The 57,005-nt window shown below is 68.6% G+C and carries 52 protein-coding genes and 2 riboswitches (2 of these 54 only partly in view); of the genes, 30 read left to right on the top strand and 22 right to left on the bottom strand.

Translation table 11 applies throughout. The annotated features are described in order from the left end of the window. The 4 genes from glnA (LEL84_RS06165) to LEL84_RS06150 form a co-directional block, all read left to right on the top strand. A protein-coding gene (gene glnA, locus LEL84_RS06165) for a type I glutamate--ammonia ligase (protein WP_226513571.1) crosses the window boundary here: on the top strand, positions 1-1,245 show its 3' portion. Its footprint begins 96 nt before the window's first position; only the last 1,245 of its 1,341 coding nucleotides appear in the window; the start codon falls outside the window, past its left edge; it ends in the stop codon at positions 1,243-1,245. Between the two features lie 66 nt (positions 1,246-1,311). Beyond that, complete coding sequence (locus LEL84_RS06160) at positions 1,312-4,341, top strand: bifunctional [glutamine synthetase] adenylyltransferase/[glutamine synthetase]-adenylyl-L-tyrosine phosphorylase (RefSeq protein WP_226513570.1); 3,030 nt, start codon at positions 1,312-1,314, stop codon at positions 4,339-4,341. Between the two features lie 76 nt (positions 4,342-4,417). Further along, on the top strand, positions 4,418-5,368 hold the full coding sequence (locus tag LEL84_RS06155) for an endonuclease/exonuclease/phosphatase family protein (protein ID WP_226513569.1): 951 nt from the start codon (positions 4,418-4,420) through the stop codon (positions 5,366-5,368). Further along, positions 5,365-6,033 carry a heme oxygenase (biliverdin-producing) gene (locus LEL84_RS06150; RefSeq protein WP_226513568.1) on the top strand — a complete coding sequence of 223 codons (669 nt, stop codon included), beginning with the start codon at positions 5,365-5,367 and terminating at the stop codon, positions 6,031-6,033. Before LEL84_RS06155 ends, LEL84_RS06150 begins: the two co-directional genes overlap by 4 nt. Before the next feature lie 42 nt (positions 6,034-6,075). On the opposite strand, the gene LEL84_RS06145 is transcribed toward LEL84_RS06150, so the two are convergent. Further along, entirely contained in the window at positions 6,076-6,261 is a 186-nt protein-coding gene (locus LEL84_RS06145; RefSeq protein ID WP_065630063.1) for a hypothetical protein, read from the bottom strand. A 173-nt stretch (positions 6,262-6,434) separates the two neighbouring features. On the opposite strand from LEL84_RS06145, the gene LEL84_RS06140 reads away from it, so the two are divergent. Together LEL84_RS06140 and LEL84_RS06135 are read left to right on the top strand one after the other, a co-directional pair. Further along, positions 6,435-7,394 carry a cyclase family protein gene (locus tag LEL84_RS06140; RefSeq protein WP_068971684.1) on the top strand — a complete coding sequence of 320 codons (960 nt, stop codon included), beginning with the start codon at positions 6,435-6,437 and terminating at the stop codon, positions 7,392-7,394. A 100-nt stretch (positions 7,395-7,494) separates the two neighbouring features. Further along, complete coding sequence (locus LEL84_RS06135) at positions 7,495-8,553, top strand: zinc-binding dehydrogenase (RefSeq protein WP_226513567.1); 1,059 nt, start codon at positions 7,495-7,497, stop codon at positions 8,551-8,553. A 36-nt stretch (positions 8,554-8,589) separates the two neighbouring features. Here LEL84_RS06135 and LEL84_RS06130 read toward each other — a convergent pair whose 3' ends face one another. Continuing rightward, on the bottom strand, positions 8,590-8,844 hold the full coding sequence (locus LEL84_RS06130) for a hypothetical protein (RefSeq protein WP_068971686.1): 255 nt from the start codon (positions 8,842-8,844) through the stop codon (positions 8,590-8,592). Positions 8,845-8,985: 141 nt separating this feature from the next. Beyond that, a complete protein-coding gene (gene glnA / locus LEL84_RS06125) occupies positions 8,986-10,419 on the bottom strand; it encodes a type I glutamate--ammonia ligase (RefSeq protein ID WP_010841141.1) in 1,434 nt (477 codons plus the stop codon). 322 nt (positions 10,420-10,741) lie between these two features. Here glnA (LEL84_RS06125) and LEL84_RS06120 point away from each other — a divergent pair, with 322 nt between their 5' ends. From LEL84_RS06120 to LEL84_RS06110, 3 genes are all read left to right on the top strand, one after another. Beyond that, entirely contained in the window at positions 10,742-11,248 is a 507-nt protein-coding gene (locus LEL84_RS06120) for an RDD family protein (protein WP_058253112.1), read from the top strand. Between the two features lie 90 nt (positions 11,249-11,338). Next, positions 11,339-12,778, top strand: coding sequence for a hypothetical protein (locus LEL84_RS06115; RefSeq protein WP_226513566.1), 1,440 nt, complete (start codon positions 11,339-11,341; stop codon positions 12,776-12,778). A 35-nt stretch (positions 12,779-12,813) separates the two neighbouring features. After that, positions 12,814-14,286 carry a PQQ-binding-like beta-propeller repeat protein gene (locus LEL84_RS06110; protein ID WP_226513565.1) on the top strand — a complete coding sequence of 491 codons (1,473 nt, stop codon included), beginning with the start codon at positions 12,814-12,816 and terminating at the stop codon, positions 14,284-14,286. A 19-nt stretch (positions 14,287-14,305) separates the two neighbouring features. Here LEL84_RS06110 and LEL84_RS06105 read toward each other — a convergent pair whose 3' ends face one another. The 6 genes from LEL84_RS06105 to LEL84_RS06080 all read right to left on the bottom strand — a co-directional run bounded on the left by LEL84_RS06105 (position 14,306) and on the right by LEL84_RS06080 (position 21,468). Beyond that, positions 14,306-15,046 (bottom strand): DUF4191 domain-containing protein, encoded by a 741-nt coding sequence (locus LEL84_RS06105; protein WP_226513564.1) that lies wholly within the window; start codon positions 15,044-15,046, stop codon positions 14,306-14,308. A 77-nt stretch (positions 15,047-15,123) separates the two neighbouring features. Next, positions 15,124-16,212, bottom strand: coding sequence for a lipoyl synthase (gene lipA, locus LEL84_RS06100; protein ID WP_068971687.1), 1,089 nt, complete (start codon positions 16,210-16,212; stop codon positions 15,124-15,126). Then, positions 16,209-16,928 carry a lipoyl(octanoyl) transferase LipB gene (gene lipB, locus LEL84_RS06095; RefSeq protein WP_065630058.1) on the bottom strand — a complete coding sequence of 240 codons (720 nt, stop codon included), beginning with the start codon at positions 16,926-16,928 and terminating at the stop codon, positions 16,209-16,211. The genes lipA and lipB overlap by 4 nt, the downstream gene beginning before the upstream one ends. Beyond that, positions 16,921-17,820, bottom strand: coding sequence for a TIGR01777 family oxidoreductase (locus LEL84_RS06090; RefSeq protein ID WP_226513563.1), 900 nt, complete (start codon positions 17,818-17,820; stop codon positions 16,921-16,923). Before LEL84_RS06090 ends, lipB begins: the two co-directional genes overlap by 8 nt. Positions 17,821-17,857: 37 nt before the next feature. Beyond that, positions 17,858-19,678 carry a 2-oxoglutarate dehydrogenase, E2 component, dihydrolipoamide succinyltransferase gene (sucB, locus tag LEL84_RS06085; protein ID WP_226513562.1) on the bottom strand — a complete coding sequence of 607 codons (1,821 nt, stop codon included), beginning with the start codon at positions 19,676-19,678 and terminating at the stop codon, positions 17,858-17,860. A gap of 242 nt (positions 19,679-19,920) precedes the next feature. Next, positions 19,921-21,468, bottom strand: coding sequence for a leucyl aminopeptidase (locus LEL84_RS06080; RefSeq protein WP_226513561.1), 1,548 nt, complete (start codon positions 21,466-21,468; stop codon positions 19,921-19,923). Between the two features lie 109 nt (positions 21,469-21,577). Between LEL84_RS06080 and gcvT the strand changes: the two genes are divergently transcribed. Next, positions 21,578-22,687 carry a glycine cleavage system aminomethyltransferase GcvT gene (gene gcvT, locus LEL84_RS06075; protein ID WP_165629884.1) on the top strand — a complete coding sequence of 370 codons (1,110 nt, stop codon included), beginning with the start codon at positions 21,578-21,580 and terminating at the stop codon, positions 22,685-22,687. 91 nt (positions 22,688-22,778) lie between these two features. Continuing rightward, positions 22,779-23,885, top strand: a complete 1,107-nt coding sequence (locus LEL84_RS06070; protein ID WP_058253105.1) for a branched-chain amino acid aminotransferase — start codon at positions 22,779-22,781, stop codon at positions 23,883-23,885. Between the two features lie 16 nt (positions 23,886-23,901). On the opposite strand, the gene LEL84_RS06065 is transcribed toward LEL84_RS06070, so the two are convergent. The 3 genes from LEL84_RS06065 to LEL84_RS06055 are packed head-to-tail and all read right to left on the bottom strand — an operon-like array spanning position 23,902 to position 27,272. Further along, positions 23,902-24,699: an adenosylcobinamide-GDP ribazoletransferase gene (locus LEL84_RS06065; RefSeq protein WP_226513560.1), complete on the bottom strand. Its 798-nt coding sequence runs from the start codon at positions 24,697-24,699 to the stop codon at positions 23,902-23,904. A 17-nt stretch (positions 24,700-24,716) separates the two neighbouring features. Beyond that, positions 24,717-26,579 carry a nicotinate-nucleotide--dimethylbenzimidazole phosphoribosyltransferase gene (gene cobT / locus LEL84_RS06060; protein WP_226513559.1) on the bottom strand — a complete coding sequence of 621 codons (1,863 nt, stop codon included), beginning with the start codon at positions 26,577-26,579 and terminating at the stop codon, positions 24,717-24,719. A 3-nt stretch (positions 26,580-26,582) separates the two neighbouring features. After that, positions 26,583-27,272: a DUF3043 domain-containing protein gene (locus tag LEL84_RS06055; protein WP_058253102.1), complete on the bottom strand. Its 690-nt coding sequence runs from the start codon at positions 27,270-27,272 to the stop codon at positions 26,583-26,585. Positions 27,273-27,497: 225 nt separating this feature from the next. Between LEL84_RS06055 and LEL84_RS06050 the strand changes: the two genes are divergently transcribed. From LEL84_RS06050 to LEL84_RS06035, 4 genes are all read left to right on the top strand, one after another. Beyond that, on the top strand, positions 27,498-28,580 hold the full coding sequence (locus LEL84_RS06050; RefSeq protein WP_226514259.1) for a glycerate kinase: 1,083 nt from the start codon (positions 27,498-27,500) through the stop codon (positions 28,578-28,580). A 216-nt stretch (positions 28,581-28,796) separates the two neighbouring features. Continuing rightward, positions 28,797-29,156 (top strand): HesB/IscA family protein, encoded by a 360-nt coding sequence (locus tag LEL84_RS06045; RefSeq protein WP_058253100.1) that lies wholly within the window; start codon positions 28,797-28,799, stop codon positions 29,154-29,156. Positions 29,157-29,332: 176 nt separating this feature from the next. Continuing rightward, positions 29,333-30,310 carry a carbohydrate kinase family protein gene (locus LEL84_RS06040; protein WP_189340143.1) on the top strand — a complete coding sequence of 326 codons (978 nt, stop codon included), beginning with the start codon at positions 29,333-29,335 and terminating at the stop codon, positions 30,308-30,310. A gap of 65 nt (positions 30,311-30,375) precedes the next feature. After that, positions 30,376-30,442, top strand: a riboswitch (guanidine-III (ykkC-III) riboswitch). 9 nt (positions 30,443-30,451) lie between these two features. After that, positions 30,452-30,766 carry a DMT family transporter gene (locus LEL84_RS06035; RefSeq protein WP_068972093.1) on the top strand — a complete coding sequence of 105 codons (315 nt, stop codon included), beginning with the start codon at positions 30,452-30,454 and terminating at the stop codon, positions 30,764-30,766. A gap of 55 nt (positions 30,767-30,821) precedes the next feature. On the opposite strand, the gene asnB is transcribed toward LEL84_RS06035, so the two are convergent. Beyond that, positions 30,822-32,747, bottom strand: coding sequence for an asparagine synthase (glutamine-hydrolyzing) (gene asnB / locus LEL84_RS06030; RefSeq protein ID WP_226513558.1), 1,926 nt, complete (start codon positions 32,745-32,747; stop codon positions 30,822-30,824). A gap of 403 nt (positions 32,748-33,150) precedes the next feature. On the opposite strand from asnB, the gene LEL84_RS06025 reads away from it, so the two are divergent. Together LEL84_RS06025 and LEL84_RS06020 are read left to right on the top strand one after the other, a co-directional pair. Further along, on the top strand, positions 33,151-34,248 hold the full coding sequence (locus LEL84_RS06025; RefSeq protein ID WP_078112804.1) for a cytochrome c oxidase subunit II: 1,098 nt from the start codon (positions 33,151-33,153) through the stop codon (positions 34,246-34,248). Positions 34,249-34,250: 2 nt separating this feature from the next. Further along, the gene (locus tag LEL84_RS06020; protein WP_058253080.1) at positions 34,251-34,667 is read left to right on the top strand and encodes a cytochrome c oxidase subunit 4; all 417 of its coding nucleotides are present in this window, start codon (positions 34,251-34,253) and stop codon (positions 34,665-34,667) included. A 114-nt stretch (positions 34,668-34,781) separates the two neighbouring features. Here the strand turns inward: LEL84_RS06020 and LEL84_RS06015 are convergent, their stop codons facing one another. The 5 genes from LEL84_RS06015 to LEL84_RS05995 all read right to left on the bottom strand — a co-directional run bounded on the left by LEL84_RS06015 (position 34,782) and on the right by LEL84_RS05995 (position 40,795). Then, on the bottom strand, positions 34,782-36,230 hold the full coding sequence (locus tag LEL84_RS06015; protein ID WP_137808472.1) for a bifunctional phosphatase PAP2/diacylglycerol kinase family protein: 1,449 nt from the start codon (positions 36,228-36,230) through the stop codon (positions 34,782-34,784). A 209-nt stretch (positions 36,231-36,439) separates the two neighbouring features. Beyond that, positions 36,440-38,062 (bottom strand): cytochrome b, encoded by a 1,623-nt coding sequence (locus tag LEL84_RS06010; RefSeq protein ID WP_226513557.1) that lies wholly within the window; start codon positions 38,060-38,062, stop codon positions 36,440-36,442. Then, positions 38,059-39,216 carry a ubiquinol-cytochrome c reductase iron-sulfur subunit gene (locus tag LEL84_RS06005; protein WP_226513556.1) on the bottom strand — a complete coding sequence of 386 codons (1,158 nt, stop codon included), beginning with the start codon at positions 39,214-39,216 and terminating at the stop codon, positions 38,059-38,061. Before LEL84_RS06005 ends, LEL84_RS06010 begins: the two co-directional genes overlap by 4 nt. Further along, complete coding sequence (locus tag LEL84_RS06000) at positions 39,213-40,109, bottom strand: c-type cytochrome (RefSeq protein WP_058253076.1); 897 nt, start codon at positions 40,107-40,109, stop codon at positions 39,213-39,215. Before LEL84_RS06000 ends, LEL84_RS06005 begins: the two co-directional genes overlap by 4 nt. 74 nt (positions 40,110-40,183) lie before the next feature. Next, the gene (locus tag LEL84_RS05995) at positions 40,184-40,795 is read right to left on the bottom strand and encodes a heme-copper oxidase subunit III (RefSeq protein ID WP_065630046.1); all 612 of its coding nucleotides are present in this window, start codon (positions 40,793-40,795) and stop codon (positions 40,184-40,186) included. A 153-nt stretch (positions 40,796-40,948) separates the two neighbouring features. On the opposite strand from LEL84_RS05995, the gene LEL84_RS05990 reads away from it, so the two are divergent. Both LEL84_RS05990 and trpD read left to right on the top strand, forming a co-directional pair. Continuing rightward, a complete protein-coding gene (locus tag LEL84_RS05990) occupies positions 40,949-41,434 on the top strand; it encodes a hypothetical protein (RefSeq protein ID WP_226513555.1) in 486 nt (161 codons plus the stop codon). Between the two features lie 21 nt (positions 41,435-41,455). Beyond that, positions 41,456-42,526: an anthranilate phosphoribosyltransferase gene (trpD, locus tag LEL84_RS05985; RefSeq protein WP_226513554.1), complete on the top strand. Its 1,071-nt coding sequence runs from the start codon at positions 41,456-41,458 to the stop codon at positions 42,524-42,526. Between the two features lie 46 nt (positions 42,527-42,572). On the opposite strand, the gene LEL84_RS05980 is transcribed toward trpD, so the two are convergent. Both LEL84_RS05980 and LEL84_RS05975 read right to left on the bottom strand, forming a co-directional pair. After that, the gene (locus LEL84_RS05980; protein ID WP_058253073.1) at positions 42,573-42,851 is read right to left on the bottom strand and encodes an Lrp/AsnC family transcriptional regulator; all 279 of its coding nucleotides are present in this window, start codon (positions 42,849-42,851) and stop codon (positions 42,573-42,575) included. 26 nt (positions 42,852-42,877) lie between these two features. Then, positions 42,878-44,710 (bottom strand): DEDD exonuclease domain-containing protein, encoded by a 1,833-nt coding sequence (locus LEL84_RS05975; protein ID WP_388028113.1) that lies wholly within the window; start codon positions 44,708-44,710, stop codon positions 42,878-42,880. A gap of 245 nt (positions 44,711-44,955) precedes the next feature. On the opposite strand from LEL84_RS05975, the gene LEL84_RS05970 reads away from it, so the two are divergent. The 5 genes from LEL84_RS05970 (at position 44,956) to LEL84_RS05950 (ending at position 50,027) form a co-directional block, all read left to right on the top strand. Then, positions 44,956-45,186, top strand: coding sequence for a hypothetical protein (locus LEL84_RS05970; protein ID WP_223259021.1), 231 nt, complete (start codon positions 44,956-44,958; stop codon positions 45,184-45,186). A gap of 107 nt (positions 45,187-45,293) precedes the next feature. Then, positions 45,294-45,526: riboswitch (cyclic di-AMP (ydaO/yuaA leader) on the top strand. Between the two features lie 16 nt (positions 45,527-45,542). After that, entirely contained in the window at positions 45,543-46,229 is a 687-nt protein-coding gene (locus LEL84_RS05965) for a C40 family peptidase (RefSeq protein WP_068972088.1), read from the top strand. 230 nt (positions 46,230-46,459) lie between these two features. Next, positions 46,460-47,497 (top strand): NlpC/P60 family protein, encoded by a 1,038-nt coding sequence (locus LEL84_RS05960; protein ID WP_068972099.1) that lies wholly within the window; start codon positions 46,460-46,462, stop codon positions 47,495-47,497. A gap of 8 nt (positions 47,498-47,505) precedes the next feature. Continuing rightward, complete coding sequence (locus LEL84_RS05955) at positions 47,506-48,903, top strand: hypothetical protein (protein ID WP_226513552.1); 1,398 nt, start codon at positions 47,506-47,508, stop codon at positions 48,901-48,903. After that, the gene (locus tag LEL84_RS05950; RefSeq protein WP_165629895.1) at positions 48,903-50,027 is read left to right on the top strand and encodes a glycosyltransferase family 4 protein; all 1,125 of its coding nucleotides are present in this window, start codon (positions 48,903-48,905) and stop codon (positions 50,025-50,027) included. The genes LEL84_RS05955 and LEL84_RS05950 overlap by 1 nt, the downstream gene beginning before the upstream one ends. Positions 50,028-50,052: 25 nt before the next feature. On the opposite strand, the gene LEL84_RS05945 is transcribed toward LEL84_RS05950, so the two are convergent. Further along, a complete protein-coding gene (locus LEL84_RS05945; protein ID WP_226513551.1) occupies positions 50,053-51,861 on the bottom strand; it encodes an AMP-dependent synthetase/ligase in 1,809 nt (602 codons plus the stop codon). Positions 51,862-51,969: 108 nt separating this feature from the next. Here LEL84_RS05945 and LEL84_RS05940 point away from each other — a divergent pair, with 108 nt between their 5' ends. The 6 genes from LEL84_RS05940 (at position 51,970) to LEL84_RS05915 (ending at position 56,667) form a co-directional block, all read left to right on the top strand. Beyond that, positions 51,970-52,401, top strand: a complete 432-nt coding sequence (locus LEL84_RS05940) for a hypothetical protein (protein ID WP_065630040.1) — start codon at positions 51,970-51,972, stop codon at positions 52,399-52,401. After that, positions 52,401-52,838: an SRPBCC family protein gene (locus tag LEL84_RS05935; RefSeq protein ID WP_165629898.1), complete on the top strand. Its 438-nt coding sequence runs from the start codon at positions 52,401-52,403 to the stop codon at positions 52,836-52,838. The genes LEL84_RS05940 and LEL84_RS05935 overlap by 1 nt, the downstream gene beginning before the upstream one ends. A 20-nt stretch (positions 52,839-52,858) precedes the next feature. Next, a complete protein-coding gene (locus tag LEL84_RS05930; RefSeq protein ID WP_226514258.1) occupies positions 52,859-54,088 on the top strand; it encodes an ArsA-related P-loop ATPase in 1,230 nt (409 codons plus the stop codon). Between the two features lie 200 nt (positions 54,089-54,288). Next, positions 54,289-54,795, top strand: coding sequence for a hypothetical protein (locus tag LEL84_RS05925; protein WP_159371059.1), 507 nt, complete (start codon positions 54,289-54,291; stop codon positions 54,793-54,795). Then, positions 54,795-55,802, top strand: a complete 1,008-nt coding sequence (locus LEL84_RS05920) for an ROK family protein (protein ID WP_058253064.1) — start codon at positions 54,795-54,797, stop codon at positions 55,800-55,802. The genes LEL84_RS05925 and LEL84_RS05920 overlap by 1 nt, the downstream gene beginning before the upstream one ends. A gap of 154 nt (positions 55,803-55,956) precedes the next feature. Further along, positions 55,957-56,667, top strand: a complete 711-nt coding sequence (locus LEL84_RS05915) for a lysophospholipid acyltransferase family protein (protein WP_068972097.1) — start codon at positions 55,957-55,959, stop codon at positions 56,665-56,667. 326 nt (positions 56,668-56,993) lie between these two features. On the opposite strand, the gene LEL84_RS05910 is transcribed toward LEL84_RS05915, so the two are convergent. Further along, positions 56,994-57,005: the end of a glycosyltransferase 87 family protein gene (locus LEL84_RS05910; protein WP_319005273.1), read on the bottom strand. The gene runs 1,560 nt beyond the window's last position; only the last 12 of its 1,572 coding nucleotides appear in the window; its start codon lies off the right edge, out of view — the gene reads right to left on this strand; the stop codon is at positions 56,994-56,996.

The raw sequence follows: 57,005 nt of genomic DNA, 5'->3' as shown, positions 1-57,005 counted from the left end.
TCCGTGGCGATCGCCCCGGCCGAACTCGAGGGCGCGTTCGCCGAGGGTATCGGCTTCGACGGCTCGTCCATCGAGGGATTCTCCCGGGTCTCGGAAGCCGACACCGTGGCCAAGCCCGATCCGTCGACCTTCCAGGTGCTGCCGTGGACCACCTCGGCCGGTCGGCACCATTCCGCGCGGATGTTCTGCGACATCGCGATGCCCGACGGCACTCCCAGTTGGGCCGACTCACGGCATGTGCTGCGCCGGCAGCTCAACAAGGCCGCCGACCTCGGCTTCAGCTGCTACGTCCACCCCGAGATCGAGTTCTTCCTGCTCAAAGAGGCGCCCCTGGACGGGTCGGTGCCGACTCCCGCGGACTCCGGGGGGTACTTCGACCAGGCCGTCCACGACGCCGCGCCCAACTTCCGGCGGCATGCCATCGAGGCCCTGGAGTCGATGGGCATCTCGGTCGAGTTCTCCCACCACGAGGGCGCGCCCGGTCAGCAGGAGATCGACCTGCGCTACGCCGACGCGCTGTCGATGGCCGACAACGTCATGACGTTCCGCTACCTCATCAAGGAGGTCGCGATCAACGAGGGCGTCTGGGCGACGTTCATGCCCAAGCCGTTCAGTGAGCATCCCGGGTCGGCGATGCACACCCACCTCAGCCTGTTCGAGGGCGACCTCAACGCCTTCCACAACCCCGACGACCCGATGCAGCTCTCGGTCACCGGAAAGAAGTTCATCGCCGGCATCCTGCATCACGCCTCGGAGATCAGTGCGGTCACCAACCAGTGGGTGAACAGCTACAAGCGGCTCATCCACGGTGGTGAGGCGCCGACCGCGGCCACCTGGGGCGGCGCCAACCGCTCGGCGCTGATCCGACTCCCGCTCTACACGCCGAACAAGGCGTCCTCGCGCCGCATCGAGGTCCGCAGCCCCGACTCCGCCTGCAATCCGTACCTGACCTTCGCGGTGCTGCTGGCCGCCGGGCTCAAGGGCATCAACGAGGACTACGAGCTGCCCGACGAGGCCGAGGACGACGTCTGGGCGCTCACCTCGGCCGAGCGTCGCGCGATGGGCTACAAGGAACTCCCCGGCAGCCTCGCCGACGCGCTGAAGGAGATGGAGAACTCGGAGCTGGTCGCCGAGGCCCTCGGCGAGCACGTGTTCGACTACTTCCTGCGCAACAAGTGGACGGAATGGACCAATTACCGCAGCCTCGTGACCCCGTTCGAGCTGCAGAACTACCTGCCGCTGTAAGGGCTGCCTTGCCCGGTCGGGGACCGCGATGTCGTGCCGATCGGATCCGGTCGCTACTTTTGTGATGTGACAACACGATCGGGACCCCCGGGGCGAGCCGGACGCAGCACCGTCCCCAGCGCGGGCCGGCTGGGTCTGCTCGACGACTCCGCACCCCGGAACCTCGCCGATCTCGGGTGGAACACGCCAGAATCGGTCGACGTGTTGTGGGCCCTGTCGCGGTCTCCCGACGCCGACCTGGCCCTCCGTACGCTCGTGCGGTTGCGCAGCGCCGTCGGCGACGAGTGGTCCGAGATCGACGGCCTGGTGCGCGCGGAGCGCGCATTCCGTGGGCGCCTGTTCGCGGTCATCGGTTCGTCGGACGCGCTCGCCGATCACCTGGTCGCCGAACCGTCGAGCTGGCGGCTCCTGCTCGCCGACGAGTTGCCCGACCGTGCCGAGGTCGACCGTCTGATGCTCGCCTCCGTCGGTGCCGAGCCCGTTCCGGGCGAGGTCGAGAAGGGCAACCGCGTGTACCGGTCGGCGCTCACCGGCCCGAAGGCCGTCATCGCACTCCGCCTGGCCTACCGCAACCTGATCCTGCAACTCGCGGCCCACGACGTCGCCTCGACCGTCGAGGACGAACCGGTGATGTGGTTGCCCGAGGTGGGTGCCTACCTGTCCGACTGCGCCGACGCCGCCCTGACCGCCGCCCTCGCCGTCGCCTTCGCCGAGGTCTGCGGGGACGATCCCATCCCGGTCCGGCTCGCCGTGGTCGCGATGGGCAAATGCGGTGCGCGCGAACTGAACTACGTCAGCGACGTCGACGTCATCTTCGTCAGTGACCCGGCCGACGGTACCGCGGCGCGGATCGCGGGCGAGATGATGCGCATCGGTTCGCTCGCGTTCTTCGAGGTCGATGCCGCGCTACGGCCCGAGGGGAAGTCCGGAGCGCTGACCCGAACCCTGGAATCGCATGTGGCCTACTACGAACGGTGGGCCAAGACCTGGGAGTTCCAAGCGCTGCTCAAGGCCCGGGCGATGACCGGTGACATGCAGCTCGCCGACGATTACATCGCCGCGGTCAAACCGATGGTGTGGAAGGCGGCCGAGCGGCCCGACTTCGTGCCCGAAGTGCAGAAGATGCGACGCCGCGTCGAATCCCTGCTCCCCGAGGACGAGCGCGAGCGCAACCTCAAACTCGGGCGTGGCAGTCTGCGCGACGTCGAGTTCGCGGTCCAGCTCCTGCAGATGGTGCACGGCCGGGTGGACGAGAACCTGCGCGTGATGCCGACCGTCGATGCGCTGGCCGCGCTCACCGCGGGCGGTTACGTCGGACGCGACGACGCCGCGAATCTCAGTGCGTCGTACCAGTTCTTGCGTCTCCTCGAACATCGGCTGCAGCTGCAGCGCATGTCCCGGACGCATCTGCTGCCGCAGCCCGACGACCACGAGGCGTTGCGCTGGCTCGCCCGCGCCGCGCACATCCGGCGAGAGGGCGAACTCGACGCGACTGGGGTGCTGCGCGAACAGATCCGCCACCAGAGCCTGCGGGTCCGCCGCTTGCACCAGAAGCTGTTCTACCGCCCGCTGCTCGAGGCGGTCACGCGCTTCAAGACCGACGAGCTGACCCTGACCGACACCTCCGCCGAGAGGCGGCTGGCCGCACTGGGTTACGCGAAACCCGATCGGGCACTGAGTCATATCCGCGCGCTGTCGAACGCGCCGGGACGCCGCGGTCAGATCCAGCTGCTCATCCTGCCGCAGTTGCTCGAACACATCGGGGACACACCGGATCCCGATGCCGGCCTGCTGAACTACCGCCGGCTGTGCGACGTGATGGAGGACACCGACTGGTTCCTGCGACTGCTGCGCGACGACGGCGTGGTGGCGGCGCGGCTGATGAAGGTGCTCGGGACGTCGGAGTACATCGCGAACATGCTGATGCGTTCGCCCGAGGTGATCCACCAGTACTCCGACGGGCCGGACGGGCCCAAGCTGTGCAACGTGCGCCCCGAGGACGTCGCCAAGGGCCTCGTCGCCTCGACGGTCCGCCAGCAGGACATGAAACGCGCAGTGGCCGTGGCCCGTTCGCACCGTCGGGCCGAGCTGGTCCGCATCGCCTCTGCCGACGTGCTGGGACTTTTGGACGTACCGGCCGTCTGCAAGGCGCTGTCCAGTGTGTGGGCGGCGGTCCTGAACGCAGCGCTCACCGTCGCGATCAACATCTCCGAGCGCGAACGGGGGAGCCGGGCGCCGGCGCGCATCGCGGTGATCGGGATGGGCCGGCTCGGCGGTGGCGAGCTGGGTTACGGATCCGACGCCGACGTGATGTTCGTGTGTCAGCCCGATCGGGACGCCGAGGAGTCCGAGGCGCTCAAGTGGGCGCAGACGATCGCCGAGAACGTGCGGTCGATGCTGGGGAGCCCGAGCGCGGATCCACCCCTCGAGGTCGACACAGGGCTGCGACCCGAAGGCCGGAACGGTCCGATCGTGCGGACCCTCGCGTCCTACGCCGCCTACTACGCGCAGTGGGCTCAACCGTGGGAGGTCCAGGCGCTGCTCCGGGCGCATCAGGTCGCGGGCGACGAGGCCCTCGGCATCGACTTCCTGCACATGATCGACCACGTGCGGTATCCGGCCGGCGGTGTCAGCAACGACGCCGTTCGGGAGATCCGCCGGATCAAGGCCCGCGTGGACGCCGAGCGACTGCCGCGCGGAGCCGACCCGGCCACGCACACCAAGCTCGGCCGCGGTGGTCTCGCCGACATCGAGTGGACGGTGCAGCTCCTGCAGCTGAAGTATGCGCACCGCTATCGGAGCCTGCACAACACGTCGACGCTGGACTCACTGGATGCCATCGGCGCGGCGGAGTTGTTGTCGGAGAACGACGTCGCGCTGTTGAAGGACGCCTGGACGACCGCGACGAAGGCGCGCAACGCGCTGGTCCTGGTGCGTGGCAAGCCGATCGATCAACTACCTGGGCCGGGTGCGCAACTGCGCCAGATCGCGTTTGCCGCGGGATGGCCGGAGGACCAGGCCAACGAGTTCCTGGAGAATTATCTCCGGGTGACGCGCCGGGCCAAGGCCGTGGTGCTCAAGGTCTTCGGGGCCTGAGCGCGGAGAGAAGCGGACGGGCGCGGAAGGGCGCAGCTGACTCCGGCGGGGGAACACCGGATCACATGGGGGAGCGATGACGAGATTTCTGTGGGCGGCCGCGTACGTCCTGGGGTGGGCGATGCTCGCCGGCGTGGTGCTGGGCGTGTTCCTGCACTTCTACCCGTCCCGCGGTGACGTCGCGCTGTACCTCACCAGCGCCGTGCAGTTCGCGTTGATCCCCGGAGTGATCGCCATCGTCGTCTTCGCGGTCCTGCGGCGCTGGTTCATGCTGGCGATTGCGATCGTGGCCGTCGGCGGTCTGGCCTACACCCAGGTGCCGCTGGTCATCGCCAACGCGGCGCCGTCCGGCGAGCGGTTCACCGTCGTGTCGGCCAACCTGCTCTTCGGCGGGGGCGACCTGGGTGCGCTCGAGAAGATCGTCGCCGACGCCGATCCGGACCTCGTGTCCCTCCAAGAGGTCACCCCCGAGGCGCTGGAACGTCTGCGGCGCAGTGAGATCGGCCGGACCCTGCCGCACGAGTTCGCGATCCCGTACACCTACGCGGCCGGCACCGCGATGTTCAGCAAGCGCCCGCTGGACGAGCGATACAACATCCCGGGGACGGTGCTGCACAACCTGCAGGCCCGCACCGACCTGCCGGGCGCCGCCGGAACCCAGGTCCTGGCCATCCACCCGGCGGCGCCGCTGTGGGGTCGCAACTGGGACTGGCACGACGACATGGACACGCTCGCCGCACATTTCGCCGAGCTCTCACCCGGCAGGGTGATCGCGATCGGGGACTACAACTCCACCTGGAATCACGCGAAGTACCGCAGCCTGCTGACCAACGGTCTCGTCGACGGCACCGACATGGCCGGTGCCGGGTTCCTGCCGAGCTATCCCACCGACAAGCAGCTCGGCAATCGGCCGCTGGTCGCCATCGACCGGGTCATCCTGCGCGGCTTCGTGGCGACGTCGATGGACACCCACTACCTGCCGGGTTCCGATCACCGGACTCTGGTGGTAACACTGGTGGCATCATGACCCCCGATCTGCAGAACGCCGGAACCCAGAACGCCGACCGCCCGAGTATCTCCGAGCGGCTCCGATCGGCGACCGCCGTGGCGCACGAGCGTGCCGAACACGCGCCGTTCATCGACGATCTGATGTCGGGTCGGCTGGACACCGGCGAGTACCAGCGCCTCGCGGTCCAGCTGTACTTCGTCTATGAGGCACTCGAACGTGTCGGGGCCGAGCTGGCGGGCGATCCGGTCGCCGATGCCGTGCTCGACCCGAAACTGCTTCGCCTGCAACGCCTCGGCGCCGACCTCGCCTCCTTCGGCATCGACCCGTCGCAGTCGACGCCGCTGCCGGCGGTCGCGCGCTATGTGACCGCGATCGAGTCCACGCGTGACGACCCGGCACGATATGTCGCACACCACTACACCCGCTATCTCGGCGACCTCAGTGGGGGACAGGTCGTGGCGCACCGTATGCGGGAGCACTACGGCGTCGACGACGCGGCCCTGACCTTCTATTCGTTCGACGAGATCGACAAGCTCAAGCGCTACAAGGACGCGTACCGGGCACGACTCGACGCACTACCCCTCGACGCGAAGAGTATCGACCGTCTCGTCGCCGAGGCGATCGCGGCCTTCGACCACAATCAGGCGGTGTTCGGCGATCTCGGCGGGGCTCGGGCGGCCTGACCCATAGGTCGTCCGCGCCATCGGGATGCGCTGGCTCGAGCCTCAGTTGACCTGGAGCTTGACCGTCCGGTCCAGTACGACCTCACTCAGGTCGTCGTGGCCCTTGACGAGCTCGATGCGTAGCTGGTTGTCATCGAGACGGCTGGTGGTGCGAACCACTCGCGGGGTGCCTTCGAGGCGAATCCGGTCACCGGGTACGAGGTCTTCGACGTATACATCACGGGTCATTCGTCCAAACTACGGTCGTCTTCGGTGAGTCGGCAGGGTAACAAGTCCCAAAAGTGTTACGGATCACATGCCGTATTGCGGGTGCTGTTTCGACGCACGTCAGCGTTGCCGTTCGGCACCCGATTGCACATCCAGCGCGCGTCGCGCGCTGACACCCTGCGGAAGGTGAATCGATGGCAGATGCCGCCGTGCCCGATCTCAGCGAGATCCTCGCCGACTCGCCCACCAATTGGGGCAGATGGGGACCCGATGACGAGGTGGGCAGCCTGAACCATCTGACGGCCGCACAGGTCTTGGCGGGCGCGGCGCAGATCAGGCGGGGCGCGGTGTTCACGCTTCAGCGCCTGATCGGTGATCCCCACGGTGACCCCGTGTGGCCGGGTCGTAGCCCTGCCACTCGCGAGATGACCCTTGACGAATCGCACTGGGATGACGGCAAAGGGCCTGCTTTCCCCGGAGGCATGCACTGCGCCGACGACAAGCTCACCGCATCGCTCCAGGGTTCCACGCAGTACGACGCGCTCGGCCACGTCTGGTACGACGGCCAGATCTGGAACGGGTACGACTCGAGGACCACGATCGGGGGCTTGTCGAGGGCCAGCGTCGCGCCGATCGCCGAGCGTGGAGTGGTCGGTCGCGCCGTGCTCCTCGACATCGCACGTCACCGGGGTAAGGCCTACCTGGAGCCGTACGAGACGTTCGACCACGAGGATCTGATCGCGTGTGCCGAGTACCAGGGCACGGAGATCCAGCCGCGCGACATCGTGGTGATCCGAACCAATCACCTGCAACTGTTCTTCGAGAACGCCGTCGAGTTCTACAGCGACTTCTGCGAATCCGGCCTCGTCTACTCCCGCGAACTCGTGTCCTGGTTCCAGGAGATGGAGATACCGAATCTCGTGACCGACACCATCGCGAACGAGGTGACCGTGGACCCGAACAACGGCGCCGCTCTGGTGCTGCACAACGCGCTCATGCGCAACCTCGGCGTGGCGTTCACCGAGATCTGCGACCTCGAGAAGCTCGCCGCCGATTGCGCCGACGACGGGGTCTACACGTTCTTCTACGTGGCCGCGCCGCTGAAGATCAACGAGGCCACCGGTTCTCCTGTCAACCCTGTCGCCATCAAGTGAGACTTCTTCCCGGCCGGGCAGTCGTCTCAAGGTGAGACGTTCTGCGAGCGCACCCATGCCTAATCTTCGCGCGAGGACCCGCAACCACAAGGAGTCGGCCATGAAAGCTCTCGTGTATCACGGTCCAGGTCAGAAGGCCTGGGAGGACGTTCCGAATCCGGTCCTGCTGGAACCGACGGACGCCATCGTCAAGATGGAGGTGACCACCATCTGCGGAACAGATCTGCACATCCTCAAGGGCGACGTAGCGGCGGTCACGCCGGGTCGGATCCTCGGGCACGAGGGCGTCGGAGTGGTCACCGAGGTCGGTCCGGGCTGCGAGCGGGTTCGGGTCGGGGATCGCGTGATCGTGTCCTGCGTGAGCAAGTGTGGAACGTGCGAGTTCTGCAAGGCCGGCCTGACGTCGCACTGCCAGACAGTGGGTGGCATCGGCTGGATCTTCGGCCACCTCATCGACGGCACGCAAGCGGAGTACGTCCGGGTTCCGTTCGCGGACAACGGTCTGATCGCGCTTCCCGAGAAGGTGACTCCCGAGCAGGGCACGATGCTCAGCGACATCCTGCCGACCGGCTACGAGATCGGGGTGCTCTACGGCGCCGTCGCAGAGGGCGACGTCGTCGCCGTCGTCGGGGTCGGGCCGGTCGGGCTGGCGTCGGTGATGACGGCGTCGGCGGCCGGCGCGTCGAAGGTGATCGCCGTGGACGGCAACAAGTTCCGGCTCGAGCAGTCGCGCGACTTCGGTGCGACCGACACGATCGACGTCAACGCAGGCGGGGACGTGGTCGCGCAACTCACGGAACTCAGCCGAGGCGGGCTCGGGGTGGACGTGGCGATCGAGGCGGTCGGGGTGCCCGCGACGTTCGGCGTCGCGCTCGATTCCGTCCGTCCCGGCGGTCATGTCGCCAACGTCGGCGTGCACGGGGAGAGCGTCACCTTCCCGATCGAGCGGGACTGGATCAACAACCTCACGATCACCACCGGATTGGTCAACGCCACGACCGCACCCGAACTCCTGGAGAGCATCGAACGCGGGGACATCTCCCCGGAGAAGTTCATCACCCACCGGTTCACGTTCGATCAGTTCGACGAGGCCTACGACACGTTCGCGAACGCTGCCGACGAGCACGCGCTCAAGGTGATCATCGCCGCCGGCGACTGACGGTCCGGCCTGGTCCGACGGCGCTGGCTCGGGTCGTCACTCCTTGGCCTCGGCGATGGAGAGAACGACCGTGGTCCGCTCGTCGGAATCCGCTACGACGTCGTCGGTCTCGTCGACCAACGAGAAGTGCCGTACGTTGGCGAGATTCACGATGTGCGCCGACCCCTCGAGCTCGAGGGCGATCGGTTCGCGCTGCCGGACCACGTCGCGGACGAACTGCATCACCTCCGGGACCGATTCCGCGAACAGCAGGCGGATCTCGAACTCGTCGGACGTCAGCAGTGTGCCCATGCGGCTCATCGTCGCACGGCGGGACGGTCGGACACGGCTGCTCGCGCGGATTGATGGATCGAACCGGCCGACAACGAAACGGCCCGCTCGGCGATCGGAGAGCGATCGCGGAGCGGGCCGAGTCGACGTCGGAGCCTGGGCTCAGCAGTCGTAGTACAGCGAGAACTCGTACGGGTGCGGACGGATCTGCACCGGCTCGATCTCGTTCTCACGCTTGAGCGCGATCCAGGTCTCGATGAGGTCCTCGGTGAACACGCCACCGGCGGTGAGGTATTCGTGATCCTCTTCGAGACGGTCGATGACCGCGGCCAGCGAGGTCGGGGCCTGCGGGATGCTCTTGGCCTCTTCCGGCGGGAGCTCGTAGAGGTCCTTGTCGACGGGCTCGTGCGGCTCGATCTTGTTCTTGATGCCGTCCAGGCCGGCCATCATCATCGCGGCGAACGCCAGGTACGGGTTGCCCGAGCTGTCCGGGCAACGGAACTCGAGGCGCTTGGCCTTCGGGTTGTTGCCGGTGATCGGGATACGCACACAGGCCGACCGGTTGCGCTGGCTGTAGACCAGGTTGATCGGGGCCTCGTAGCCCGGCACCAGACGCTTGTAGGAGTTCACGGTCGGGTTGGTGAACGCCAGCAGCGACGGTGCGTGGTGCAGGATGCCACCGATGTAGTAGCGCGCCAGGTCCGACAGGCCCGCGTAGCCGGCCTCGTCGTGGAACAGCGGCTTGCCGTCCTTCCACAGCGACTGGTGGGCGTGCATGCCCGAACCGTTGTCGCCGAAGAGCGGCTTCGGCATGAAGGTGACCGACTTGCCGTTCTGCCATGCGGTGTTCTTGATGATGTACTTGAACAGCTGCACGTCATCGGCTGCGTGGAGCAGAGTGTTGAACTTGTAGTTGATCTCCGCCTGGCCCGCGGTGCCGACCTCGTGGTGGCCGCGCTCGAGCTCGAAGCCCGAGTTCTGCAGGTTGGTGGACATCTCGTCACGCAGGTCGACGTAGTGGTCGTACGGTGCGACGGGGAAGTACCCACCCTTCGGGCGGACCTTGTAGCCGAGGTTGGGGCTGCCGTCGGGATCGGTCGGCGACGCGGTGTTCCACCAGCCGGACTCGGACTCGACCTCGTAGAAGGTGCCGTTCATCTCGGAACCGAAGGACACCGAGTCGAAGATGTAGAACTCGGCCTCGGCACCGAAGAAGCAGGTGTCGGCGACGCCGGTGGAGGCGAGGTAGTCCTCGGCCTTGCGGGCGACGTTGCGCGGGTCGCGGCTGTAGGCCTCGCGGGTGAACGGGTCGTGGACGAAGAAGCTGAGGTTCATCGTCTTGGCCTTGCGGAACGGATCGATCCGCGCGGTGGCCGGGTCGGGCAGCAGCATCATGTCCGACTCGTTGATCGACTGGAAGCCACGCACCGACGATCCGTCGAACGCCAGCCCGTCCTCGAAGACGTCCTCGTCGAAGGCCGACGCGGGGATCGAGAAGTGCTGCATGACACCGGGCAGGTCGCAGAAACGGATGTCGACGTACTCGACACCTTCCTTCTTGATGCCCTCGAGTAGTTCTTCTTTACTGCTGTACACCGTGCGGTGACTCCTTCGTGATCGGTGGTCCGTGTATGGGGACACGCCACATCCGCCACTGAGAAACAGCAGCGGATCTCAGCGGCAACCGTATGGAGGCGAAGTTGCCCATGCGTCAAGTCCGTGTTTCCCCCGTGTTACACGCGCAGTGGTGTTGGCTACACAGCGTGATTGGGGGCCGTCGCACTCGGCGCATCCCAACCCTAGCGGCAGGGGCCAACGGGCGGGACGGGTCACGACAACCAGCGACTACGATGGTTCCCAGTGCGGCGACGACGCGGACCGAGGGGGTTGCGCGGTCGCGTGAGAGGAGTCATCACCGATGGGACGAGTCACGGGTTCCTGGCTGTCGGGACCGCAGATCGGTCCCGAGAACGGCGTGGACAACGAGTACCGGGGACAGGATCTCGGCCTGCCGGAGAGCGGTCCCGGGTCGCTGGCCACCGGCTGGCCGCGGGTGGCCGGCCTGCTCGTCGACTGGCTGATCGCCGGTGGGCTCGCGATGGCGTTCTTCGGTGGCTTCAACTCGCCGCATCTGGGCACCGCGCAGATGGGCGTGTGGTTCGTCATGGGCATCTTCGCGGTGACGCTGTTCGGGTTCACCCCGGGCCAGCTCGTCATCGGGATGCGCGTGGCGCGTGTGGATTACGGCGTCGAGCGCAACACCGCCGAAGCGACCGGCGAGCAGAGCCCGGCGGCGGTCGGGATCGTCCGGGCCTTCTTCCGCCAGCTGCTGATGATCTTCCTCGTCCCGGCCCTGATCAACGACTACAACGGACGCGCTCTGCACGACCGCGCAACCGGCACCGCGCTCGTCCGGACCCGCTGACCCGGGGCGGCAGCTCGTTCTCCATACGCCTATCGATTCGCTGTGGAACTAGGGGCGGGATGGTCATCGTCGCTGTGATTTAGTGGTCGCATGCGGGGGAAGTCGGGGGCCGTCGTGGCCCTTTTCATGGGCACGGTGATCGTTGCGATGGGGGTGATCGTCACTCTGGCGGTGCCTCGGTCTGTTGACGGGCACGCCGCGGTGGTGGCAGACAGCGCGACGACCGCGGACCGCAGCGCGGCCGACGACAGGTATCCCGATGTCGACCCCCTGGCAATCACCCCGACCCCGCGGTGGTCGGCGGACATGTCTGACATCGCCGGGCTGCGAACCCCGGACACCACCCGGGTGCCGACGGTGCTCGCAGCTGATCGGCAGATCGTCGTCGGCGGTCCCACGAGCGCATCCGTCACCGAACTGATGGCCTTCGACGCTGCGGACGGCAGGCAACTCTGGCCCGAGACGTCGGCGTTTCGAGCCGAGACCTGCGCTCTCAGCCGCGATGGCAGACTCGCCTGCCTCCGCCGCGGGAGTGCGCCGAGCACCGTCGATCTCGGGTTCATCGCGGTCGGCACCGGTGCGGTGACGGCGACGAAATCGTTCGAGATCGCAGACGGTCCACAAGACCCGACCCTCGCCTCCGCAGGTAACGGCTTCCTCGTCACGAGCCGGCGGTTCGTCGAAACCGAGGCCGTTTATGCGGCGACCTTGAACTGGTTCAGTTCCGACGGTTCGCGTTCCTGGGTGCAGCGTCCTCCCGTGGGGCTATCCGATCCGGAACTGTCCGAGTCCGGCAACGTGGTGGCGGTCTCTGACTACAAGCGCGGAGCGCGGGTGTACGCCCTCGACAGTGGAACTGTGCTGTACGACTCCGCCCGGGACCTCGAGCCCCACGGTGGTCCGGGCGGGTCGGCCATCATCCAGGTCGCCGTGGCCCGGCCCGGCTTCGCGGTCAGCATCCTGACGAGCGCCCGTACCACCACCGTCTATGACGACAGCGGCACCCTACGCGGCGCGATCGACGGCGTCGTCCTGCCCTTCGCGCCGTCCGGTTCAGAAGGAGACCTCATCCCCGTCACCGGAACCGATGTGGACAACCGTCAGGCCATCGGTGCCGCCTCATTGGAGACGCTCGAGGTCGTCGCTCTGACGGCGTTCGCCGGCAGCCTTCTCGGTACCGAACTATTGGGTGAGCAGTATGTGGCCGGTTCTGAGACGACCGGCAGCAACTCCGAGGAATGGGTGGTCCTCGACCTCGACAAACCGCAGAGCGCGACGACCATGGCCGCCGGGAACAACCGTCTCCTTGCTTTCGACGGAGTTCGGGCCGTCTTCGCAGACAGGTTCGGTTCGAACTACGGTGTCCCGAAGATGGTCGCCTACGAACTGTCGAGCGGACGTGAGGTATGGACGCTTGGAAACCCGGACGGCGAGCGCGAATACCGTTTCGTCGGACCGTACCTCTTTCAAGTCATCACCGGTGTGGCCGGCGAGCCGGGTTCGCTTCGTCTGTTGGATGCGAAGCCTTGACCCGGCCTTACCCGGGCGACCATCACTCGGTCGGAATGCCGCCCTCGCGATCCCCGAGGGCCCGTCGCGGAACCGGTACGACGGCCGGGCTGGCGATCCTCGTACTCGGGACGCTCGCGCTCGCGACTGTGCTGACCGTGACGCTGGCGGTACCACGCACGGTCGAAGGATCGGGTACCGTGCTCGGTGCGCCGACGGGGGAGCACGGCGAGGACCCGGTCATCCGCGCCTTACCCACGCAACCCGAACCGCTGTGGGAAACGTCGGAGGAACTCGCTCTCGGCTCGCCGGAACCCGCGACGTACGTGATTCCCCTCGCCGCCGACGACCGGATGGTCATCGCTGGTGCGTCATCGGACCTCACGTCGGCAGGCGGGGTCGTGGCGCTCGACCAGACGAACGGAAGAGCGCTGTGGCGCAACCCGTCAACGTTCCTGGCCAGTGATTGCGCGTTGAGTCGGGACCGACGACTCGCCTGTGTCGCCTCGGTGAGTGACCGACAGACCGAAGTGGCGTTTCTCGAGGCTGCCACGGGCGCGGTCTCGGCGACCGCGACCGTGCGGTCTGGCCGGAGCCAGATCGTCCGCGCAGCAGACGGCTTTCTGGTCACGTCGGTGTTGTACGACTCTGTGAGCTATCGGGCCACGACCACCCTGACGGCGTTCGAATCCGACGGGCGACAGCGGTGGACCCAGGTGCTTCCGGAGCAGATAGGTGACCCGGCGTTGTCCGAGGCCGGCGACGTAATTGTCGTCGGCGACAGCGAAGCAGGAGTTCGAGTCCTGTCGCTGCCTACCGGCGACGTCCTCTACGACTCCGCCGCCGACGACGAACTTCGCGGACCGGGAGGCGCGGCCGATGATGATGACGCGCAGGGAAGTGCGAACACCTGGATCAGGGTCGCGGCGACGGGAACCGGTTTTGCGGTCAGTCACACCGTTTATCCGCGCCGATCCCTGAGGCTCTTCGATCGGCAGGGTATCGAACACGGCCTGTTGGCGGATCTCGAACTCCCGAACGGGCGCCCGACCGCGACCGAGGGCGCATTGTTGCCCGTCCAGGGCGAGAACAAATCCGACCGCCCGATCGCCGCCGCAGTGTCCACCGTGAACGGGAAGCTGCTCTGGTCCGTCGAGGGCAACATCGTCGACGACGTCTCCCTCCTGGGTGGCCGCTACGTCGGCGTGCAGGCGCTGGCCGATGTCGGCTACCGGTGGACCTTCATCGACGCCGCTTCCGGCGTCGCCGGGGCAACGATCCCGATGAGCACTCACCAGCGGTACAAGGCCTTCGACGGCACACGCCTGATCTTCGAAGGAGACGGAGAGCAAGACGAACCCGGCCCGCGGGCGTTGGTTGCCTATGACCCGCAGAGCGGTGAGCAGGCGTGGCGGCTGAAAGAGACGCGAGACGCGGACGACGTCGACGTGCAGATCGTGGGGCCGTACCTTTTCGTACTTGAGACGCGCTCGGGTCGCTCATCACCCACGATGACCCGTATGGGTTGAGTGGGGCCACGCGGAAGCGTCAGCCGCGGCGGCGCGCCGTGCGCTGCATGCTGCGCATCTTGGCATTCGCGGGCAGGGGACCCTTCGGCATGCCGGGGCCGGAGGCCTTGCTGCCGAGGGCGGACAGCCGGCCTTCCAGGGTCTCCATCCGCTTACGGTCGATGTTGCTGGGCAGCTTGTTGAGGTGCCGCTCGAGCTTCGACAGCGGGACCTGGCCGTCGTCGTTGCCGACCATGATCTCGTAGATCGGGGTGTCGCCGACGACCCGCGCGACCTTCTTCTTCTCCTGGCCGAGCAGCGACTTGATGCGGGTCGGGGAGCCCTCGGCGACCAGGATGATGCCCGGCTTGCCGATGACGCGGTGCACGGCGTCGAGCTGGGAGGTGCCGGCCACCGCCTGCTTGACCCGCCACTGCCCGCGCATGTTGCCCAGTGCCCATCCGGCGGCGCCGGGCTGTCCCTCGGCCTTGGTGTACACGTTTTTCTGGACGCGACGGCCGAACAGGATGAAGGCGCCGAGGATGCCCAGCACCACGCCGAGCGGGATCAGCAGCCACGGCGAACCGAGGACGAATCCGAGAGCGGTGAAGACCGCGATCGACAGGACGATGACACCCACCATGTAGGGGATGAGTCGTTTGTCTTCCTTGCGCTGCATCTGGAAGGCCTGCCAGAGCTGCTGGCGCCGTTCCTTCGATGCGGCCTTACGGGCCTTCTTCTTCTCGGCCTTGACCTCTTTGCTCACCTGCGCCTTTGCCATGAGGCCAGTTTACGTCCGTGGATCGAGCGATCGGGGCATCGGGTGACCGTCCGAAAAGTCAGCGGACGCGCGCGGCGTCAGCGGGCGAGGCGTGCCATCAGGCTGGAGGCCTCCTGGCTGGCGGATCCCTCGGCTGCCAGGTGTGCGAGAGCCGGTGAGATCTCGCGGCCGTGATGGGCCATCGCCTGCGCGTACAGGCGGCCCGCCCGGTACGACGACCGCACCAGCGGACCCGCCATGACGCCGGCGAATCCGACCTCCTCGGCGAACTCGGAGTGGTCGACGAACTCCTCGGGCTTGACCCACCGCTCGACCGGATGATGCCGCGGCGAGGGACGCAGGTACTGCGTGATGGTCAGGATGTCGCAGCCCGCCTCGTGTAGATCCACGATCGCCGACTGCACCTCCTGCGGGGTCTCGCCCATCCCGAGGATGAGGTTCGACTTCGTCACCAGGCCGAAATCACGTGCGGCGGTGAGGACTTCGAGGGACCGCTCGTAGCGGAAGGCCGGGCGGATGCGCTTGAAGATGCGCGGCACGGTCTCGAGGTTGTGCGCAAGTACCTCGGGCCGGGCATCGAAGACCTCGGCCAGCAGGTCGGGCTTGGCGTGGAAGTCCGGGATGAGGTTCTCCACACCGGTACCGGGGTTGAGGCGGTGGATCGCGCGGACGGTCTCGGCGTAGAGCCAGGCGCCCTCGTCGGGCAGGTCGTCGCGGGCGACGCCGGTGATCGTCGAGTAGCGCAGGCCCATCGCCTGGACGCTCTCGGCGACACGACGCGGTTCGTCGCGGTCGAGTTCGGCGGGCTTGCCGGTGTCGATCTGGCAGAAGTCGCAGCGCCGGGTGCACTGCTCGCCGCCGATGAGGAACGTCGCCTCGCGGTCTTCCCAGCATTCGTAGATGTTGGGGCAGCCGGCCTCTTCGCAGACGGTGTGCAGACCCTCGCGCTTGACCAGGCCCTTGAGTTCGGTGAACTCCGGGCCCATCGTCGCGCGGGTGCGGATCCACTCCGGCTTGCGCTCGATGGGGGTCTGCGCGTTGCGCACCTCGAGCCGGAGCAGCTTGCGGCCCTCAGGGGCCGGGGTCGGGGTCTGTGGTGCGGATGCCGAGGCCGAGGGTGTGGCTTCGGGGGCACCGGGTCCGGGGGTGATGGGGGACGCGGTCACTGGATCGATCCTACGCTCGCAGAAGTGGATGGAGAGGACTGTGCCGACGCGACCGGGCTCGCAGTGGCGTCGAGCGCGGTGAGCACGGCATCGGCGGTGACGTCGAGCAGAGAGGCCACCGACAACGGCCGCCCCAGTTCGCGGGCCAGGGACGTGACCCCGGCGTCGGCGATCCCGCAGGGGACGATCGCCTCGAACGCCGACATGTCGGGGTCGATGTTGAGTGCGAATCCGTGCAGGGCCACGCCGCGTGCCACGCGGATACCGATCTGTCCGAGTTTGCGTTCCCCGGCGTCGTCGGTGATCCACACGCCGGAACGTCCTTCGACGCGGCCGGTGGTCACGCCGAGACCGGCGCAGACCGAGATGAGGGCCGCCTCGAGGCGACGCACGTACTCGACGACGTCGAGCGGCTCGGCGAGCTTCACGATCGGATAGCCGACGAGTTGTCCCGGTCCGTGCCAGGTGATCCGGCCGCCGCGGTCGACGTCGACGACCGGCGCGCCGTTGGTGGGCCGGTCGGCGTCCTCCGTGCGCTTGCCCGCCGTGTAAATGGACGGATGCTCAAGCAGGAGCAGCACGTCGTGATCCAGGACGCCGTCGGCGCGGTCGGTCGCCAGGCCGTGCTGCAGGTCGTAGGCCGTCTGGTAGTCGACGACGCCGAGATGGCGGACCTCGACCGGTTCGGCACTCCCGCGGATCGGCCGCTCAGTCATGACTGGTGGAACCGGTGGCGTAAGCGAGGGCCTCGTCGACACCGGGATGGGTGAAGGTGAATCCGTGATCGGTCAGCACCTTGGGTGTAACGCGCTGACTGAACAGAATCATTTCCTCGGCCATCTCGCCGCCGACCCGGCGCGCCGCGAAGGCGGGTACCTGCAGGATCGTCGGGCGGTGCACGGCCCGGCCCAGAGCCGAGGTGAACTCACCGAACGGGACGGCGCCCGGCGAACTCAGGTTCACCGGTCCGGACAGGTCGGAGTCGAGGAGGAACTCGATGGCGCGGATCTCGTCGATGAGGCTGATCCATGAGAAGTACTGCTTGCCGTCACCGATCGGTCCGCCGAGCCCGAGCTTGAACAACGGCCGGAGTTTGCCCAGCAGGCCGCCCTGGGTGCTGAGGACCGGCGCCGTGCGGAGCAGGACAATACGCGTGTCCGCACCGACGCCGGCGGTGGCGGCGCGCTCCCAGTCGACGACCAGGTCGGCGAGGAATCCCTCGCCGGGGCCGTCGGTCTCGACCGCGGCGTGGCCACCGGTGTTCCCGTAATAGCCCGTGGCGCTGGCACTCACGAACGTCGGGATGCCGAGATCGCGGACGGCCTCGGCGAGCAGTTCGGTGGGGGTGATCCGCGAGTCCCGGAGTTCCTGTTTGAACCGGCCGGTCCAGCGACCGTCGCCGACTCCCACGCCGCCCAGCGAGACCACTGCCTCGACGCCGTCGAGACTCTCCGGCGGGACGCCGATCGTCTCGGGATCCCAGCTGAACTCGTCATCGGCGCGTGCCTCGCGGCGGACCAGACGTGTGACCGTGTGGCCCGCCGCGCGCAGCGAGTTGACCAGGGCGTTGCCGATGAGTCCCGATGATCCGGCGACGGCGATGCGCATTCTGTGTCCTCGGTGTGCCGTCCGAAGGAGATCTGGGCTAGAGGCCCAGGTCCGCGGCGAAGGCGGCCTCTTCGAGACGCTTCTTCACCGTGGTGAGGAAGCGGCCCGCGTCGGCGCCGTCGATCAGACGGTGATCGTAGGTCAGCGGCAGGTAGGACATCGACCGCACCGCGATCGACTCCGAACCGTCCTCACCGGTGATGACGACCGGTCGCTTGACGATTGCGCCGGTGCCCAGCATCGCCGCCTGCGGCGGCACCAGGATCGGGGTGTCGAACAGCGCGCCCTGGCTTCCGATGTTGGTGATGGTGAACGTGCCGCCGGCGAGCTCGTCGGGCTTGAGGCCGTTGGAGCGCGCCCGGGACGCGATGTCGGCGATGGCGCGGGCCAGACCGGCGATCGACAGGTCGTCGGCGTTGTGGATGACCGGCGACAGCAGCCCCTGCGGGGTGTCGACGGCGATGCCGAGATGCACCTTGTCGTAGTAGGTGATCTCCTTCTTGTCCTCGTCGATCGACGCGTTGACGTTGGGATGCGCCTTCAGCGCCTCCACGACGGCCTTCGCGATGAACGGCAGGTACGTCAGGTTGACGCCCTCGGACGCCTTGAAGCTCTCCTTCGCCGCCTTGCGGAGTCCGGCGATGCGGGTCATGTCGACCTCGAAGACCTGGGTGAGCTGTGCGCTCTGCTGCAGCGACTCGCGGGTCTTCTTCGCGGTGATCTGACGGATGCGGTTGATCTTCTGCGTCGTCCCGCGCAGCTCGGCGAGCTCGGGCCGGATCTCCGGCGAGCCCGACGACGCGGCCGGTGCCGACGATGCCGCGGGCTTGGCAGCCGGGGCGGACTCCTGCGCCGGGGCCTTGGCCTCCTCGGCCGCGGCGAGCACGTCCTGCTTGCGGATGCGGCCACCGACACCGGTGCCCTTGATGGCGTTCAGGTCGATGTTGTTCTCCGCGGCGAGCTTGCGCACCAGCGGCGTCACGTACGGGGTCGACTCGACGGTCGGCGGGTCGGACTTCTCCGCGGCCTGAGCCTTGGGCTCGGGGGCCTTGGACTCCTGGGCCTTCGGCTGCGGCTTCTGCTCTTCCTCGGGGGCAGGCGCCTGCTCGGGCTCCGGCTCCGGCGCGGACTCCTGCTCGGGCTCGGGTTCGGGCTCGGGCTCGGGTTCGGGTTCCGGTTCGGGCTTCTTCTTCGAGGGAGCCGCCGAGGCATCACCGATGACGGCGAGCTTGCCGCCGACCTCGATCACGTCGTCCTCCTGCGCGAGGATCTCGAGCAGGGTGCCGGCGACCGGCGAGGGGATCTCGGTGTCGACCTTGTCGGTGGAGACCTCGAGCAGGGGTTCGTCGGCGGCGACCTCGTCGCCGACGGCCTTCAGCCAGTTGGTGACCGTCCCCTCGGTGACCGACTCGCCGAGTTCGGGCATGAGCACGTCGGTGCCGTCGGCCGAGCCCGAGCCGGTGTCGGCGGTGGGCTTCTCGGCGGGCGCGTCCTCGTCGACGGAGGGCTCCTCGGCGGCCTGCTCGGGCTCGGGTTCGGGGGCGGCCTCGGTCGGCTCGTCGCCGCCGGCGGCGTCGGAATCGGAATCGTCCGAACCGGAGTCGTCGGAACCGGCCTCGTCAGCGTCGCCGATCAGGGCGAGATCGCCGCCGACCTCGACGACGTCGTCCTCCTGCGCGATGATCTTGGTCAGCACACCCGAAGTGGGGGCGGGGATCTCGGTGTCCACCTTGTCGGTCGACACCTCGAGCAACGGCTCGTCGGCCTCGACGGTGTCGCCCTCCTCCTTCAGCCACCGAGTGACTGTCCCCTCGGTGACACTTTCACCAAGGGCGGGCATCTGGACGGAGAAGGCCATCGTTGTGAACTCCTGAACTCGACGTGGTGGTCTGTAGGTGATGCCCAGTGGTGTGTGCGCCGTGGGCACGGGGGTCGGGAGGCGGTGGAAGACCGCGCAGATGAGTGGCGGATCAGCCGCTCATCCCCGCGGCCAACCCTACCCGTACGGTGAGCCGCCGACTCGGTTCGGCTCGTACTCGTCGGTAACGATTCTCCGGCGACCGCGGCACCGGTCTCGGCCGCGGCTCGCCGAAGGTGTTCTCAGCCGTTTGCGGCGATGTCCTCGAGCACGGCCGCGATGGTCCGGACGGGGACGCCCGTACCGCCCTTCGTCGTGTAACCCCAGGGGCCGCCGGTGTTGAAGGCGGGCCCGGCGATGTCGATGTGGGCCCACTGCACGTCCTCGGGCACGAACTCCTTCAGGAAGATGCCCGCGGCGAGCATCCCGCCCCAGCGGTGGGGGGTCACGTTCGCCAGGTCCGCGACGCGGGACTTCAGGTCTGCGCGCAGCTCGGCCGGGAGCGGCATCGCCCAGGCGTTCTCACCTACATCGGCCGACCGGGCCGCGACCCGGTCGCGGAACCCGTCGGTGCCCATGACGCCCGGTGTCCGGGTGCCGAGTGCCACCATCTGGGCGCCGGTCAGGGTCGCGGTGTCGATGAGATAGTCGGGATCGTCCTCGCAGGCCCGCACGATGGCATCGGCGAGGATCAGCCGTCCCTCGGCGTCGGTGTTGAGGACCTCGACCGTGCGGCCGCCGTACTGGGTGAGCACGTCGCCCGGGCGCTGCGCAGTCGACGACGGCATGTTCTCGGCCATGGGGACGGTGGCGATCACCGTCACGTCGACATCGAGCCGGGCGGCCAGGATCGTCGCCGCGATGACCGCGGCCGCGCCGCCCATGTCCGAGGTCATCGCGTCCATGTTGGCGGCGGGTTTGATCGAGATACCGCCGGTGTCGAAGGTGATGCCCTTGCCGACGAGCGCGACCTTCTTCGGCGACTTCTTCGCGGTGTGGGTCAGCCGGACGAGGCGCGGCAGCCGGGACGAGCCCTTGCCGACGCCGATGATCCCGCCGTAACCCTGCGCCTCCAGCTGCTTGTCGTCGAGGATCTCGACCTTGAGTCCGGCCTTGCTGCCGAGGGTGCGGGCGCGGGCGGCGAACTCCTCGGGATACAGGTGGCTCGGCGGGGTGTTGACGAAGTCGCGGGCGATCGCCACCGAGTCGGCCACGGCGACCGCGCGCTCCACAGCGGCCTTGGCCTCCTTGGACTTCGATTCGACCAGCAGTGTGATGCGTTGCGGCGGAGTCTTCTTGGGCTTCGACTTGTCCGAACGGAACTCGTCGAACCGATAGGCGCCGAGGAACAGTCCCTCGGCGGCGGCAGCCAGGTCGACGGCCGAGAGCGTGGTGGCGACCGACTCGTGCCCGTCCAGTTCGCGGGCGACGACACCGGCGGCCTGCCGGACCTGGTCGGCGTCGTCGAGGTTGTCGGCATCGCCCAGGCCGACGGCGACGACGATGTCGACGGGCAGCGACTGCGGAGCCGCGGTCCGGGTGACCTCGCCATGGGACCCGGTCGCGCCGAGGGCGGTGAGAGCGGCGGTGATGGCGGCGGCCTGGGCGTCGTCGAGGATGCCGTCGCCGATGGCGAGGGTCGGTTCGGCTGTGGGGTCGGCATTCTCGGCGTCGTCGGGGGACGAGGCGCTGATCAGGCCGATGACCAGGGCGGAGTCGTCCTTGCCGATCGAGGTGGACAGTTCGAGTTCGGGGCCGCGCGTGCGGTCGACGGTGTCGTTCTTGCTCACCCGGTCAACTCTGCCACAGCTCCGGCGGCGCCGAGTCTCAGCGGGAAGACGTGCAGACGAACGCCGCGTCCGTGCCCGGCCGGCGGGGTCGCCCGATAGCGTGGACGGCATGAGTGAACTCCTCGCCGGGCCGATCGCCGACCGTCATGCCGCACTGGGGGCCACCTTCGCCGAGTTCGGCGGCTGGAACATGCCGGTGTCGTACTCCGGCACGGTCGCCGAGCACGCCGCGGTGCGGGAGAGCGTGGGCATCTTCGACGTCAGCCACCTCGGCAAGGCACTGGTGTCCGGCGAAGGTGCGGCGGCCTTCGTCAACTCGACGCTCACCAACGACCTCGGCAAGATCGTGCCGGGCAAGGCGCAATACACGTTGTGCTGCAACGACTCCGGTGGTGTCGTCGACGACCTGATCGCCTACCTCGTCGGCGAGGACGAGGTCTTCCTGGTGCCCAATGCGGCGAACACCGCGTCCGTGGTCGCCCAGCTGCAAGCGATTGCGCCGGAAGGGATCTCGATCACCGACCAGCACCGTGACCTGGCCGTGCTCGCGGTGCAGGGCCCGAAGTCGCCCGAGATCCTGGCCGGGCTCGGACTGCCCGCCGACATGGAGTACATGGCGTTCGCCGATGCCGACCTGACGACCGCCGACGGCGTGGCACCGGTCCGCGTGTGCCGCACCGGATACACCGGTGAACGCGGGTACGAGATCGTGCCGCGGTGGGACGATGCGGGTGCGGTGTTCGACGTCCTACTGGAAGCGATCACGGCGGCCGGCGGGTTGCCCGCCGGCCTGGGCGCACGGGACACCCTGCGCACCGAGATGGGATATGCGCTGCACGGCCACGAGCTGGGGCCCGACATCTCGCCGGTGCAGGCGCGGTCGAGTTGGGCGGTCGGCTGGGACAAGCCGTCGTTCTTCGGACGCGACGCCCTACTCGCCGAGAAGGAGGCCGGACCGACGCGTCGTCTGTACGGGTTGCGGGCGACCGGCCGCGGGGTGCCGCGTGCGGGGTGCGTCGTCCGCCTGGCGGGGAAGGACCAGCAGATCGGCACCTGTACGTCGGGGACGTTCTCGCCCACCCTCAAACAGGGCATCGCACTGGCGCTGCTCGATACGGCGTCCGGGGTGCGCAAAGGCGACGAGGTCGTCGTCGACGTCCGCGGGCGGGACCTGGCGTGCGAGGTCGTGATCCCGCCGTTCGTGCCGTCGCACGTGTGACCTGCGGGCCCTCGCGCGACGTCCCACGCAGCCCCGGGGGTCAGCCGACCGGGCCGGGAAATGCTTTTGTGCCCGGCGGTACGATGGCGTGATGACCTTGGAGTTCAACCGTACCGAGCATCCGCACCCGGTGTCTGAGGGCCGGCGCGCGGAGATCCTGTCCGCCCCCGGATTCGGGCGCCACTTCACCGACAACATGGTGATGATCGATTACGACGCAGGGGTGGGTTGGCACAACGCCACGGTGAAGCCGTACGGTCCGATCGCCCTCGACCCCGCGGCCACGGTTCTGCACTACGGCCAAGAGGTGTTCGAGGGGCTCAAGGCCTATCGGCAGCCGGACGGTTCGATCGCCGCGTTCCGCCCCGAGGCGAACGCCGCGCGTCTCCAGCGCAGCGCGGAGCGGCTCGCGATGCCCGCGCTGCCGGTCGAGGATTTCATCGCCTCGCTCAAGGCCCTGCTCGAGGCCGACAACGAGTGGGTGCCCGCCGCCGGCGGCGAAGAGGCGCTCTACCTCCGGCCGTTCATGTTCGCGTCGCAGGCCAGCCTCGGCGTCAACGCCCCGTCCTCCAGCTACATCTACTCGGTCATCGCCTCGCCGGCGGGCGCCTACTTCGCCGGTGGGATCAAGCCGGTGAGTGTCTGGCTGTCCACCGAGTATGTCCGCGCGGCACCGGGCGGCACCGGATTCGCCAAGTGCGGTGGCAACTATGCCGCCGCGTTCCTCGCCCAGCGGCAGGCCACCGAGCAGGGGTGCGACCAGGTCGTGTGGCTCGACGCGATCGAACGCCGCTTCATCGAGGAGATGGGCGGCATGAATCTGTTCTTCGTGTTCGGCTCAGGCGCCGACGCCCGGCTGGTGACCCCCGAGTTGTCGGGCTCACTGCTGCCCGGCATCACCCGTTCGTCGCTGCTGACGCTGGCCACCGATGCCGGCTTCGAGGTCGAGGAACGCAAGATCACCACCGAGGAGCTGCGCAAGGGCGTGGCGTCGGGCGACATCACCGAGGTGTTCGCCTGTGGCACCGCCGCGGTCATCACCCCGGTCGGCCGGGTCAAGGGTGAGGGCGAGGACTACACCATCAACAACGGTGAGACCGGTGAGGTGACGCAGGCGTTGCGTGACACCCTGACCGGCATCCAGCGCGGGACCTTCGCCGACACCCACGGGTGGATGACGGAGCTCTACCGCCGCTGAGCGGCGCCACGACGCCTCAGAGCAGGAGGCCGACGACGCCGATCGCGACCCCGAGTTCGATGGTCGCGCCCAGCACGTCGCCGGTCATCCCACCCATCCGGCGAGCGCAGTGCCTCGTGAACCACCACGCGAAGGCGGTCACGGCCAGCACGATCGCACACCCCCGGACGACGGCGGCCACCTCGACGTGGCCGCCGTCGAATCCGTTGGCGGACAGTCCGAGCGGCACGGTTGCGAGCAGGGCCACCACGAACCACGCGGCGACCGAGGTGCGCTGGGTCCCCGCGACCAGGGCGCCGAAACCGTTGTGGTGGGCCGGTTCCAGGGACCGCCGGGTGCCGACGACTGCGCCGAACCGCCCGAGTGCGATCGCGAAAGCGAGGTCGTACCAACGAGACCCGTTCGCGAGCGCGGCGAACCCGGTCGACTGCACGGCCAGCGTGAGGACCAGCGTCGCGACGCCGAACGGTCCGACGGTGCCGCTGCGCATGACCTCGGTGACACGATCGGGCGTCCCGTAACACCCGAGTCCGTCCGCGGTGTCGGCGAGCCCGTCGAGGTGCATGCCCCGGGTGGCGACGCCGAGCAGCACGACGATCAGCACGCCCGCCGTGAGCGCCGGGAGGTCGGTCTGCGCGAGCCCAAAAGCCAGTCCCGCCGACGCCGCGCCCAGGGCGGCGCCGATCGCCGGGACCGACGCCATGACCGCCGCTCCCAGCTCCCGGTCGGGTGCGGAAGCGCCTGCGTGACCACCGACGGGTACCACCGTGAGCCAGCTGAACGCGGTTCGCAGCGCCCGGATCGGCGAGATCATCTCGGATCGGTTCGGCGTCAGGTCGTCTCGACGCTGGCGTGCTCATCCTCCCGGTCGGACACCCCCGCCTCGTCGAACGTGGCCATCGAGCCGAGCAGGTCGGCGGCGGATTGCACGATCGGCAGTGCCAGGACGGCACCGCTGCCTTCGCCCAGGCGCATCGAGAGGTCCAGCACCGGAACGAGATCGAGGTGGTCCAGGGCGATCTGATGGGCGGGTTCGACCGACCGGTGTCCGGCGATCCACCAGCGCATCGCCCCCGGTGCGAGTTCGTTGGCGACCATCGCCGCGGCGGTGATCACCACGCCGTCGAGAATGACCGGCGTCCGACGCAGCGCCGCTTGGGCGAGGAAGCCGACGGTGGCGGCGAGATCGGCGCCGCCGACGGCGGCGAGCAGCGCGAGGGGGTCGTGGATGACCTTGCGCGCGCGACGCATTCCGTCTCGGATCGCGGCCGTCTTCCGCATCCATCCGGCGTCGTCGACGCCGGTGCCGCGGCCGACGATCTCGACCGGCTCGCGCCGGGTCAGCGCGCCGATGAGGACGGTCGCCGGGGTGGTGTTGCCGATGCCCATCTCGCCGGCGATGAGCAGGTCGGTGCCCGAGTCGACGAGGTCGTCGGCGATGGCGCGGCCGGCGGCCAGCGCCTCGCGTGCCTCGGCGAGGCTGATGGTGTCGGTGGTGCGGAGGTCTTCGCTGCTGCGACGGACCTTGTACCGCGACAGTTCCGGCGGGGTGTCGGCGTCGACGGACATGTCGACGACCTTCACCGCGGCGCCGACACGGCCTGCAATCACGTTCACCGCGGCACCGCCCGCGGCGATGTTGGCGACCATCTGCGCGGTCACCTCGGGTGGGAACGCCGACACCCCGCCGCGTGCGACACCGTGATCGCCGGCGAAGACGACGACGGTGGGGGAGGTGAGTGGCGCGGGCGGACACTGCCCCTGGCAGGCGGCGATCCAGACGCCGATCTCCTCGACGCGGCCCAGCGACCCCGGCGGCTTGGTGAGTACCGCCTGCCGTTTCCGCGCGTCCTGCGCAACCGCCTCGTCCGGAGGCGCGATCGGTGCGAACACCTCGGCATCCGTGGGGTCGGGCCGGGGCCGTTCCGAGACACCCACGCCCGCAACAGGTTCGGGTGCTGTGCCGAAAGTGGTTGCCACCGCGGCCGCCGCTGTGCTCGGCGGTGTCGGAGTGGGGTCGTCGGAGGCGGGCGGAGTCGTCGTCGGGGTGTCCGATGCCGAGGTGTCCGAAACCGGGGTGGCCGACGCCGGGGCGTCCGACGCCGGGTCCGCGCCGGCTGTTGAATGCGGGATTCCGGCCTCGTCGGCGGGTGCTCCGGCGGGGAGGTTGAGGACCCGGCCGGCGACGACGAGATCGACGCGCTCGCACACCTCGGCGACCCGGACGTTGAGGGTCCCGAGCAGGTCCTGGAACACCCGTCCGGCGGGGGTGGGCGGTACGAGCGAGAGGCCGGCTTCCGGGCTGATGATCACCACGTCGGCCGACATCGCGCGCAGGGCATCGCAGAGGTCGTCGATCCGGCCGTCCAGGTCGATCTCCGAACCCGAGGTCCATCCGTGGACGGCGTCGATCTGCGCGGTGAGCCAGTTGCCCAGGTCGTCGACGAGGGCCGGGATGTCGGGCGCGGCGCGCAGGGCCTGGCCGAGATCGGTCGTCTCGACCGTCGTGTACCTGTCGTCGCGGCGTTCGCGATGGAGCCGGACCCGGTCCATCCACTCCCCGTCGGAGGACGTCAGCGGGCCCGTGGCCAGGTAGCGGATCTGACGGTGGCCGTCGAGCAACGACTCTCCGTGCGCGGACTTACCCGAGCGCACGCCGCCGAGGACGAGGGTGCGCACTGCGCGATCGGTCATCGATCAGACTTCGTCGCCCGGCGAGACCATCGGCTTGGGGGCGCGCATCTTGCGCAGCTGCATCGCGCGCGTGAACGCGTACCAGCCCAGCTTGAAACCGCCGTCGCTGGACTCGGGGAAACGTTCGGCGACCCGCCGGTTGACCATGCGGCCCAGGATCACACCGTCGGCCGCCATCAGCACGACGAAGGCGACCAGGATCAGGTTGGTCAGCGCCGCTGCCTGCGGGACCAGGAACATCAACACGATCAGCAGGATCGCGAACGGCATGAACAGCCCGGCGAAGTTGCGTCGGGCGTCGACGATGTCGCGGGTGTAGCGCCGCGAGGCGCCCTTGTCGCGCGGCATCAGGTAGGCCTCGTCGCCGGCCATCATCCGTTCGCGCTGCTGGAGCCGCTTCTCGCGGCGCTCGGCGGAGAGTGCGCGCTTCTCCTCTTTGGAGAGCGTGGACTTCAGTTCCTTCTTGCGGGCGCGCGCCTCGGCGCGGTTCGTCGGGGGCGGTGCGACGGGCCCGCGTCGCTTGTTCTCGGCCTGTCGGCGAGACGGCGTCGGACGACCCTTGCCCGGGGTGTACTTGCTGCCCTTGGTGGAGGGCGCGACGTCGGTGCCGGACTCGTCGTCGGCGGTGTAGGTGGAGACCGAGCTGTCGCCGGAATCCGCCTGGGTGTCGTCCTTCTTCCATGGCAGCTTCACGCTGTAGAGCCTAGGTGATCGATGTTGCGAGACAAACGCGTGGTCGTCGCTTTCGGGTGGTCACCCGGCGTACTCGGCATCCGCGGCGTCGCGCGCTGGCTCGCCGATCCGCCTTGCGTCGATGTCGCGCTGCCGGGTCGGGTTCGGCCACTTACACTCCGTGCTCATGACCGGGAACGGCGCGAAGCGCGGTGGAGCACCCACGGGGCCGACGGCGGGATCCCGGTGCGGATCCTGATCGCGCCGGATTCGTTCGGTGACACCATGTCCGCAGTGGTCGCGGCTCGGGCGATCGCCCGGGGATGGCGTGCGGCACGGCGCGGGGACGAGCTCGTCGTGGCTCCGCAGTCGGATGGCGGACCCGGCTTCGTCGACGTGCTCGCCTCGCGGTTCGGGACCGTGATCGCCGAACCGGTGTCCGGTCCGCTCGGGGCGGGGGTCATCGCGCGATGGCTTCTCGACGACGCGTCGACCGCATACATCGAGTGCGCCCAGGCATGCGGTCTGCACCAGCTGGGCGGGACGCCGACGCCGCGGACGGCGACGGCAGCCGATACCCGCGGAGTCGGCGAGCTCGTCGCGGCGGCGCTGGCGCGCGGGGCCGAGCGGATCGTGATCGGGCTCGGCGGCAGTGCGACCACCGATGGCGGCGCCGGCCTCGTGGCAGCCCTCGGCGGCGGCGACCGCGCCCGGGAGCGACTCCGGGGTGTGGATCTGGTGGTGGCGTCCGATGTGGAGAACCCGCTGCTCGGGCCGTCGGGAGCCGCCGCCGTCTTCGGTCCGCAGAAGGGCGCCGACCCGGAGACGGTCGAACTGCTCGAGACGCGCCTCGCCGACCGGGCGCAGGTGTTGAGTGCGCTCGCCGGCCGGGATGTCGCCGATGAGCCCGGCGCCGGCGCCGCGGGCGGGCTGGGTGCGGCGCTGCTCGCGCTCGGCGGTACCCGGGTGTCCGGTGCCACCGTCGTCACGGAGGCGACCGGGCTGGCGGCCGAGGTGGCCGCGGCCGATGTCGTCGTCACCGGAGAGGGGAAGTTCGACGCCCAGACGCTCCGGGGCAAGGTGGTCGCCGCACTTCACGAGGCTGCCTCGACGATCGGCGCCCGGGGCGCGGGTGCGCCGACGATCGTCCTCGCGGGGCAGGTCGCACTGGGCCCCGACGAGATCCGAGCGGCCGGTGTCGCGGCCGCGTACGCGATCGTCGACATCGCCGGATCGGTCGAGGTCGCGATGAACGATGCGGAGAACCAGCTCGTCGCGCTCGCGACGTCGGTCGCATCCGACTTCCGGGCGGCGGACGGTCCGGGCTGACCTCGGCGTCGCGCCGTGCCGCCGAATCGGGTGCCGACCTCCCGGAAACGCCCGTCCGACTGGACGGGAATACCACGGGGAGGAGTACGGTTGTACGCACGGGCACACCGGTCGACCTCCCGGCAAGCGGGTGAATCCCGAACGACCGTGAGGGCACACCCCAACCACGGCATCGGGCCACGATGCACCGGGACCACACCACTTACAGGAGCATCCATGACCGTGCAGAACGAAACGGGCACAGCCACGAGCACCGGCGTCATCCTCAGCGACGCAGCCGCGTCGAAGGCCAAAGCGCTGCTCGACCAGGAGGGCCGCGACGACCTCGCGCTGCGTATCGCCGTACAGCCGGGTGGTTGCGCGGGCCTGCGATACCAGCTCTTCTTCGACGACCGCACTCTCGACGGCGACATCACCACCGATTTCGGTGGCGTCACCCTCGCCGTCGACCGCATGAGCGCCCCCTACGTGCAGGGTGCCACCATCGACTTCGTCGACACCATCGAGAAGCAGGGCTTCACCATCGACAACCCGAACGCCACCGGCAGTTGCGCCTGCGGCGATTCGTTCAACTGACGCCGTACACGTCAGCAATTTTCCGGTACCGGCCGCATCCCACTTGGGGTGCGGCCGGTGTCGTTTGCCGATGAGTGAGTAGCGTGGACACCTGTCTGCGTCATCACCTGTCCGGGTGAGGTGACCACCTGCTGGGTACATCCGTCGGGCAACCAATCGAAGGGTCGAGATCTCCAGTGGCAATCGTTGTGTGTGGGTCCATCGCAACCGACCATCTGATGAAGTTCCCGGGCAAGTTCTCCGAGCAGCTGCTCGGAGACCACCTCGAACACATCTCCCTCAGCTTCCTCGTGGAGGATCTCGTCGTGCGGCGCGGCGGTGTCGGCGGCAACATCTGCTACGCGATGGGTCAGCTCGGCGGTGCGCCCGTTCTGGTCGGCGCGGTCGGGTCCGACTTCCACGACTACCGCCAGTGGCTCGAAGCCAACGGGGTCGACTGCCGCGGCGTGCGGGTCTCGGAGACCCACCACACCGCCCGGTTCATGTGCACCACCGACGAGACGATGGCCCAGCTCGCCACGTTCTACGCCGGCGCGATGAGCGAGAGCCGCGAGATCGTGCTGTCCGAGGTCATCGCCGAGGTCGGGACGCCCGACCTCGTCCTCATCGGGGCCGACGATCCGGCCGGGATGATCCGCCACACCGAAGAGTGCCGGGCCGCCGGTATCCCGTTCGCGGCGGACCCGTCGCAGCAGCTGGCCCGCCTCGACGGGGAGCAGACCCGCACGCTCATCGACGGCGCCGCCTACCTGTTCACCAACGAGTACGAGTGGGGACTGCTGCGTCAGAAGGCCGGATTGTCCGAGGCGCAGGTCGCGGAGATGGTCGGCGTGCGCGTCACGACGCTCGGCAAGGACGGCGTCGAGATCGTCGACCGCGACGGCACGCGCATCCACGTCCCCGTCGTGCCGGAGACGGAGAAGGTCGACCCCACCGGTGTCGGCGACGGGTTCCGCGCCGGGTTCCTGTCCGCGCTGGCGCGCGGACTCGACTTCGAGCGGGCCGCGCAGGTCGGGTCGATGGTCGCGGTGCTCGTGCTGGAGACCGTCTCGACACAGGACTGGGCATGGGACCCGGACTCGGCCCTGGCTCGGATCGAAGGCGCCTACGGCGCCGAGGCCGCCGCGGAGATCAAGGCGGCGTTCGCCGGCTGAGTCCGGTTCCCCGGGGTGGTGACGCGTCTGACGTTGCCACCCCCGCCCCGGCGTGAGACGTTGGAACGGAGTCCCGATCGAGGACTCCCGGACGAGGGGTGCTGTACCCGGTGTGCGACAAGACGGCCCGGAGGGAGCGTCATGTCGTGGATCGTTCTGATCGTGTCCGGTGTCCTGGAAGCCGTGTGGGCAACCGCGCTGGGCAAGTCTGAGGGTTTCAGCAAGCTGGGTCCGACGGCCGTGTTCGGGGTCGCGCTGGTCGCCAGCATGGTCGGACTGGCGTATGCGATGCGCGATCTGCCGGTCGGGACCGCCTATGCGGTGTGGGTCGGTATCGGCGCGGTGCTGACCGTCGTCTATGCGATGGCCACCGGTGAGGAACCGGTTTCGCTGCTCAAGGCGCTGTTCCTGGTGATGATCGTCGGCGGGGTCATCGGTCTCAAGCTCGCGCACTGACGCCGTCGCCACCGAAGCCGCCCCGGATTCGTGGGCGGCTTCGGTTGTCGGGGAATCAGACCCGCACGGGGTAGGTGTGGTCGATGATCTCCGGGACGATCGTGCCCTCGACGAAGATGCCGTGCCAGACCATGAACATCAGGACCGTCCAGAGACGACGGCTGTTGTCCACCACGCCTTCTCGGTGCTCGTTGAGCATCGCGACAACCGCGTCTTTGGCGAAGATGTGATCGGTCTGCGAATGCGTGATCGTGTCGTGCGCCCAGTCGAACATCTCGGTGCCGGCCAGCCAGTGGCGGATGGGGACCGGGAAGCCGAGCTTCTTGCGATGCAGGACGTGCGCCGGGACGATCTGCTCCAGCGCCTTGCGCAACGCGTATTTCGTTGTGCCGTGCGCGATCTTCTCGTCATGGGGGAGACCTTCGGCGATCGCGAAGACCTCTGGGTCGAGGAACGGCACCCGCAGCTCGAGGGAGTTGGCCATGGTGATCTTGTCGGCCTTGACCAGGATGTCGCCGCGCAGCCAGGTGAAGAGGTCCAGATGTTGCATCCGGGCCACCGGGTCCCAGCCCTGGCTCATCGCGTAGATCGGTGCGGTGACGTCGGTGTGGGTCCATTCGGGACGGTAGTCGCGCAGCACCGCGCGGAGCCGCGCGTCGTCGAAGCTGCGGGCGTTGCCGTAGTAGCGCTCCTCGAGCGTGAGCGACCCGCGGTGCAGCAGGCTCTTGCCGCGGGTCCCCTCCGGAATCCGCTCGGACACCTTGCCCGCCGCACGACGCAGCGCACGGGGCAGCCGGTCGAACGCGGCGAGGGACAGCGGTTCCTTGTAGATCGTGTAGCCGCCGAACAACTCGTCGGCGCCCTCGCCGGACAGGACCACCTTGACGTGCTTGCGCGCCTCGGCGGCCACGAAGTACAGCGGGACGAGTGCCGGGTCGGCGACCGGATCGTCGAGGTACCAGACGATCGACGGGATCGACTCGATGAACTCCGACGGCCCGACGACCTTCACGACATGCCGAGCGCCGATCGCCTCCGCGGACTCGGCGGCGACGTCGACCTCCGAGTAGCCCTCGCGCTCGAAGCCGGTGGTGAAGGTGATGAGGTCGGGGTTGTGCCGGATCGCGAGCGCCGCGATGGCCGTCGAATCGATGCCGCCGGACAGGAACGACCCGACCGTGACGTCGGCGCGCATGTGCTTGGCGACCGAATCGGCGAGGACGTCGGCGATCTCGTCGTAGCGCTTCTGCCGGGTGGCCTCGGTGACCGGGCGAACACCGAACTGCGGGGTGAAGTATCGCCGGATCGACAGGGGACTGCCCGGCGTGGCGGTCGCGTGGCAGCCCGACTCGAGCCGCCGGATCGACGCGTGGATCGTCTCGGGCTCCGGGACGTACTGCAGCACGGTGTAGTGCTCGATCGCGCGGGGATCGAGCTCGGTCGACAGCCCGACGCGTTCGATCAGCTCGAGCAGGCTCTTCTTCTCGCTGCCGAAGATCAGCCCGCCCGGGCCCGACGCCACGAACAGCGGCTTGATGCCGAACGGGTCGCGGGCGAGGAAGAGCGAGCGGTTCTCGGTGTCCCAGATCGCGAAGGCGAACATGCCGCGAAGCCGTTTGACCGCGTCGGGGCCCCAGTGGTGGAACGCTGCGACGATCGCTTCGCTGTCACCCTCGGTCCGGAACAGCACCCCCTCGTCCTTCGCCAGCTCGGCGCGGATCTCGAGGTAGTTGTAGATCTCGCCGTTGAACACCAGCGCGTAACGGTCGGGATTCTCGGGCGGGCCCCAGCGCAGCGGCTGATGCGAATGCTCGATGTCGATGATCGAGAGGCGATTGAACCCGAACACGATGTCGTCGTCGTGCCACGTGCCGGGCTCGTCGGGTCCACGATGCCGCATGCAGTGCGAGGCCACCGCCACCGGTTCGACGACGTCGGCGGCCGTTCCGTCGGATGTCAGCAGGCCGAGCAGACCACACACGTCTCGTTCTCTCCGTTCAGTTGCCAGTCCACGCACGATTCCGACGCCGGGCCGGATCGCGTCCGAGTATGCCTGAAGCGGCGGGCGGAGTTCCTATGTGGCGCGGTGGGCCGTGCGAGCGAACGCGACTGTCGCGCGCGACCCGTGGGCGCCGGTGCGGGGCCGAGGGAGGGGGACACGACGCCGATCGCGCCCCGATTCCGACAGCTTCCGCGGGTTGGTCTACGCTGCGTAGTACTAGGTGCAAGAATTGCTGTGTGTCCACGGCAAGACCTTGCCCCGTGCAGGTCATGTGGCATGCACTCACCTCGGCGCGAGGGCGCCGGTGAGCGAGCAGGAAGGCGTGAAATTGGCACACGGTGGACGGCCCCGAGCGAGGCGTGTCTCATCAGCGTCGCGGACGATGAAGCGACTCGGATTCGTCGCCGCTCTCGGCCTCGGCGCACTGCTGATGTCGGGTTGCAGCGCCAGTGAGGCGATGCGTTTCGGTTGGCCCGAGGGCGTCACGCCCGACGGCAAAGAGATGGTCGATCTGTGGACCTGGTCGGTCATCGCGGCGCTGGTCATGGGTGTCCTGGTCTGGGCGCTGATCTTCTGGACGATCACGTTCCACCGCGCGAACGACGCCAAGAAGGGCGTGTTCCCGCGCCAGACGGCATACAACGTGCCGCTGGAGCTCACCTACACGGCGATCCCGTTCGTCATCATCGCCGTGCTCTTCTACTTCACGGTCATCGTGCAGAACAACGTCGAGGGCAAGAACAACGACTCCAAGGTCGTCGTCGACGTCACCGCGTTCCAGTGGAACTGGAAGTTCGGCTACAACCAGGTCGAGTTCTCCGACGGCACCACCTACAACGGCTTCGAGCAGAACGGAAACCCGTTCGAGGTCCAGGCCCAGACCGGCAGCGGCGCCGAGACCGAGCACGCCGGCAGCGACGAGGGCGGCGAGCACGGTGAGCTGCCCGGTCCGGCCGGCGGTCGTGACGACGACATCCGCGACTACCTGAAGTTCGACCGGATCGAGACGGTCGGCTCGTCGTCGGAGATCCCGGTCCTGGTGCTGCCGACCGGCAAGCGCATCGAGTTCAACATCGCCTCGGCCGACGTCATCCACTCGTTCTGGGTGCCGGAGTTCCTCTACAAGCGCGACGTCTTCCCGTTCCCCGAGCAGAACGCGACCGACCCGATCTTCCAGATCAAGTCGATCGACCGGACCGGCGCCTTCGTCGGCCGTTGTGCCGAGATGTGCGGTACGTACCACTCGATGATGAACTTCGAGGTCCGCGCGGTCTCGCCGGAGGACTTCGACAGCTACATCCGGTTCCGCGAGGCGAACCCCAGCGCCACCAATGCGGAAGCGCTCGCGTCGATCTGCCAGGCACCCGAAGCGGTGACCACGGTGCCGTTCGACACCCGCCGCGCGACCGACGGCTCCGTCGGTGCCACCGGTGATCCCGACAACCCGACCCTCGCCAACTGCACCAAGGAAGTGAGCTGACGATGAAGATCGAGGCACGCCTCTTCGAGATGCTGACCGCCTTCTTCTTTCTGACGGGCGTCGCATACACCCTCTTCACCGCGTTCACCAGCAAGGGCATCGAGTGGGTCGGCGTCGTCGGCCTGTTCTTCGCGGCCGGCCTGACGCTCATCGCGGGCACGTTCTTCCGGTTCGTCGCCCGGCGCGTCGAGATCCGTCCCGAGGACTACGAGGACGCCGAGGTCGAGGACGGCGCCGGGGAGCTGGGCTTCTTCAGCCCGCACTCCTGGTGGCCCATCCTGATCGCGCTCGGCGCCTCGACGTTCGCGGTCGGTTTCGCGACCGGCAACTTCTGGCTGGCGATCTTCGCGGCCGTCGTCATCATGGGCACCGCGGCGGGACTGGTCTTCGAGTACCACGTCGGCCCCGAAAAGCACTGAGCGACAGGCACTGACGCCGACGCCGCACGGCGCCGCGCACGCACCACGAGAGCGCCCCACCGGATCTCCGGTGGGGCGCTCTCGTGTCTTCGCCGAGCGACCCTCGGTGAGCGGTCAGGGACGCTCCCGGCCGACCGGCCGGAAGACCTTCAGGACGCGGTAGTCCACGCGGAAGTCGGCCTGCGAGAACGACTCCTCGACCTCGCCGTCGTGTGACACCGCGACGGGGCCGTCGACCGCGGTGAAGCGGAACTCGGGGACCTGCATCTCGTGGTACAGGTGAGAGCGTTCGAGACGACCGAGCGCCAGTGAACCCAGGAGGCGCAGGGTCGCCCAGCGATGGCTCGTCTCGAGGATCCGTACGTCGAGAAGGCCGTCGTCGAGCCGGACGCGTCGCGACGGCAGGAATCCGGTGGGCTGGTAGATCGAGTTGCCGACGAGGAACAGGGACGCGTCGAGTACACGGCCCTCGACCTCGATTCGGACGTGCGGATCTTTGCGGAGGACGTGCAATACGGCCGCCGCGGTCGCGAGCGGCCGGCTGATCCGCCGCTGCAGGCGTCGGCGGACCCGGACGAAGTCGGGGTGCGCGCCGATGCTCGCGGTGTTGAGGATCAGGCGGGAGTCGTTGAGCCACATCGCGTCGACACGGGACGCCGAACCCGAACGGATCGCGTCGATCGTAATGTCCACCGTGCCGCAACCGATGTCACGCGCGAAGTGGTTGAACGTGCCGGCCGGGAAGACCGCGACGGGAATGTCGGCGGCCAGCGCAGGAGCGGCGGCACATGCCACGGTGCCGTCGCCACCGGCCACCCCGAGGATCTCCGCTCGGGCCGCCACGTCGGCGAAAACGGCTGCCATGTCGTCGGTCTCGTCGAGTTCGATGATCTCGGCGGCGGGTAGCCGACCACGGATCTCCTCGAGGACCCGGCGCCCACGGCCGTCCGCGGAGCCCGGGTTGACGACGACGACCAGACCTGCCCCGTCGGGGTTGGGTCCCACGTCGACGACCGACGGGGCGGCCAGGGACAGCGACGGTTCGGTGATGGGCGGCACGACACGGGCACCGATGGTGGCGATGACGGCGCCGATGCCGAGCCCCGCGACCACGTCGCCGGGGTAGTGTGCCCCGGTCGCCACCCGGGACAGCCCGACGAGCCCGGCCAGTGCCGACAACAACAGACCCGCGGGCGGATTCTCGACGGCCACACCGACGGCGAAGGCGGCAGCACTGGCCGAGTGTCCGGACGGCAGCGAGTTCGACGTCGGGCGTCGACGACCCCGCCGGGACAACGGGATCAGTCCGTGGGAGGGCCGCGAGCGGTTGCGGATCCGCTTCGCCCCCTGGTTGGTGACCAGACTCGTCACGGCGAGCGAGACCAGTCCGCGTGCGGCACCGCGCTGCAGCGAGGGACGGCCGGACACGGCGAGCCCGGCGGCGATCGCCATCCACAGCTTCGAATGGTCGGCGGCCCGGGTGAGTATCGGCATCGTCACGTCGAGGAGCGGGCTCGGGGACCGGGCGATCGAATCGTAGATCTCGGCATCGAGAGTGCCCATCCCGCGGGTGATCTGGGACAGACCGGAACTTCGGGGAGGTGACCGGTGCATGGGGTACACCGTGCCACATCGGACCCGCGCCGGCAGCCACCCCGGGGGAGGGGAGTGGTGTCGGTCGGCGACGTGAGCCACTATGCACAACGAACCGCGGGCCGTCGCGCACCAGATGGTGCTCGACGGCCCGCGGTGGGTCGTGCGACCTCGTGTGACTACTCGCCGAAGGGGTTGCCGCCCTTGGCCTGCAGCTCGCGGAGGGCCTTCCGCTCGTCGGCCTCGATCTCGTGCTCGAGTTCGACGTTGCGCAGCTGCTCCTCCGGCGGATCCGCCGTGAGGATCGAACCCGTACCCGGGGCACCGGCGGAGCCGAGCTTGTTCATCCGCTTGGGCAGTGCCGCACCCTCGTAGGGGAGCGGGATCGGGTGACCATGGCTGTCGACCGGGCCGAGCGGCTGGTGGATCTCGATGTACTCACCCTGCGGCAGCCGCTTGATGATGCCGGTCTCGATGCCGTGTGCCAGTACCTCGCGGTCACTGCGCTGCAGCGAGAGCGCCCAGCGGTAGGCGATGAAGTAGACCAGCGGCGGCAGGACGATCAGACCTATGCGCCCGATCCAGGTGGTCGCGTTCAGCGAGATGTGGAACTTGAACGCGATGATGTCGTTCATACATGCGATCGTCAGCAGGATGTAGAACGAGACCGCCATGGAGCCGATCGCCGTCCGCACCGGGGTGTCGCGGGGACGCTGCAGCAGGTTGTGGTGCGCGTCGTCGCCGGTGAGCTTCTTCTCGATCCATGGGTAGGCGAACATCAGGCCGAAGATGATGGTCATGATCAGCACGACCCAGTTCGACATCGGCACCGTGTAGTTGCCCAGGTAGAGCTCCCATGCCGGGAACAGACGTATCAGACCGTCGGTCCACATCATGTAGATGTCCGGCTGAGATCCGGCCGACACCTGTGCCGGGTTGTACGGACCGATGTTCCAGACCGGGTTGATCTGGAAGACGCCCGACATGATCGCCAGGACGCCGGTGACGAAGGCGAACATCGCGCCGGCCTTGGCGGCGAAGACCGGCATGATGCGGACGCCGACGACGTTCTTCTCGGTGCGGCCGGGGCCGGGGAACTGCGTGTGCTTCTGGTACCAGACCAGCGCGAGGTGTGCGCCGATCAGAGCCAGGATGATGCCCGGGAAGAGCAGGATGTGCAGCACGTAGAGGCGCGGGATGATGATGACGCCGGGGAAGTCGCCGCCGAACAGTGCCCAGTGAATCCAGGTGCCGACGACCGGGATACCGAGGACGATGCCACTCATGGCGGCGCGGACGCCGGTGCCCGACAGGAGGTCGTCGGGGAGCGAGTAACCGAAGAAGCCCTCGAACATCGCCAGGATCAGCAGGAGACAACCGATGATCCAGTTGGCCTCACGCGGACGTCGGAACGCACCGGTGAAGAAGATGCGCATCATGTGGATGATGATCGACGCGGCGAACAGCAGTGCCGCCCAGTGGTGGATCTGACGGACGAAGAGACCGCCGCGCACCTCGAACGAGATGTTCAGCGTCGTCTCGTACGCCTTGGTCATCATCACGCCGTTCAGCGGCTGGTAGGCGCCGTCGTACACCACGCGCGTCATCGACGGATCGAAGAACAGCGACAGGTAGACGCCCGACACCAGCAGGATGATAAAGCTGTACAGCGCGATCTCACCCAGCATGAAGGACCAGTGGGTGGGGAAGACCTTGTTGATCTGGCGACGCATGCCCGCGGCGAGGTGATACCGCGAGTCCACTTCTTCGGCTTGAGTGCCGAGGCGTTCGGCGATGCTCATGACTTACGCTCCCAGAATGCCGGACCGACGGGCTCGATGAAGTCGCCTGCGGCAACGAGGTAGCCCTCGTTGTTCACCGTGATCGGCAGCTGTGCCAGCGCACGTGCGGCCGGTCCGAAGATGGGCTTGGCGTACTCGAGCGCATCGAACTGCGACTGATGGCAGGGACACAGGATGCGGTTGCTCCGCTGCTCGTAGAGCGAGGCGGGGCAGCCGAGGTGGCTGCAGACCTTGGTGTAGGCGAAGTAGTCACCGTAGTTGAAGCTCTCCTGACCCTTGCGCTTGACCGCACGGGCCGCATCCTCGGGACGCAGACGGATGAGCATGACGGGGTTGCGGACCTGGTGCAGGCCCTCCTCCAGCAGATGGCGGGAGTGCTCGGACTCGCCGAACCCGTCCGAACGACGCCACGGGAACACGGTTTCCATACCGCCGGCGTCGAGATCTTCCGGCCGGACCAGGGCGACCTGGAACGGGTTGCCGGTGTCACGCCGCAGGTAGATGGTCTCGTTGGGCGCTTCCGGCGGGTTGTAGATCGGCGACCATCCCGAATGCCACAGCGGCGAGTCGGGGCCCTCGGCCCACGGGTTCTTGATGAAGCCCCCGAGGAAGGCCACGAGTCCGGTGACCGCGAAGGCGCCGAGACCGAAACCGGCGGAGCCGATGATCATCTTGCGACGACCCAGCGTGGACGTGGCGCCGGTGTCCTGGAGCAGACCGACGATCGTCTTCTTGTCGACCTCGGCCGATCCGCCGTCGTGACGATCCTGAACCGAGATCTCGGCCGGGATGAACTTCTTGGTGATGAGGATCAGCGCAACGCCGATGGCGAACACCGACAGACCGAACGTCACGCCGAGGAGTGGCGTGTTGAACGTGTACCACCAGTAGTTCGGATCGTCCGGGAGGGCGAATTCCCAGTGGTTGAACAGGAAGATCCCGAGGCACGCGAGGGCGGACACGCCGGCCACGGTGAACCAGATGGCCACCTGACGCTCGGCCCGCTTCTCGACCTTGGTGCCCGGCACCGAGTAACGCTCGGACCGGTGGATGATCTCGACGCCGTCGAGATTGGTGCCGAGTTTGACGAGCTCATCGGTGCTCATCTGTTCGAGTTCGTCCCGCGACGGGACGTCTTTGTCGTTCGCGCTCATGCTCGAGATCCCATCCACATGGCGCCGGCGACGATGGCGATGACGCCGACGAACCACATGACCATGCCTTCACTGACCGGGCCGAAACCACCGAGGCCCAGACCACCACTGGGCTTGGCCTCGCTCACGTACTTGACGTAGGCGATCACGTCCCGCTTCTCTTCCGGATCGAGCTGACGGTTCGAGAACTTGGGCATGTTCTGCGGACCGGTCAGCATCGCGGTGTAGATCTGCGCCTCGTTCACCCCGTCGAGGTTCGGCGCGAACTTGCCCGAGGACAGTGCGCCACCGCGACCGGTGAAGTTGTGGCACGACGCGCAGTTCAATCGGAACAGCTCACTGCCGCGTCCGATGCTGTCGCCGCGCAGTGACTCCATCGCGACGGTGCCGTCGGCATTGCGCGGCACCTGCGGTCCGCCACCCTCGGCCTGGATGTAGGCGCCGAGCTGGTCGATCTGCTCGGTGGTGAACTTGGCCGGCTTGCGCTGGGCCTGCGCCTCACCACGCGCCGCCGGCATACGTCCGGTCGACACCTGGAAGTACACGGCGGCGTCGCCGACACCGAGAAGTGCGGGACCGCGCTCGGGCACGCCCTGGAGGTTCGCGCCGTGGCAGGTGATGCACGAGGTCTCGTAGAGCTTGCGACCGTCGTCGATCATCGCGGCGTTGCTCTCGTCGGCGACCGCGACCTGCGGCTCGGGGGTCAGCACCGAGGCGAGCACACCCGCCATGACGAGGCCGGCCAGCAACACGATGGTGCCGCCTGCGCGCCGACGGAGCTTGCGTCGGGCCTTGGCGCGGCGGCCGGCGTCGCGTGCAGAGGAGCGTCGGGCCGAGGCATCGGGTCCGACCTCGGTGCCGCTATCCGACGGACGCGGTGGAGATGAACTCATCTGTGACTCTCTACTAAGCGGGACGGACTGTTGTTAGATCGAGCTGCGCTCGGTCGTGGTGGAACGGGCCGGCGTCATCGGATGAAGTAGATCGTGACGAACAGCCCGATCCACACGATGTCGACGAAATGCCAGTAGTAGGAGACGACGATCGCGGCGGTTGCCTGCGCCGGCGTGAACTTCGACAGCTTGGTCCGGATGAGCAGATACACGAACGCGATCAGACCGCCGATCACGTGGAGGCCGTGGAACCCGGTCGTCATGTAGAAGACCGAGCCGTACGCATCCGACGCGAGGGTCGTGCCGTGGCCGACCAGCACGGTGTACTCGTACGCCTGCCCGATCACGAAGATCGTTCCCATGATGAGGGTGATGACGTACCAGCGGCGGAGGCCGAAGACGTCACCGCGCTCGGCGGCGAAGACACCCATCTGGCACGTCACCGACGACAGGATGAGAATCGTCGTCACCGGGATGGCGAGGGCGAGATTCAGCTCGGTCGGTGGCGGCGGCCAGCCGACGGCGGAGTTGGCACGGGCGACGAAATACATCGCGAAGAGGCCAGCGAAGAACATGAGCTCACTGGACAGCCACACGATCGTGCCGACGCTGACCATGTTGGGCCGGTTCAGCGAGTGCACGCGCGAGGTGATGGCTGTTCCTGAGGTACCTACAGCGCTTGTCACAAGTGAAGTATGACGGTTCGTAGTAAGCCGTGGCCACCCGGGTCGGAAATTGCCCCCGACTATTTCTCTCGTCGCAGGTCCGGGCCCGAATCGGGTGACCCTCGGCGTGTCCGGGAAGGGTGTGGCGGACGCCCGGCTCGCTACCGTGTGTTCATGTCCAGTTCGGCGCCGCCCGGCCCCCGTGATCTCAACGGCCGAGTCGTCGAGCAGGGTCGCCTGGCGCGGCTCCGCTCACGGCTGCGCCCGCGTGCCGGCGCCGGTCCGCTGACGCTGCATGAGCGGGTGGAGGTGGTGGCCCGTTCCGACGACGATGCCATCGCGAGTTCGGTGGCGCTCGACGCGTCGTCGTGGCGAGCCGCGGACGAGGTGATCCTCCGGCATGTCGTCGAGGTGCCCCCCGACCGGCGGGCCGCCGCGGCCGCGGTGGCCGCGCTCGACGGTTACGAGTCCGTCGACGACGAACGCTGGGGGCCGAGGCCGGCGCCGCGCGACGATCGGCTCGTGGTCCTGGTCCTGGCGCGGGTCCAGCTGCTCGACGCGATGCATCTGTCGCAGGAACGGTCCCGGATGGCGAGCCTCAGTTCGCGGCACGGCGGATTCGCACGCGAGTGGGCCGTCCTCCAGCGTCCGCCGCTCTGAACACGAATATGCTGACTCCCCGTGAGCACCGCACAGTCTGACTTCAGCTGGCCGCAGATCCTCGGCAAGATCATCGATCGCCTCGACCTCAGCGCCGACGAGGCGGCGTGGGCGATGAACGAGATCATGACCGACAGTGCGACCGGAGCCCAGATCGCCGCGTTCGGCGTCGGCGTGAAGATGAAGGGTGCCGCACCGGCGGAGCTCCTCGGGTTGTCCCGCGCGATGCTCGACCACGCGACGCTCGTGGACGTCACTCGCCCGGCCGTCGACGTCGTGGGGACCGGCGGCGACCGGTCGCACACGGTGAACATCTCCACGATGACGTCGATCGTGATCGCCGCGTCGGGCGTCGCGGTGGTCAAGCACGGCAACCGTGCGGCGTCGTCGAAGAGCGGCGGTGCCGACGTGCTGGAGGCGCTCGGTGTCGACATCTCCCTCGATGCCGCCGCAGTCGCGCAGTGCGTGTCGGAACTCGGGATCGGCTTCTGCTTCGCGCCGGTGTTCCATCCGGCCTTCCGCTTCACCGGTCCGCCGCGCAAGGAGATCGGCATCCCGACGGTCTTCAACGTGCTGGGGCCGCTGACCAACCCGGCGACACCCAGCCGGGGGCTGATCGGCTGCGCCTTCGCGGACCTCGCGCCGGTTCTGGCGCGGGCCTTCGCCGAGCGCGGCGGCTCCGCGCTGGTGGTCCGCGGCGACGACGGTCTCGACGAACTGACGACCACCACCACGTCGACGGTCTGGCAGGTCGTCGCCGGGCAGGTGAACGAACTCACCGTCGACCCGACGGAGCTGGGGATCGCGCGCGTGGAACTCTCCGCCCTGCAGGGGGGAGACGCGACGGTCAACGCCGCGATCGCCCGTGAGTTGCTGGCCGGGACCACGGGCCCGGTCCGGGACGCGGTGCTGCTGAACTCGGCCGGGGCCATCGTCGCGTTCGAGCAGGAGGCGCCGATGAGCTCGGCGGAACTGACCGATGCCCTCGGCGCCGCGAAGGAGCGGGCGGCCGATGCGATCGACAACGGTGCCGCCGCCGACCTGCTGCAGCGGTGGGCCGAGCTCAGCGGCCGGCTCGCCGCGCCCGCCTGACGGTCACGCTGCCCCGAAATCCTTGTGGGGCGCAGTGTTCGGCGGGTCAGTTCTCGCCGATGGAGAAACCACCCTCGACGTCGGAGCTGGAGTAACTGCGGAACGCGATGTGTGTCGCGCTCTTGAGAACCCCGGGTAGCCGGTTGATCTGGCCGGTGACGACCGTCGCGATCTGTTCGTGGTCACGGACCCGGATCTTCGCGATCAGATCGACGTCGCCCGCACAGGAGTACACCTCTTCGACCCCGGGGATGTCGGCGACGGCCTGGGCGGTCTCCGGGATCCGGTGGATGTCGGCCTGGATGAGGACGATGGCGGTGATCATGTCGCCAGCCTAGTGGTGCGTGGCCCTCAGCTCGCCTGCCGTGTGCGAGAGTCGGCGACGGGTCTGGCCGCACGTGCGTCGTGCGCCGACTGCGACCACCCGAGCCGGCGTTCGGCGGAGCCGGCGGGCAGGGCGACCGGCTCACTCGTCGACACGATGCGCGCGCCCGGTTCGGTCATCCAGCGGTACACGAGGCCGACCTCCTCGGCCGGCGCGCCCCGCAGCGGACCGGGGCCCGGTAACACGGTCTCCGCGGCCGCGACGAGCGCGTCGACGACGGGCATGGGCGAGACTCCGCGTCGAGCGCGCCCGGCGGCGGCGAGCCGTCCGTACCGGATGACCGCGAACTGCCAGCCGCGTTCACCGTCGGGCCGGGCGACCACGATCTCGGCGATCGCGCACAGCGCGGCCAGTCGCTGGCAGCGGGCGAGGGCGTCGATCGTGAGCGCGAGACGGTCCCGATGCCGCGCCGCGGTCTCGAACATGTGGGCCTGGGCAAGGTCGGTGAGGCGCGCGGTGAGGCCGTCGAGGAGCTCGTCGGCCTCACCTCGCATGAGCCGGCGGGCCGCGGTGACCCGGGGAGAGTAGTCCGGCACCGTCTGCGGCTGCGCCGTGGCCGCCCGGCAGGACCCCGGCCGCCGCCTCCCATCGGCCTCGGGACACCAGTGGTAACCCGTCGCGCCGAGCCGTGTCGTGCACGTGCGCAGACCGGCGGCCGCCGAGATCACGTCGGCGACCGTCGCCGCGTTGTTGCGGTTGCCCACCGGGCCGATCGACTCGTCGGTGGGTGTTCGGCTGACCTTGAGCCGGGGGAAGCGTTCCTCGGTCAGGGTCACCCACCAACCCTTGTGCGGCTGGGTCGATCGTCGGTTGTACGCCGGTGCGTGCGCGCCGAGGAGCCGGAGTTCGCGGACGGCGGCCTCCAGGGCGTGGGAACACTCCACGACGTCGACCCGTTGGGCGAGGAGCACCATCTCCGCGATGCGGCGGCGCGGGTCGTTGCCACTGAAGTACGACCGGACCCGGCGGCGGAGGTCCACCGCGGTGCCCACGTAGAGGACCTCGTTCGACGGGCCGCGGAACAGGTACACCCCGGGACGGGCCGGGACATGGTCGGCGAGTGCGCGTTTGGCGCGCAGGCGCGGGTCGGTCTTCGGGAGATACGACGTCAGGTCGCCGACTGTCGCGATGCCCTGATTGCCGACGCGCTCGAGGAGCCGGTGGAAGACCTCCACCGTGGCGCGCGCATCGTCGAGCGCCCGGTGGGTGGGCCGCACGGAGACGTCGAACAGGTCGGCGAGCGCGCTGAGCTTGACCGTCGGCGCCTCGTCACGGCTGAGGATGCGCCGGGCCATGGTCACCGTGCACAGGCTGAGGCTGAACGTCCACGGCAGGTGGAGCCGGATCGCGTTCTGCCGGAGGAAACCCATGTCGAAACGAGCGTTGTGGGCCACCAGGATCGAGCCGCGGGCGAACTCGAAGAACGACGGCAGCACCGACTCGATCCGGGGGGCGTCGGTCAGCATCGCGGTGGTGATGCCGGTGAGGGTCACGATCTGCGGGGGGATCGGCCGGCCGGGGTCGACCAGCGTGGCGAACTCGCCGACCACCTCGCCGCCGCGGATCTTGACCGCGCCGATCTCGGTGATCCGGTCGCGGACCGGGTCTGACCCGGTGGTCTCGAGGTCGACGACGACGAGGGTCGTCTCGAAGAGCGACCGGTCGCTGAACTCGTTCGACGTCTCACCCGTGGCCCCCTGGTCGGCGGCCTCCAGGTCGGCGAAGGTGAGCTGCCCCGCGGGCGAGCCGTCCACGCTGGTCTGCGTCACCCGGCGAACACTAGTTCGATCCACCGACATCGCGACCGCGACGCTCCGACATCGTGTCGTGTGACCCGTGTGACTGCTGTGTCGATCGCTGTTCGACGGACTTGTCGGTGGGCGCCCCTAGTCTCCACCTGGACGTGAGAAATGCGGTCTTCTCACGGTCACACCGACCCGTAACGGGGCCGACGCGGCCCGCCCTCGCCAGATGAGATGGAGATCACATTATGTACGTCGATTGTGCGCGCTGCCCGGCTCGTCCCGTCGCTTGCGACGGGTGCATGATGACAGTGCTGTTTGGTGGTCCGAGCTGGGACGATATGCCGCACGAAGGTGGAGTTTCGGTAACGGCGGCCACCTCGGACGCGGATGCCGAACTGGACCTCGCCATCGACGTTCTGCAGGCTGCTGCAATGGTGACCAGCGCCGCTGCACGATCTGCAAGATCCGCCAAAACCGCAGTTCAGGTGCCGGATCGACGCGCCTCTGTGACCGTCCTCAGGGCAGGCTGAGAAGCGGCCGAGGTTTGGCTGTCTGTCGCCTGGTGGACAGAGCGCATCCGATTTCGTAACCTTTCTGAGACCTTTGCGGAGCGTCCCGCTTCAACAGAAGTGGTCCGCAGTAGTCACCGCTCAATCGCCCTCGCGGGCGAACCGGGGAACCACAACCTTCGGACGGGCTCGTCGGAGCGCATCACCACTGATGCGACTCGGTCGAAGCCGATCCGAATCGGGGTGAATCGCGTTGCCACGCATGAGTGTCCAGTGGATACCTCATGCGCGAAAAACGTGTAGGGCCACTCTTCCGGCCCGAACCCGACAGCTAACTCGGTCGGCGGTAGAGGAAGATCTGAAGGAGAACTCGCTTCGTGGCCAAACATCGTTTGGAACAGCCCAATCGTGGCAGCACGGTCGCCAAGAAGGCGGTGATCGCTGGATCGATCACACTCGGTTCGCTCGCCGCAGCCGCCGGCCCTGCTCTCGCCGCCCCGGTCCACACCCCGCTGGGCACTTTCGAGATCCCGGCCCTGCCCGGCGCGAAGGCCCCGGAGGCCAAGCCCGCGCCTGAGGCCACGCCGGTGAAGAAGTCGCCCGCCGCCACGGTCGAGATCCCCAACCTGGGGCAGTTCACCGTGCCGGGTATCGCGCCGGAGCAGATCCCGCAGCAGTTCCGCCCGCAGGGTGGCGGCGCGCCCCTGGGCCAGCCGCAGCTGACCGCCGGTCAGAAGGCGGTGAAGGCCGCCGAGAGCAAGATCGGTGCGCCGTACTCCTACGGCTCCGCCGGCCCCAACGCATTCGACTGCTCGGGCCTCGTCTACTGGTCCTACAAGCAGGCCGGCAAGAACATCCCGCGCGACAGCTACGGCCAGCTCGGCGGCGGACGCGCGGTGTCGTACTCCGAGGCCAAGCCCGGCGACGTCATGATCTTCAACGGTGGCGGCCACGCCGGCATCTACGTCGGCAACGGTCAGTTCGTCCACTCGTCCAACTACGGCACGCCGGTCAAGCGCGACGCCGTCAAGGAGTGGACCCTGACGGGCATCCGTCGGTACTGACGACAACTGAACACGAACAGACTGAGCACGAAGGTCTCTGGACGGGCGGATCGCGTGGATTGCGATCCGCCCGAACCAGTCCCGGGGGCCGGTCGGCCGCCTAGGGTGGTCGACGGGACGCGGGGTACGGGTGCAGGGGCCCGGGATGCTCAGGGATCGACGAGCACACACGAGGGAGTGAGTAGACCGTGCTGATCGGGGAGGGGCGTGGTCGCGCGACGCGGCCGAGGATGCGTTCGGGTCCGCTGATGGTGGCGCTCTGTGTCCTGTCGGCGTTCGCCGTTCTGGCACCGACCGTCGCCGGCGGGGTCGGGGACGCCCGTGCGGTGCCCGCGCGCTCGGCCGATCAGCTGCTCGACCGCTACAAGCAACTGGGCATCGACGCGGAGAAGACCACCGAGGCGATGCACAACGCCAAGATCGAGTACGACAAGCAGCGCGGCATCGTGGCGGCGGCCAAAAAAGCCGCGGCCGAGGCGCAGCAGACGCTGGACACCAGCCGCGCCCAGCTCGCCGTGCACCAGAACCGAGTCGACGCGATCGTCCGCGCCAGCTATCAGGGCGCGCGGGTCAGCGGGCTGTACGCCGTGATGGTCAGCGACTCCCCGCAGGCGCTCCTGGACCAGATGTCGGGTCTCGACATGATCTCGCGTCAGGCGTCGGTGGACCTGACCGCGATCAAGAAGGTACGGGCCAGGACCGCCATCGCGAAGAAGGATGCCGAGCGCACGGCGGTGGCCGCCTCCGAGGCGGTCTCCCGCGCCGAACGGGTCCGTGGTGACCTCCAGACGAAGCAAGCCGACCTGCAGCTCCAGGCGATCCAGATCCGGTCGATCTACAAGTCGATGACCGGCAAGCAGTTGGCGGCTCTGCGCGGTCCGACCTTCGACTTCGATCCGCGACTGGTGCCCAAGGGCACCGCCGCCGGACTGATCGCCACCCACGCCGCGCTCACCCGGATCGGTGACCCCTACGTGTGGGGCGCCACCGGACCGAATTCGTTCGACTGCTCGGGACTCATGGTGTGGGCGTTCCGGCAGGCCGGCAAGACGATCCCGCGATCGAGTCAGGCGCAGATGGCCGGCGGTCAGCCGGTCGAGAAGAACGATCTCAAGCCCGGTGACCTGGTCATCTACTATCCCGATGCCCATCACGTCGGTATGTACGTCGGTGACGGCTATGTCATCCACGCCTCGACCTTCGGCGTTCCGGTCAAGGTCGAGCCGCTCGACGAGGCCGGACCGTACAACTCTGCCCGCCGGTTCTAGTCCCACCGGTGACCTCACCGCGCGGGCGCGCCGGCCTCGTCTCGGCCGTGGTCGTTCCGGTCATCGCAGTTGCCACCGCGTGCGGCACGGTCGACGTGCCCGACGGGCCCGGCTCGTCCGCAGCGCCCGTGTCGTCGAGCCCCGCGGTCAACGTCTACGAGCGTGATCGAGCGGCGGGCGTGACGCGATTGCTCGACGCGCTCACCGAAGCGGTGCGTTCCGGGGATGTGCGGGCGATCGGCACCCTCGTCGACACCGCTGCCACCCCGGCGTTCAAGGACAGATTCGTCACGGCCGCCGCGGGTTTCGCGCCCAGCCGGTTCACGCCGCGGAACGGTCGCAGCGGCACCCTGCGGCTCGCACGGTTCGGTTATCAGCTTGCGCCCACCGAAGAGGCGGAGGTGCTCGTACCCGGTGAGTTGCAGGAGCTCCTCGATGCCGGGGGGAGTTCGGACTCGTGGGTCGCTCCGGTGGAGTTGCGCTATGCGCTCGGCGGCGAGGGGGTCCCGGGAGTCGACGAGGCCGAGGTGGTCGTCGGCACCCAGTTCGTGGTCGCCCGCTACGGCGAGGCCTGGCGCCTCGTCGGAGACGCCACGGCCCTGGGAGGAGAACCCGCACCCACTCAGATGTGGGAGCTGCCCGGACTCCAGGTGGCCGACACCGCCACCGCAGGCGGCACGTCGGTGGTCGCCTCGTATCCCCGAACGTCTTCGACGGTGGCGACGCTGCAGCGGGAGCTGCCCGGGGCGGTGGATGCCGTCAGTGACTTCTGGGGCGACGACTGGGATCGCCGCGCCGTCGTGGTCGCCACGGCGACCGACGACGAGTTCGCCGCACTCGTACCCGAGGGCCGAGCGGCGACCGGGACCGCGGCGGCCGCGACCGTGTTCAGCAGCCTCGACCTGGTCCAGCGCACCGCGACCGGACAGCGCATCATCCTGACCCCGGCGGCCCGGGAACTCGCCGCACCGACGCTCGCGGTGGTTCTCCGGCACGAGTTGACCCATGTCGCGGCCCGCGTTCACACCGCGCTCGACGCGCCGCTCTGGATCACCGAGGGCGTGGCCGAATACGTCGGGCGCAAAGGGACTCACACGAGGATCGCGGATGCCGCACCCGACCTGATCGCGTCCGTGCGTGCCGGTCGAGTTCCGACCGGGCCACCCGCCGACACCGACTTCGCGATGGACGGTCAGACTTCACAGGTGGCTTATCAGAGTGCGTGGTCGCTGGCCGCCTACGTCGCCGATCGATTCGACGAGGCGCGGCTGAAGAAGATGTACATGGGGGTCGCGGCGTCGGCCCTGCCCGCGGCGCAGGACACGGCGATCGCCTCGAGTGTCGGGCTGACGCGTGCCGAACTGGTCGCGGGGTGGCAGCGGTGGCTCGAAGTGCAGGCCCGTTGATGTCTCGAACGTTGTTGCTCACCAATGACTTTCCGCCCCGTCCGGGCGGGATCCAGTCCTACCTGCAGAATCTGGTGGACCTGCTGCCGCCGGAGGACGTGGTCGTCTACGCGCCGCGCTGGCGTGGTGACTCGCACGAGAAGTTCGACGCGGCCGCCCCGTATCGGGTGTACCGGCACCCGACGACGCTCATGCTCCCCACCCCGTTCGTGGCGCGGCGTGCCGCGGAGATCGTGCGCCGCGAACAGATCTCGACGGTGTGGTTCGGCGCGGCCGCACCGCTGGCCGTGCTGGCGCCGGCGATGCGTCGCGCGGGCGCCCAGCGGATCATCGCCAGCACGCACGGTCACGAGGTCGGGTGGTCGATGCTGCCGGGCGCGCGGCAGGTGCTCGGGCACATCGGCCGCCACACCGATGTGATCACCTTCGTCAGCCGATACACCCGCGGCCGGTTCGCGTCGGCCTTCGGCGCCCGCGCGGCCCTGGAACACCTGCCCCCCGGCGTCGACACCGAGCGGTTCGCCCCGGATCCGGTGCTGCGACAGCGATTTCGCGAACATCTCGACCTAGGGGAGCGTCCGACGATCCTCTGCCTGTCGCGGCTGGTGCCCCGTAAGGGCCAGGATGTGTTGATCCGCGCCCTGCCGCTGATCCGACGCACCATCCCCGACGCGACGCTGGTCATCGTCGGCGGTGGTCCCTACGGGAAGACCCTGCGCGACCTCGCGGCCGACACGGGCGTGGCCGACCATGTGATCTTCACCGGCTCGGTGCCCGCCGACGACCTCGCGGCGTACCACAACATCGCGGACGTCTTCGCGATGCCGTCCCGGACGAGGGGACGCGGGCTGGACGTCGAAGGCCTGGGGATCGTCTACCTGGAGGCATCGGCGTCGGGCGTGCCCGTGGTCGCCGGGTTGTCCGGTGGGGCGCCGGAGACCATCGAGGAAGGGGTCACCGGCACGGCCGTCGACGGGACCGATGTCGACGCGGTCGCCCTGGCGATCCTGGCGATCCTCGGTGATCGCGCGGCCGCGGCCGAGATGGGCCGGGCCGGACGGCGTTACGTCGTCGAGAACTGGCAGTGGAGCCAGATGGCGGCCCGCCTGCGCCAGTTGCTCTGAGGAGCAACCGGCGCCGGCGGGGAGCTCACCGCTGGTAGATCGCCTCGATGTCGCCGGCGAACTTCTCCACGACGACGTTGCGCTTGACCTTGAGGGTCGGCGTCATCTCGCCGGTTTCCTCGGTGAAGTCGGTCGGCAGGATGCGGAACTTCTTGATGGCCTCTGAATGCGACACCGTCTTGTTGGCGAGGTCGACGGCCGACTGGACCTCGGCGCGCAGGTCGGCGTCGTCGGCGAGGTCCGCGACCGTCGCGGTTGCCGGCTTGCCGGTGCGCTCTTTCCACGCCGGAAACGCCTCCGGATCGATCGTGATCAGGGCGGCCACAAACGGTTTCGCGTCGCCGACGACGGTGGCCTGCGAGATCAGGGCGTTGGCGCGGATGACGTCCTCGAGTCCGGCGGGGGAGACGTTCTTGCCGCCGGCGGTCACGATCAGTTCCTTCTTGCGGCCGGTGATGGTGATGAACCCATCGGCATCCACGGTGCCGAGGTCGCCGGTATGGAACCAGCCGTCGATCACGGCCGATGCGGTGGCCTCCGGGTTCTGCCAGTACTCGGTGAAGACGACACCGCCGTGCAGCAGCACCTCTCCGTCATCGCCGATCCGAACAGCATTGCCCGACAACGGCTTCCCGACACTGCCGATCTTCGACGCCGACGGGGTGTTCACGCTGAAGGCCGCCGTGGTCTCGGTCAGGCCGTACCCCTCGTAGACGGGCACACCGACGCCGGAGAAGAAGTGACCCAGGCGGGCGCCGAGCGGCGCGCCACCGGAGATCGCCATCTGGCACTCGCCACCGAGGGCGGCCCGGAGCTTCTTGTAGACGAGCGCGTCGAAGACGCCGTGCTTGACCTTCAGCGCGAGACCGACCTGCCCCTTCTCCGTCGCCTGCGAGTAGGCGATCGCGGTCTCGGACGCGGCGTCGAAGATCTTTCCCTTGCCGCCGTCGTGGGCCTTCTGCCGGGCGGTGTTGTACACCTTCTCGAACACGCGCGGCACGGACAGGATGAGCGACGGTTTGAAGACGGCGAACTCGTCCACCAGGTTCGGGATGTCGCTCGTGTGTCCCACCTCGATGCCGGCCTCGATGGCGACGAGCGTGATGGCCCGGGCGAGCACGTGGGCGAGGGGAAGGAACATCAGCAGACGCTTCTCGTCGCGGGCGATGACCTGATCGAGGAGGTCGCCGGCGAGGACCGCCCGCACCTCCGACAGCATGTTGGCGTGGGTGAGTTCGCAGCCCTTGGGCCGTCCGGTGGTCCCCGAGGTGTAGATCAGCGTCGCCGGGTCGGCGGCCCTGACGGTGGCCCGGCGGGCCGCGACCTCGTCGTCGTGGACGTCGGCACCGGCGGCGACGAGCTCGCCGACGGCACCCGGCCCGTCGGTGCGGTCGATCTGGAAGACGGTCACCGGCGTGGTCAGGGAGTCGATGGACTCGAACTCGGCGCGATGTCCGTCGTCCTCCAGGACGATCGCGACCGCACCGGAATCCTGCATGATCCATTCGATCTGGCCGGCGGAGGACGAATCGTAGATGGGCACGGTGATCGCGCCCGCGGACCAGATCGCGAAGTCGAAGAGATTCCACTCGAGGCGGGTGCGCGACAGCAGCGCCACCCGGTCCCCGGGGTTGACGCCGGAGGCGATCAGGCCCTTGGTGATGGCGGAGATGCGGGAGGCGGCCTCGGCGGCGGTGACCGGCTCCCACCGGTCGCCCTGCTTGTGGCGGAACACGATGTGCTGCGGTGATCGCTGCGCCAGGCCGAAGATGATGTTCGTGCAGTTCTCGTCGTCGCCGATCGAGAACTTCGCGGGCACGCTGTACTCGCCCATCGTGGTTACCCTTCAGTAGACATCAGTCACCGAATCGTATCCCCGACACGGAATCGGACTCATCGCGACGTCGGTTTCGGGTGCACTACCCTGCGCCGACACGAGTATGTGAAGCTAGTGGGCGTGACGAGCATCCAGGTGGCCGACGAGGTCTTCGTCGCCGCGGCGCCGCCGTTGGCGACCGCCGTGATCGGCGACCCCGCCAACTGGCGCCGGTGGTGGCCGGACCTGCGTCTGGCGGTCACCGAGGACCGGGGCGAGCAGGGCGTGCGCTGGCAGGTCGCGGGTCCGGTGTCGGGGACGATGGAGATCTGGAACGAGGCGGTCCTCGACGGCTTCGTGCTCCACTACTTCCTCCACGCCGAACCCACCGGTCCGCTGCCCGACGACCCCCGCACCCGCGCCGACGTGCTGGCCGAGGAGAACAAGCTGCGCCGCGTGACGGGCAAAGAGGTCTCCTTCGAGGTCAAACGACTGCTGGAGAAGGGCCGCGTCGTCGGTGGTCCCGCCGCCGGTCTTGAGTCGGCCGGGATGCGGTGATGGCCGACCACACCGAACGCGACATCGTCATCGGCGCCGACGCCGACGCCATCCTCGCCGTCATCGCCGACTTCGAGCACTACCCGGAGTGGGTGACCGCCGCCCGCGAGGTCGAGGTGCTGCGCACGGATGAAGCCGGCCGCGCCCTCGAGGTCAGGTTCGTGCTCGACGCCGGTGTCCTCCAGGACACGTATGTGCTTGCCTACGAATGGGATCGGAACGCCCCCGCGGTGTCGTGGCGCCTGGTGTCGAGCGATCTGCAGAAGGATCAGCGCGGACGATACGTGCTGACCCAACAGGTCACGGGATCGACGAAGGTGACCTACGAACTCATGGTCGACCTGCAGGTGCCCATGATCGGCCAGCTGAAGCGGCGAGCCGAGAAGGCGATCACCGATGCCGCGCTGAACGACCTCAAGAAGAGGGTCGAAGGCTGATCGATCTCACACCCATCCACATCGTGCTCGGGCCGGGGGGTTCCGGTGTCTCCGCGGTCGCGGCCGCCGGTGCGACCCAGCGTCCCGGCACCTCCCGGTCGGCCCGGGCCGTGCCCCGGTCGGGCCTGTCGGCAGCCGAATCCGACACGCTCCTCATCACCGTCGACCGCTGGTCGCCGGTTCCCGACTGGGCACGGGTGTACCGCCGGCCCGGCGAGCCCGTCGCGGTGTCCAAATACCTGCACCTGTTGACCCTGGACCGACTGGACCTCACCGAACGCACATGGTCGGCGTTCGTCGAGGTGCTCGAGCACACCGTGAGCCGCAGCAAGACGGTCCTGCCCGGCGTCGGCACCCTGGCCGGGATCGACGCCGCCGAGCTCACCTCGTTGCCCGGGATCGACGACTTCCTGCTCCTGCGCCGTATCCGGGACGAGGCGATCAGCGGCCGGTGGCAGCGGATCGTCGTCGACTGTTCCGGGTGTGGTGACCCACTCCAGTTCCTCCGTGGCGGAGCAGTTCTCAGCCAGGCCCTCAACCGGTTCTGGCCGCGTCACCGACGCCTCGCGATCGCTTCCGAGCGTCCGATGGTCGCGCAATTGACGGCCGCGGTCGACGCCATCGACCGGGACTGCCTCGACATCGCCGAACTGTTCGCCGATCCGCATGCGGTGGCGGTGCACCTCGTTCTCGCCGCCGACGACCGGAGCCGACGACTCACCGGCCACCATCTCGCCGCCGCCGACCTCATGGGCCTGCCGCTGGCCTCGGTCCAGGTCAACGCGGGCGTCGGCGCCGAACCGGCGGCCGAGGTCGCGGACATGGTGCGGGCCGAACTCGCCGGTTCCGACGGTTCGCGTTCCGTCGTCGTCGAGGTGGTCGAGAAATCGCCCGGTGCGATCGATCGCATGGCGCGGCTCCGCAAGCTCTCGGTCTCGTTGCCGGCACCGCACGGCGTCCCCCGGGGTTCGGCCGCGGCCGAGGTCGAGGCGGGCCAGGGGCGCGTGAGCGGCAAGCCGGCCGGTCCGGTGTACCGGTTGTCGTGGCCGCAGCGCCTACCGGAACCGGATTCGCTGGCGCTCGGGCGCAGCGGAGACGACCTCCTGGTGACGATCGCGGGATTCCGCCATCCGGTGCGGCTGCCGTCGGTGCTACGGCGCTGCACGGTCGTCGGCGCCGACTGGGACGGCACGACCCTGGGCATCGGCTTCGTCCCCGATCCGGCGGTGTGGCCCCGGCCGCAGAACTGAACCGGTTCCTCGGCCCGCTACGTCGGCGCCGCGCAGTTCCCGACGGCCAGGTGGGACGGCGATGGTGGAATGATCCCGCCCGGGCGGGGTACGTTCGCCAGACCGCACTGTTCGAGACGGCAGGGTACGGTGCCGATGACCCCGACGACAGACACGCGGGTGGGTGTTCGCGCGGGGCCGGGAGAAGGGGAGAGTTGGCGATGGGCACGGACGACGAGACGTTCCGGCAGGCCGGTGACGGGTCCGCGGACGGGCGTCGCGACGGACCCGCCGATCCGGTGCGCGACCTGCTGCTCGGACTGGCCGCCCAGATCGACCACCTGGCCGCGCTCTTCGCGCCGGCTCCGCAGTCGGCCACCGCCGGTGGTGCGAATGCAACGGGGACGCGCCCCGGTTTCGCCGCTTTCGCCGACGGTGGTCCGCTCGGACATGCGCTCTCCGGGGCGTCGGGGGAGATCACCTCGTTGCTCGCCGAGATCGGCGATCTGGTCGCCCGGCTGATCGCCGCGGTCATCGCCGTACTCGAGGCCATCGCCGAGGCGCTGCGTTCGTCGCCGACCTCATCGGCGTCACCACGCCAGTACGAACCGATCGCGGTGCGATTCAACGGACCGGCCGCCGGGCGCGAGGCCGGCACACCGCGACGCGGTGATGCCTCACGGCGGGCCACGCCGCCCCCCGAACCCGGCCCCGGGCAGGAGAACTGATGGGCGACCTGACGATCGGCATCGACATCGGCGGCACCAGCGTGCGCGCCTCGGTGGTCGACGACCGGGGGACGATGCTCGACACCCTCCGCGCGCAGACCCCGCCGACCGCGGCCGCGCTCGAGCACTGCCTGGACCGGTTGGTCGGCGAACTGACCTCGCGCTGGGACGCGAAGGCCGTCGGGCTCGCGATCGCCGGCTTCCTGACCACCGACCGCAGCATCGTCCGGTTCGCGCCGCATCTGCCCTGGCGCGAGGCGCCGGTCGCCGAGGAGATGACCCGCCGCGTCGGGATCCCGGTCTTCGCCGAACACGACGCCAACGCCGCCGCGGTGGCCGAATGGCGGTTCGGCGCGGCGGCCCGTGGGCACAACACCGTCGTCCTGGCGATCGGGACCGGGATCGGCGCCGGGTTCGTGATCGACGGGGAGATCTACCGCGGAAGTTACGGCGTCGCACCGGAACTCGGACATCTGACGATCGTCCCCGACGGGCGCGCCTGTGCCTGTGGCAAACGCGGCTGCTGGGAGCGGTACTGCAGCGGCACCGCACTCGTGGACACCGTGGTCGAGTTGCTCGCCGACGGCGACTGGGGGCGCAGCCAACTCGCCGCCGATGTCGCCGCGGACCCCGGGTCGCTGACCGGCCGTCGGGTCGCCCGCGCGGCCGCCGACGGGGACGCCGTCGCGCTGGCCGCGTTCGCGCGGTTCGCGACGTCGCTCGGCCAGGGGCTCGCGATGATCGCCGACATCTTCGACCCCGACCTCATCGTCCTGGCCGGCGGCGTCGGCGCGGCGTCGGGGCTGTTCCTCGACGAGGCCCGGGAGCACTACGCCCGCCAGGTCACCGGTGCCGGACACCGTCAGCTCGCGCGTATCCGCGGTACCCAGCTCGGCGAGACCGCCGGCGTCGTGGGCGCGGCCGAGGTTGCGCGACAGGCGATCCGGACGGCCGCACGCCCTCTGGCCGACCCGCACCCCGAGACACGGCCGGTCTCCGGGCTCTGAGTGCTCCCGGCGAGACCCCGAGCGGTCCCGGCCGGACGGTAGAGTGCGACGCGGGTAAGGTCTTGGCGTCGGGACACTCCTCGGTTCCGCGGTCTCCGCGGCGCGGTTGTCCGGCGGTGGTCATCGGGTCGGTGTGCGCGGCGAGGAGATTCTCATGTGGTACTGGGCGTTCAAGTACATCTTTCTCGGTCCGATCCTGCGGGTCCTCGGCCGGCCGACGATCGAAGGACACGAGAACATCCCGACCGACGGCCCGGCGATCCTGGCGAGCAATCACCTCGCGGTGATGGACAGCTTCTTCCTGCCGCTGATGGTGGATCGCCGCATCTACTTCCTCGCCAAGAACGAGTACTTCACCGGTACGGGGCTCAAAGGTGGCTTCCAGCGCTGGTTCTTCACCGCGGTCGGTCAGATCCCCATCGACCGGTCGGGAGCCGAGGCCGCCGAGGGTGCGCTCACCGCGGCACGCCGCCAGCTCGACAAGGGCAAGCTGATGGGGATGTACCCCGAGGGCACCCGATCGCCCGACGGACGCCTCTACAAGGGAAAGACCGGTCTCGCCCGGCTGGCCATGGACACCGGGGTGCCGGTCATCCCCGTCGCGATGATCGACACCCACAAGTTCAACCCGCCGGGCAGCATCCTGCCGCGACCCACCCGGGTGTCGGTGCGTATCGGCAAGCCCCTGAACTTCTCGCGTTACGAGGGCATGGAGGGCAACCGCTACATCGAACGCGCGGTCACCGACGAGATCATGTACGAGCTGATGCAGCTCTCGGGTCAGCAGTACGTCGACGTCTACGCTGCGAGTCTCAAGAACCAGGCCCCGCCGGTCGAGCCCCCGGCGGCCGACGCCGCCGCTTGAGGAAGTCTCTGACCGCCCTCTGCTCCCTGAGGTGCGAGGAGCGCTAGCGACGAGCCACGAAGGGTTGGCGACGCATCTCACCAGGACCCTTCGTGACGCGCCCTCCGCAAGCTCCGGGCGCTCCTCAGGGAGCGGTGGTTGGTTGCGCCCTCCGCAAGCTCCGGGCGCTCCTCAGGGAGCGGTGGTTGGTTGCGCCCTCCGCAAGCTCCGGGCGCTCCTCAGGGAGCGGTGGTTGGTTGCGCCCTCCGCAAGCTCCGGGCGCTCCCAGGGAGCGGTGGTTGGTTGCGCCCTCCGGGCACTCCTCGGGGAGCACCCGCCGCAGTCGGTCAGCCGGCGTC

Origin of the sequence: Gordonia sp. WA4-43 (assembly GCF_020520305.1) — a bacterium.
In the GTDB taxonomy this organism is placed as follows: domain Bacteria; phylum Actinomycetota; class Actinomycetes; order Mycobacteriales; family Mycobacteriaceae; genus Gordonia; species Gordonia hongkongensis.
This window is presented reverse-complemented; position numbering and strand designations above follow the sequence as displayed.

Excerpts from the sequence above, each read along its gene's own strand:
- LEL84_RS06155 (WP_226513569.1), top strand. The coding sequence starts at position 4,418 with ATGACGAGATTTCTGTGGGCGGCCGCGTACGTCCTGGGGTGGGCGATG.
- LEL84_RS06150 (WP_226513568.1), top strand. The coding sequence starts at position 5,365 with ATGACCCCCGATCTGCAGAACGCCGGAACCCAGAACGCCGACCGCCCG.
- LEL84_RS06145 (WP_065630063.1), bottom strand. The coding sequence starts at position 6,261 with ATGACCCGTGATGTATACGTCGAAGACCTCGTACCCGGTGACCGGATT.
- LEL84_RS06140 (WP_068971684.1), top strand. The coding sequence starts at position 6,435 with ATGGCAGATGCCGCCGTGCCCGATCTCAGCGAGATCCTCGCCGACTCG.
- LEL84_RS06135 (WP_226513567.1), top strand. The coding sequence starts at position 7,495 with ATGAAAGCTCTCGTGTATCACGGTCCAGGTCAGAAGGCCTGGGAGGAC.
- LEL84_RS06130 (WP_068971686.1), bottom strand. The coding sequence starts at position 8,844 with ATGGGCACACTGCTGACGTCCGACGAGTTCGAGATCCGCCTGCTGTTC.
- LEL84_RS06120 (WP_058253112.1), top strand. The coding sequence starts at position 10,742 with ATGGGACGAGTCACGGGTTCCTGGCTGTCGGGACCGCAGATCGGTCCC.
- LEL84_RS06115 (WP_226513566.1), top strand. The coding sequence starts at position 11,339 with ATGCGGGGGAAGTCGGGGGCCGTCGTGGCCCTTTTCATGGGCACGGTG.
- LEL84_RS06110 (WP_226513565.1), top strand. The coding sequence starts at position 12,814 with ATGCCGCCCTCGCGATCCCCGAGGGCCCGTCGCGGAACCGGTACGACG.
- LEL84_RS06105 (WP_226513564.1), bottom strand. The coding sequence starts at position 15,046 with ATGGCAAAGGCGCAGGTGAGCAAAGAGGTCAAGGCCGAGAAGAAGAAG.
- lipB (WP_065630058.1), bottom strand. The coding sequence starts at position 16,928 with ATGACTGAGCGGCCGATCCGCGGGAGTGCCGAACCGGTCGAGGTCCGC.
- LEL84_RS06090 (WP_226513563.1), bottom strand. The coding sequence starts at position 17,820 with ATGCGCATCGCCGTCGCCGGATCATCGGGACTCATCGGCAACGCCCTG.
- sucB (WP_226513562.1), bottom strand. The coding sequence starts at position 19,678 with ATGGCCTTCTCCGTCCAGATGCCCGCCCTTGGTGAAAGTGTCACCGAG.
- gcvT (WP_165629884.1), top strand. The coding sequence starts at position 21,578 with ATGAGTGAACTCCTCGCCGGGCCGATCGCCGACCGTCATGCCGCACTG.
- LEL84_RS06070 (WP_058253105.1), top strand. The coding sequence starts at position 22,779 with ATGACCTTGGAGTTCAACCGTACCGAGCATCCGCACCCGGTGTCTGAG.
- LEL84_RS06065 (WP_226513560.1), bottom strand. The coding sequence starts at position 24,699 with ATGATCTCGCCGATCCGGGCGCTGCGAACCGCGTTCAGCTGGCTCACG.
- cobT (WP_226513559.1), bottom strand. The coding sequence starts at position 26,579 with ATGACCGATCGCGCAGTGCGCACCCTCGTCCTCGGCGGCGTGCGCTCG.
- LEL84_RS06045 (WP_058253100.1), top strand. The coding sequence starts at position 28,797 with ATGACCGTGCAGAACGAAACGGGCACAGCCACGAGCACCGGCGTCATC.
- LEL84_RS06035 (WP_068972093.1), top strand. The coding sequence starts at position 30,452 with ATGTCGTGGATCGTTCTGATCGTGTCCGGTGTCCTGGAAGCCGTGTGG.
- LEL84_RS06025 (WP_078112804.1), top strand. The coding sequence starts at position 33,151 with ATGAAGCGACTCGGATTCGTCGCCGCTCTCGGCCTCGGCGCACTGCTG.
- LEL84_RS06020 (WP_058253080.1), top strand. The coding sequence starts at position 34,251 with ATGAAGATCGAGGCACGCCTCTTCGAGATGCTGACCGCCTTCTTCTTT.
- LEL84_RS06015 (WP_137808472.1), bottom strand. The coding sequence starts at position 36,230 with ATGGGCACTCTCGATGCCGAGATCTACGATTCGATCGCCCGGTCCCCG.
- LEL84_RS06010 (WP_226513557.1), bottom strand. The coding sequence starts at position 38,062 with ATGAGCATCGCCGAACGCCTCGGCACTCAAGCCGAAGAAGTGGACTCG.
- LEL84_RS06005 (WP_226513556.1), bottom strand. The coding sequence starts at position 39,216 with ATGAGCGCGAACGACAAAGACGTCCCGTCGCGGGACGAACTCGAACAG.
- LEL84_RS06000 (WP_058253076.1), bottom strand. The coding sequence starts at position 40,109 with ATGAGTTCATCTCCACCGCGTCCGTCGGATAGCGGCACCGAGGTCGGA.
- LEL84_RS05990 (WP_226513555.1), top strand. The coding sequence starts at position 40,949 with ATGTCCAGTTCGGCGCCGCCCGGCCCCCGTGATCTCAACGGCCGAGTC.
- LEL84_RS05980 (WP_058253073.1), bottom strand. The coding sequence starts at position 42,851 with ATGATCACCGCCATCGTCCTCATCCAGGCCGACATCCACCGGATCCCG.
- LEL84_RS05975 (WP_388028113.1), bottom strand. The coding sequence starts at position 44,710 with ATGTCGGTGGATCGAACTAGTGTTCGCCGGGTGACGCAGACCAGCGTG.
- LEL84_RS05970 (WP_223259021.1), top strand. The coding sequence starts at position 44,956 with ATGATGACAGTGCTGTTTGGTGGTCCGAGCTGGGACGATATGCCGCAC.
- LEL84_RS05960 (WP_068972099.1), top strand. The coding sequence starts at position 46,460 with ATGCGTTCGGGTCCGCTGATGGTGGCGCTCTGTGTCCTGTCGGCGTTC.
- LEL84_RS05950 (WP_165629895.1), top strand. The coding sequence starts at position 48,903 with ATGTCTCGAACGTTGTTGCTCACCAATGACTTTCCGCCCCGTCCGGGC.
- LEL84_RS05945 (WP_226513551.1), bottom strand. The coding sequence starts at position 51,861 with ATGGGCGAGTACAGCGTGCCCGCGAAGTTCTCGATCGGCGACGACGAG.
- LEL84_RS05935 (WP_165629898.1), top strand. The coding sequence starts at position 52,401 with ATGGCCGACCACACCGAACGCGACATCGTCATCGGCGCCGACGCCGAC.
- LEL84_RS05925 (WP_159371059.1), top strand. The coding sequence starts at position 54,289 with ATGGGCACGGACGACGAGACGTTCCGGCAGGCCGGTGACGGGTCCGCG.
- LEL84_RS05920 (WP_058253064.1), top strand. The coding sequence starts at position 54,795 with ATGGGCGACCTGACGATCGGCATCGACATCGGCGGCACCAGCGTGCGC.
- LEL84_RS05915 (WP_068972097.1), top strand. The coding sequence starts at position 55,957 with ATGTGGTACTGGGCGTTCAAGTACATCTTTCTCGGTCCGATCCTGCGG.